This window comes from Cobetia sp. 29-18-1 (genome assembly GCF_029846405.1).
Taxonomy (GTDB): Bacteria; Pseudomonadota; Gammaproteobacteria; order Pseudomonadales; family Halomonadaceae; genus Cobetia; species Cobetia amphilecti.
The window spans coordinates 115344-173014 of sequence record NZ_JARWKS010000006.1 but is presented as its reverse complement, the minus strand read 5'-3'; the positions used below and the strand labels follow the sequence as shown (position 1 = coordinate 173014).

Here is a 57671-nt window from a genome sequence, read left to right as displayed (position 1 = left end):
GCTCGACATCAATGGGCGAGCGCAGATATTCGACAGGTTCCGGGCCGGAGGTGGTCATCACATAGCGAATCCAGCCGCCGCGCTGATAGCGTAACGGCAGGCCCCGCCGGCGGTTCTCGTCATCCGCCAGACGCGCCGCACGGACATGGGGCGGCACGTTGCGCTGATAATCGTCGAGCTTGCGCCGCAGTCGCTTGCGGTAGATCAAGGTCTCGACATCCGTGGCGTCCGCCGCGCCATGGGCATGGCGTTGCAGGTAATCCTGCACATAGGCTTTCAGGTACTCCTGATAGGGGCTGCCTTTGAAGATGCGGCGATAGAGTCCCTGCTGGAAGGTCTTGGCCAGCGGCGTCCAGTCGGAACGCACCGACTCCAACCCCTTGAACACCAGTTCCGTCTGGCCGCTGCAGCCTGTCTGTTGCAGTCCGGCGTAGCGTTTCTTGCTGCCCTCTTCGGCCCCGCGAATGGTCGGCATCACGAAGCGCCGATAGTGGGTCTCGAACTGCAGCTCCAACGCGCTGTCGAGATCGAGACTGTCCTTGAGATGCCGTCGCCACCAGTCGGTGACATGGGCCGCCAGCTCACGGCCGATCCGACTGGCCTCGGCTTCGTCATGCGCAGCGCCCAGCCACACGAAGGTGGAGTCGGTATCGCCATAGATGACGCGGTAGCCCTGCGCCTCGATCAACTCCACCGTCTGCTGGATGATCTGATGGCCACGCCGCGTGATCGAGGACGCCAGCCGAGGATCGAAGAAACGACAGCCGCGTGACCCCAGCACGCCGTAGAAGGCATTCATGATGATCTTGAGCGCCTGGGTCAGCGGGGCGTCACCCGCCGCGCGGGCGGCGTCACGTGCTTGCCAGATCTCGGCGACGATGCCCGGCAGACAGTGTCGGTCACGCGAGAACCGCGCGCCGAGAAAGCCGGGCACACCGGTCTCAGAGGCGTCATCCGAGCCGTTCTCCGACCCACGCAGCCCTTCGACCAGGCCCAGCGGGTCGATCAGGAAAGTGCGGATGATGGAGGGATACAGACTCTTGAAATCCAGCACCAGCACCGAGTCATAAAGCCCGGGCTGGGAATCCATCACGAAGCCACCGGGGCTGTCCTCCCCCACCACGTCTCCCAGATTGGGCGCGACCTTGCCCAGCCGGTGCAATCTTGGCAGATATAGGTGCGTGAAGGCCGCCACCGAACCACCGCTGCGATCTGCCTCGAGCCCCGTGGCAGCGGCCCGCGCGAGCAGAAACTCCATCAGTCGCGTCTTCGCGAAGATGCGCGTGACCAGCTCGCAATCCTTGAGGTTGTAGCGCGCCAGGGAAGGCTTGTCCTCGGCGAACATGCGCAGAATCTCGTCCAGCCGGCCGTAGGGGTCATCGATGGCCTTGCCTTCCTGCAACAGCTCACGCGAGACATTCTCGAGACTGAACGACTCGAAATGCCAGAAGGCCGACTTGAGCGCCTCGATGCCATCTACCACCCAGCGCCCGGCGATCCCGGCAAAGAAGTGCTCGGCCTGGCGAGAATGAGAGCGCCACTGCATCACGCTGGCGTCACGCCCCAGTCGCAGTGGCAGGCCTTCGGCCTCTGACAGCCGCACCAGCATGCGCAGATCGAACTGGATGATGTTCCAGCCGATGATGATATCCGGATCATGCCTTGCGACCCAGTCCAGCAGGCATTGCAGCAAATCACGTCGGCTATCGCGGTACTCAAGCGAGAAATCGCGACTGGCGTTCTCCTCGCCATTGGGGGGCCCCAGCATGTAGACCTGACGCTGTCCGCAGCCCTCGAGGGCGATGGAATACAGATTGCCCCGCGCATCGGTCTCGATATCCAGCGATGCCCAGCGCAGCGGTGGCCGATAGCCCTCCAGCGGTGTCAGGCGCGCATTCTTCATGCTGCCATCAGACTGGCGCTCGCCGCGCGCCGTGACGCCTGCCGTGATGAAACGCTCCATCAGGTAGCGGTCCGTCGGACGAACATCCGCTTCGTAGACATCGACGCCAATCGCCTTCAAACGACGCGCCAGCTGGCCCAGGGTGCGATATTCACGACAGTAGAGCCCCACCACCGGGCGATGGTGGAAGTCTTCCAGTGCCAGCGGTCGCAGCTCGGCGCCGGCCTCAAAGCTCACCAGTGTCTGAGCCAGTACCTGCTGTTCGACGGGCAGGAAAGCGACGACTTCCTGGGGTGCACATTCGACACGTACGGCGCCTTCGTCGGTGCGAATCCAGAAGCTGATCACCACCCCCTCGGGCGTGTCCCGCCAATGACGGGTCAGCACGAAGCCATGAAGTTCAACAGGAGCGTGGCGGGACTCTTCGGATGCGGCCTCTGGCACTGCATTACCTTTACGTTGAATATACGAATGCCGGGCAGGATGAGAGCAAGACGCGTCTGCATCCTCATACGATAATATGAATTCTGTATCGTACAACATCCGGCGTGAAGCCTGAGCTTGACGACGGAAATACCGTGCCTTCCCGGCGACAGGATGGATGTCTGCGGCAAGGAATGCCTCTCCCGAGATAGCGGCACCCCACAAGGAGCCTGCGTCATGCAACGCTTTGAGATGATTCAAACCCTGCTGGGCCAGATGCTGGGCCAGATCGACGACATCATCTTGCTTGCAGATGATCAGCGCCATATCACCTACCTGAATGACAGCGCGGTGAAGGCATTCGGCTACCCGCGTGAAGCGTTGATCGGCAAGCAGACACGTATGCTGTATGCCTCCAGCGATGAGTTCGAGCGCCAGGGGCAGAGGCGCTTTCGTGTCGATGCCCAGCCCGCCAAGGAAGGCCGGGTCATCCGCTACCGTCGCCAGGATGGCACCTACTTCTATGGTGAGACGCTCGGCGGCCCCATCAAGGACCCCACCAGCGACAACATCTTCATGTTCGGGCTGATCCGCGATGTCTCACGCCGCGTGACGGCGGAACATACCCTGCACAGCCTGCATGCCATCACCTCATCACGTGAACTCAACTTCAATGAGCGCATCGATGAGCTGCTGAAACTGGGCTGCGCCCATTTCGGCCTGCCGATCGGTATCTTCAGCCGCATCCAGGACAGCGAATACGTCGTCCAGCGCGCCTGTCACCCGGAAGACCTGCTGGAACCGGGACTGAGCTTCTCGCTCAGCGATACCTATTGCGATCACGTCTACAGGGCCGACTGCGTTCAGGCCTTCCATCATGTGGCCAGCAGTGAGATCCGCAATCATCCCTGCTATGCCAACTTCAACCTGGAAGCCTACATCGGGGCGCCGGTGATCGTGGATGGTGAGCGCTACGGCACCTTCAACTTCTCAAGCCCTGACCCGGTGCCGCCCTTCACCGCTCAGGACATCGAGCTGGTGCGTCTCATCGCCCTGTGGGCCGGCCACGAAGTCGCGCGTGCCAATGACATCAATGCCCTGAAGGAAGCGCATCAGGCGCTCGAGAAGATCGCGATCACTGACCCGCTGACCGGCCTCTACAATCGCCGTCATGCCCAGCAGGTACTGGATGACAGCATCGCGGCACTGGCCACCGCCGAGGTTGACCACCCCCTGTGCGTGGCACTGCTGGATTTCGACCATTTCAAGAAGATCAACGACAATCATGGCCATGACGCCGGTGATCTTGCCTTGCAACACTTGAGCATGCTCGCCGAGGAGATTCTGCTGCCCGGCGACACCCTCGCCAGATGGGGTGGCGAGGAATTCCTGGCAATTCTGCCTAACTCGCTGCTCAGTGACTCGGCCACGCGCATCAACCTGCTGCGACAACGCATGAAGGACAGTGTCGTGGAATACGCTGGCCAACGTCTGCCCCTGTCATTGAGCATCGGGATGACCTGCCTGGAACCCGATGACAGCGCCACGCGTGAGCAGTTGATCGCACGCGCCGATGAAGCCATGTACGCGGCCAAGGAAGAAGGACGCAACTGCCTCAGGATGCTGTAACGCAATGATGCGTGAATTGCTCCGTCCTGCCTGTCCTGATCAGGAGCGCCAAGCAGGACGGAGCCCTATCACCAAAGCCCGCTCGCCAAAGCTCTCTCGCCGAAGCCCTCTCGTCGAAGCCCTCGCATCACGCCATCGCCCCTCTCGCACTCAGGTAGCGAACACGCTAAGGTCAGGCCCATCCCCTTCTGCCGAGCCACCCGACGTCGTCGTTGCCTATCCTCATGCCTTCACACGATTCCAGCGCTACGCCGCCCGATGCGTCCTATGCCTTCGGCCTTCCGGAAGACGGCGTGTTGCTTGACCAGCCCACCAGCATCGCGCCCTTGACCGCCACCCTTGCCTCGCCTGCCCCCGCTGACCGTCATCAACTCGGCATCTTCCTGCTGCCGGGCTTCGCGATGGTCGCGCTGTTCTCGATGATCGAGCCGCTGCGCATCGCCAATCGACTGCGCGGAACACGCCTGTATCAGTGGACACTCGCAAGCCAGGATGGCGCGTCGGTCAAGGCCTCCAACGGCATGGTGCTGCCGGTGGATACCGCACGTGATGACCTCGCCGCAGTGGACACGCTGGTGGTGTGCACCAGCTTTGCCCCGGAAGCCTATCTGGAAGACCGCACCTTGCGCTGGCTGCAGGAGCGCTCCCATAGCGGCTGCCAGCTCGGCGGCGTGGACACCGGCTGCTTCGTGCTGGCGCGTGCCGGCCTGCTCACCGGCAAGACAGTGACGCTGCACTGGGAAAGCCTGCCGGAATTCAGCCAGCGCTTCGATGAGGTGGACGCCGTGGAGTCACTGTATGAAATCAGTGACGATGGCTTCTTCTGCGCCGGCGGCAGCGCCCCGCTGGACATGAGCCTGGAGCTGATTCGGCGCCAGCATGGCCAGACACTCTATCAGGCGGTACGCGAACAGCTGATTCTCGATCAAGGGCGCCTGCCGGCCAGCCGCCAGCGCGGCATCAGTCAGCAGACGGCTGATCTGGCCGACCCGCTGCTCAGGCGTGCGATCACGCGCATGGAGAACACCCTGGAGGCCCCGCTCAGCATCGAGGCACTCGCCGAGGAACTCGGCCTCTCATGGCGCCAGCTGGAGCGCCGCTTCCAGCAAGGGCTCGGCTGCACGCCTCGCGCCTATCATGGGGAGCGTCGCCTGCTGCATGCACGCAGCCTGCTTCACGATACCCGCCATGGCGTCACCGATATCGCCCTGGCCTGCGGTTTCACCTCGCATTCGAGTTTCACCCGCGCCTTTCGCCGTCGCTTCGGCATTACCCCGACCCAGGCACGCCGCCAGCCACCACGCCCTCTGATGTGATCCACGCCCGATACCCGCAACGCGATGTCGAATTGGGCACAGTCGGTGTCGAATTGGGCACAGTAGCGAGCGCCGTGGGCTGCCATTCTGTCGGGGAATCGCTCACCTGACAGAAGGAAGGACTCTCCATGGCGCTCCCGATCACACCCGATTACGACAGCTGGCCAATTGACGAGACTCTCGTGAAGGTCGTTCACGAAGCACGCTATCTGAGCGTGACCTGGAGCGATGGCCGCGTCAGCCGTTTTCATAGTGTCTGGTTGCGCGAGAACGCCGCGGACGATACCACCGTCAATCCGGCGACGCGCGAACGCATTCTGGACCTCTCCCAGATTCCCGCCTGGCCGGAAATCACCGAGGCCAGCATCGATGAGGACGGCGCACTCAGCGTACTGTTCACGCCCGAAGACCGCCGCCTGCGCTTCCACCCGGGCTTCCTGCGCGCCAATGACTATGACAACCAGGACGCGCTGCCGCCGGAGCTGCCACCGCTGACGCTATGGCACGGTGAGCAGCTGGATCAGCCGCCGACCATCGATGCCGCCCGCCTGGCCGAGGCCGACCATGGCAGCGCGCAGGAGGCGGAGATTCTGTATCCGACCCTGCACGAACTGCTCGGCAAGGGACTGGTGCGCCTGCGCAACCTGCCGACGGAAGAAGGCGCCATCGAAAAGGTCGCCGAGCGCATCGGCTCGATCCGCACCACCAACTTCGGCCACCTCTTCAATGTCCGCGCGATCCAGAACCCGGATTCCAACGCCTATACCTCCATCGCCTTGCCGCCGCATGTGGATTTGCCGACCCGGGAATATCAGCCGGGCCTGCAGTGCCTCTACTGTCTCGAGAACACCGTGGAAGGCGGCATGGCGGTGATGATGGACGGCTTCGCCATCGCGGCGGCGCTGAAGGAAGAACACCCCGAGGCCTACGCGACACTCACCACGGTGCACTGGCGCTACGCCAATACCTCTCGCAATACCGATCATGTCTGGTATTCGCCGATGATCGTGCTGGGTCAGGCAGGAGAACTGCTGGAGGTACGGATCGCCGACTTCCTGCGCGGGCCGATGATGGCGCCGTTCGAGCAGACCGAAACCGCCTATGAGGCACTGATGACGCTGCAGCGCATGTTGCGTGAGCCGCGCTTCGCCATGCGTTTCACCTACGCCCCCGGCGACATGGTCATCTTCGACAATCGTCGCCTGCTGCACGCCCGCGATGCCTTCGAGGGCGACAGCGGCAGCCGCTGGTTGCAGGGCTGCTATCTGGAGCGTGACGAGGTGCGCTCTCGCTATCGCATGCTCAAGCGTGCCGAACGCGCCGAGCGGGTCGAGGAAGCCACCCAGACGGTGTGATTCGGCACGGCGTGCCTCTGCTCGCGCATTGGCTCACACATCAGCTCACGCCGATGGCCGGCATGAGAATGAGAACGTGCGGGGAATCAGGGCGTGCGTGGCGTGATGACGAGCGTGAAGCCGGGGTCCAGCGGGATCAGGGGCGGCAGACAACGCACCTCATGACCGGGCAACTGGCGGGCAAGACATCGGGTCAGCGTCGCAGGTTCAAAGGCGCTGACCCATGCCGGCATGTCAGGTTTCTCGCCCCGCCAGTGGACGGCATGCATGCCCCATTCCGGCTCCAGCATGTGACGTGACAGGGTCTGCCAGGCCAGTTGATGACGACCGCTGCCCGACACGATGCGTGTGGACAACGGCAGACGTTCGACATCAAAGGCATCGATCACGATTCGCAGGCGTGGATGACGAAGAATCGCCTTGACGAGTCTCGCGAGTTGCTCGCCCTGCTGCCAGTTGGCACTGATGCGACAGCTGATCGCCACGCAGGATGCCGGCGTCTCTGCCAGCACATCGAGAATGTCGCCGTGCACCACCTCGTCAAGCTGAGGCCAGTGCCGCCGCGCCTCCTCCACCATGTACTGGGAATATTCCACGAATCGCACGTCATGTTGACGTGACAGGATCGCGGCGACCTCGGCAAAGCCTGCCATCAGCACTGGCTGGCCCTGATCGTCGGGCAACAACCGCGCCAGGCGCCGGGCAATGCGCTCTAGTGGATAGCCCTCACGATAGATGGCGTTCCAGTCGACGCTACCTGAATAGAGATCCTCATCGCGTGAGACTGCCAAGGTGTCACCTGCAAGCGTGGCCATGAAAGGGTCGCCGTCGTAACAGAGGCCGGCTCTGGCATTGCACGCCGGTCAGGCACGCCATGTTGTTTGCGGCTGGCCGTGTACGTCACTTCCGATGCCTGATGCTGGCCCTGGCCTCAATGTTGATGCTCTGCATCATGTGATGAGTGAGGATGATCCTCAGCCCGGCCACTGTCCTTCGACTCATGATTCTCTTTCGGCTCATGACTGCCCTCCGGCTCATGGCTGTCTTGTAAATCAGCAGGCCCATCAGCTTCCCTAGCGTGATGTGGTTGGCGGGTGTCATCGTCATGATGCGATGACGGTGATTGTGCAGTCTCCCCTCCGCCATGTTGATGACCATCACTTGCTGCCACAAGAGCCGTATAACGAGCAGCACTCATGTCCGGTAGCTCTTGCATGAAAGCGACCATCTGCCAGATATATTCATCCTGCATGCTCTTGCCCCATGCCGGCATTCCGCTGGCTTTTATCCCATGCTTGATGACCCAGAAGCGCTCTTCAGGCTCACCATGCATATCCGAAGATACAAAATTCGGTGGACTGGGGTAAAGCCCCTTGCTGAGCTCTGTCTCTTGCATGCCTGGCGCGAGATGGCAGGAGGCACACATCGATGCATAATTGCCGGCCCCCGCCACTTTCATGGCTTCATCATCGAGGGGTGGCGCGGCGATATCACTCGCGTGGCTTTCGATCGAACGTTCACGCGCCGTTTCAAGAATTCCATGGACCCATGACCCATGCGGATCATCTGCCGCGACACTGACGACGCCGGAGTAAATGACTCCGGCCCCTGCTGCCAGCAGCACCATGAATGCCAGACACATCCCCAACAATAATTTCTTCATGTCGCCCCCCTTTTAGACGGCAAGAATAGTCAATGTCAAGGCTGTCAACCAAAGCGAAAAAAAGGCCGACGAATGCCGGCCATCAACACGATCCAGAGTGACGCCTTATTTACAACACAACATCAATGAATAATTTTCAAATATCGCTCAGCAATTTACATTAAACCTATCATTGATCATCTTTCGCCATAACCACCTCTTATTCAAAAGCAACATTTAGAGAATAGCTACGCCCATTTTCGTCAGCCGAACCACTTATTGAATTTCCTGCGACCTCCAATTGGTAATAGCCTTCTTGGACATCCTGCTCCAGTGAAAAATGCCCATTATCATCAGAGGCTGTCGCGACGACATTTCCTTGTGGGTCTCGTAGCACAGCAGTCATCAGGTTGTTCTTACTCGAATCAGCTGCAAAATGTCGACTGCTGATCTTTAGAACTGCATCATGTTCAACGGCTATTTGGAAACGCAATGGCTTTCCAGCCACAAGTCCATATGTTTCTGAAACTCCAGCCGAAAGAGTCGGAAGACGGCTATGCTCATCATTGGCCTGCGTCACAGCGGTAAAAAAAGTCATGGTAGCAGCAAGTAACAGCGTTGATGTTTTCATGAAAATCATCTCTTTATGGGTTCACTTATCATCATGGCAACACAACCTGAAAACATCCTGAAAATGGAATAGATTATCATCACATTGTACAAAACCATAAGACATAGTCTCCCAATCAAAAGGCCATTCTGCATATTCATGTAAAACATGATCACGCAACTACACCACCGCTATTCAATTGAAAAATGTCACTGCCATCCTGACTCCTCTAGAACATCATGCGCACACCGACCACGACAGCCGTATCCTCCACATCCTCACCTTCTTCACGCTGCATATCGGCGGTTTCGCCATACTCTCTCTGCCAGTACATGCCGACGTAAGGCGCTACCCGCCGAGTTATCTCATAGCGTGCACGCAAGCCGATTCGTACTGAGTTGAGGCCCGCCCCAATCCCCTGCTGCCTGGACTCATTGGCAGCGAACACCATTTCACTACGTGGCTGTAGATACCAGCGCTGGGTCAGGCGCACATCATGTTCAAGCTCCAGGCTGGCAGTCACGATACCTTCCTCTCGGTACTGCACTGCGGCATCCGTCTCGATCCGGTAGGGGGCGGTCCCCTGAAAGCCGAAGACCCCATATACGCCTTCATCATGATCATCGTTGAACACACCACCCTGATAGCCAGCTCCAACCTGGAACTCCCAGAAATCGGCAACCAGGCGACTGTAGAGAAGCTCAAGGGATTCAAACTCGGCTTCTTCACCATCGCCTTGGACATTCTCCCCTTCTGACTTGAGATAGACGCGGTGGGTATCTCCGCCATACCAGGCCTGAAAATCCCACACCAGGGAGTCCTCTCCCTTGTCCGGAAGGCTATATTCCAGGCGATCGAAAACTGCGCTCCACTGGAGATGTTCGGCCATGGGCGATGGCCATGACGCCGGGGCATCATATCCATCCTGGGCAAATGCCTGGGAGGCACCAGCACTGGAGAATAGACATACCGTCACGCAGGCAAGACGAAATGAATGCTGACTGATTGACATGATGACTCCTCAGGAAACCTTTACGACACGGAACATACCTGCATCCATGTGGTACAGAAGATGACAATGGAAAGCCCAGCTACCTTCTGCATCGGCAGTGATCAACGCTGAGACGCGCTCACCGGGTTTGACATTCAAGGTGTGCTTGCGAGGGATCAGGTCACCGTGGCCATTCTCGAGCTCCATCCACATCCCATGTAAATGAATGGGATGCTCCATCATGGTGTCATTGATCAAGATGAGACGGAGGCGCTCATCTTTATGAAAATGAATAGGGCCATTGACTTCACTGAACTTCTTGCCATCGAAGGACCACATATAACGTTCCATATTGCCGGTCAGATGCAACTCCATCTCGCGCATGGGCCCACGTCTGTCCGGCCATGGTGAATAGGCCTTGAGATCCTGATAGACCAGTACACGACGCAGCGACTGGTCCAGACCGATTCCTGCCTGGTCATAACGAGCCCCTTGCTGAGCAGCACCCGCCATCAGCATGCCGCCCTGGGCTGCATCGGCTTGCAGGCCAGTCATCTTCGAATGGTCCATACCTGCCATCTGCGAATGGTCCATGCCCGCCATCTGCGAATGGTCCATACCTGCCATCTTCGAATGGTCCATGCCTGCCATCTTCGAATGGTCCATGCCCGCCATCTGCGAATGGTCCATGCCTGCCATCTTCGAATGGTCCATACCTGCCATCTTCGAATGGTCCATGCCCGCCATCTGCGAATGGTCCATGCCCGCCATCTGCGAATGGTCCATGCCCGCCATCTGCGAATGATCCATGCCCGCCATCTGCGAATGATCCATGCCTGCCATCTGCGAATGGTCCATTCCAGCATGAGCGCCCATGGCCTCCATCCCGCGATCAGCGATCTGCCGTCGTTCAGGTACGGGCGCCTCCATTCCGGGGCGGGGTGCCAACGTGGCTCGCGCGTAGCCACTGCGGTCCATGGCTTCGGCGAAGATGGTGTACGCCTTGTCATCTTCCGGTGTTACCAGCACATCGTAGGCTTCCGCCACGGCAATACGGAACTCATCCACTTCAACCGGTTGCACTGGCTGACCATCTGCCGCCACCACGGTCATCTTCAAGCCGGGAATGCGTAAATCGAAGTAGCTCATTGCCGAGCCATTGACGACACGCAGACGCACTGTTTCCCCACGCTTGAATAGCGCGCTCCAGTTTTCTTCTGGTGAATGACCATTGAGAAGATATGTATAGGTACTGCCGGTGACATCGGCAATATCCCGTGAGCTCATGCGCATCTCTGCCCACATGCTGCGCGACTCGATCGTGTCCACCCAACCACCCCGTCGTACATCCGCAAAGAAATCAGCGACGGTGCGCTCCTGGTAGTTATAGTAGCCTTCCATGGTCTTGAGATTGCGAAATACGGACTTGGGGTCTTCGAATGTCCAGTCAGTCAGCAGCAGGACATGCTCACGATCATAGGTGAAGGCTTCGGGTGTTGCGGAGTCGATGATCAATGGTCCTGCGTGGCCTTCCTGCTCCTGGAGGCCTGAATGACTGTGATACCAGTAGGTACCGCTCTGAGTGACAGGAAACCGGTAGGTAAAGGTTTCGCCCGGTGCTATCCCTGCGAAGCTGATACCCGGCACGCCGTCCATTTCCGGAGGAAGTATGATGCCATGCCAGTGAATGGAGGTTGGCTCATCGAGCAGGTTTGTCACCTTGATGACAGCATCCTGCCCCTCCTTCAAGCGCACCATGGGCCCGGGACTACTGCCATTGATGCTGATAGGACGAGCGAATTGCCCGGCAATGTCGATGTCTTCACGTCGAATGACAAGAGAGATCTCGGGCCCATGCTCAACCCCTTGGGAGTAACCTGATGTGCGCCCCCAGGGGTTGGCCCAGGCGGGTGCCACGCCTGACACCATTGCGCCCAGCCCCAGGGCAGAACCTCCCTTGAGCAACTGACGACGTGATACAGAAAATTCAGACGGTTTTGGTGCCATGGCCGTTGCTGCTCCCGAGTCATGAATGAAGAGTCATGACATGGATGAAGCCACGGCAAGCTGAAACGAACCTGAATGGAGTGCCTATTTGCGTGTGGGCAGATGCACCTCGGCTCTCAATCCCCCTGCGCCGGCTGTTGAGTAGCTCACGCAACCAGCGTAATGCTTGACGAGATGGGCAAGAATGGAGAGCCCCAACCCATAACCCGGGTGAGTTTCGTCCTGACGCCACCCACGCTCGCCAAGATGGGCCAACTGTGCCTGCGGCACCCCCGGACCATCATCCTCGACGCAGAGCACGATCTGGTCACTCTCTATCGTCAATCGGCATTGCACCTGATTGACAGACCACTTGCCCGCATTATCCAGCAATATGCCGAGCATTTCGGTGAAATCCTGTGTCTCGACATTCACCCAGCTATCCGCATGCTCATTAGATACGCCCAGACACTCCAGCAAGAAGGTACGCTGCGGATAGATCCCCTGGAACATCTCGATCAAGCGCTGGGCCTCTTCAGCCGGGCGTGTTGTCTGACCGGCGCGCGGGCCAGCAATGCGGGCTCGCCTGAGTTCTGTCTCCAGCTGGGAATGAATCGTCTCTACACGTTGCAGCATCTTGCCACGACGTACCTCATTGATCGGTCGCTTGCCACGCAGCACCTGTGTCAGTGCCGCCAGAGGTGTCTTGAGCGCATGGGACAGATTCGCCACAGACTCTCGTGAACGAGTCAACCTAAGATCAAACTCATCCAGCAAGGTGTTGAGCTGTGATACCAGCGCATCAAGCTCGGAAGGGGCCTCAAGCACAATCCGCTTTCGATACCCGGACTGAAGTTCACTCAATTGATGGCGCAGGACACTCAACGGCTTGAGCCCCCGCCTTACCGCCAGCAGATTGAGTGATATCAGAATCCCCCACAACAGGATGGCGCTGGCGGCGATCCACCAATGAACTCGGGTCAAGCCCTGCTCCACTGGCGAGAAATTCTCGGCAATCAACAATTGCACCGCGTCCCCGCGGATATCGAAGACGTGCCGATAGACCAACAGTGGCTGTTGCTGAAACTGATGCATGAATAACGCATCCCCCTTGCCCTCAAGCAAAGGGAGCATCTGCGTCGGCAAGGCAGGCAACGAGGTACTGACCTTCTCCCCGACTCGCAACACATAGAAATGATGAAAGCTCAGAGATTCCTCACGGGCCGCTGCCATGAGCTGGGCAACAGGCCGCTCATCCTTCTTGAGCAAGGTGACGATATGCGATGCCTCATCCTTGAGACGCTCCCCAAGAAAGTCCTTCGCCAGCTCGTGGAGAAAGAAGCCATGCAGATACCAGGCAAACAACACCACCGCGAGGGATGCACCTCCCAGGCGGGTCAGCAGGCGAAAACGAAGGCTACGACGATCGATGTGAAACAAGCAGATACCCCTGTCCGCGGCGGGTCTGTATCAAGTCCTTGCCCAGGCGGCGGCGAAGGCGAGCGATATAGACTTCTACCAGATTGGGCGCCGCGGCGTCCTGCTCCAGGGCATATAGCTGATCCAGCAACTGTGTCTTGGAGTGCACTCTGTCTGGATGATGCATGAGGTACCGTAACAGGCGAAATTCGGTGGCCGTCAAGCTCGCCCACTGCTCTCCATCACAGCACACACGCTGCGCCTCTTCATCCAGCTGAATTCCGCTCACCTGAAGATACCCATGACTTGCCCCTTGACGACGCCGAAGCAGCGCATGAAGACGTGCCAGCAACTCTGCTTCATGAAATGGCTTGGTCAGGTAATCATCTGCCCCGCTGCGCAAACCGACGACCTTGTCTTCCCACGTGTCACGGGCCGTGAGAATCAGTATCGGAATATCCACCTGACCTTGACGCCAGCGCTTGAGCAAATCCAACCCGGAGCCGTCCGGTAGTCCCAGATCCAGAATGGCCAGCGCGTACTGCTCGGTTGCCATGAAGGCTTGCGCATCATTCAAATTGGAGGAGACATCCAGTCGATAACCATTGTCCTCAAGCAGCTCGGCCAGGCTTTCCGCCAGCAGGTCATCATCTTCAAGCAACAACAGCTTCATGCCAGCTTTCTCCTGATCCACAAAACACCCACTGAACACTGCGGCATATGGCTAAACCAACATGCCATGGTAAGCCTCACCATCCTATAGGGGAAAGCTGATCTCTAGCTGAAAAGACAGCAACATGCAATTTCACCAACACGCGAAGCCGCTCGAATCTCCTAGGCGCTATCCAGCCACGCACGCTTGGCTGGATAGCGCCTCTTGGTCACGGTAGCCTTGCACGCCTGTCAGGCAGGACATGCATCATGTCGGCTGCCTGAGCCCCTATTCTCTCTCTATTGGCTAATTGCACAGGATGCCCGCAATGCTCGCCAGTCCCGCCGATATTCCCTACCTCGCAAGCCTGCTTGAGGGCCTCGCGCAGTATTTCCCGCTCTCGCTGCCTATCGTCTGCGCGTTGTTGCTGCTTGCCCTGCTGACGTCAGCCATGTCTGCAGCTGTCGGGGTCGGCGGTGGCACCCTGCTGATCATGTTCATGGCGCAGTTGATGCCTGCCGTTGCCTTGATTCCGGTGCATGGCATGGTGCAGCTGGGCTCCAATGGCGGCCGCATGGCGATGACGTGGCGCCATATCGACATGCGCCGTCTGCTGGCCTTTCTGCCTGGTGTGGCGCTGGGTGCGCTGGTCGCGGCCTGGGTGTTGATCCGCTTGCCTGAAGGGGTGCTGGAGCTTTCCATTGCGCTGTTCGTGCTGTTCACCTGCTGGGGGCCGGCACTACCCAAGCGGGCTCTGAGCCGCACGGGCACCTTGATCGCCGGTGCCATCACCACCTTTCTTTCAAGTCTGATCGGTGCCAGCGGCCCACTGGTGGCGAGCTTCATCAAGCAAGGCGGCGGCGAGCGTCATACCAAGGTGGCGACTTTCGCGGCCTGCATGGTCGCGCAACACCTGACCAAGGCGTTCATCTTCGGCATGGCAGGGTTTCTCTTCCAGGAGTGGTTGCCCCTGATCGTGCTGATGATCGGCGCGGGCCTGATCGGCACCCGCCTCGGACTGCGCTTTTTGGATCGCGTCTCCAACCGGCACTTCGATGGCCTGTTCAAATGGGCGCTATCATTGCTGGCGCTCAGGCTTGCCTGGCTGGGTAGCGCTTCTCTGATCAGTCACTGATCCGCCGTCAGCCATGCCCTGATCCGCTTCTCACTCTGGCGGTCGCGCTGATGATCACAGTTTGTATCCCTGTCCTCTCGACAGGGATGCCCTGGGTATCACACTCAGCTGGCCTTGTTACCTGCCTCGTCCATCATGACGGCGTCAACATTACCTACCATCAAAAGCGCCCCGCTCAGGCATCAGGCTGAGCGGGGCGCTGCTTGTCATGCGTCAACTACAGAGCAGACATCAGAACGGATATTGGCGGGGCTCGACCTGCAGGCTGACCCACTGATCGGTGGTGAATTCCTCAAGCACCCAGTCGCCATTGAAGCGCCCAAGGCCGGAGTTCTTCTCGCCACCGAAGGGCGCGCGCGGGTCGTCGTTCACCGGCATGTCATTGACGTGCACCATGCCAGCCTCGACCTGGCGCGCGAAGCGCTCGCCACGCGCGATATCTGCGGTGAAGACAGATGCCGAGAGGCCATATTCGGTGCCATTGGCAAGCTCCAGCGCGTGAGCTTCGTCACGGGCCTTCTGGATGCCGACCAGCGGACCGAAGATCTCGTTGCGCGCCAGACTCATGTCATTGGTGACCTCGGTGAACACATGCGGCGGCACCAGCTGACCCTGCGTCTCGCCCTCAAGCATCACCTGGGCGCCCTCGCCCTTGGCCGTCTCGATCATCTCGAGCAGACCATCACGCTGCTTGGCATTGATGATCGGCCCGATGACGGTATCGTCCTGTGCGGGATCGCCGACCTTGAGTGCGCGGGCACGCGCCACGAAGCGATCGACGAAGGCGTCATGGACCGACTCATCGACGATGATGCGGTTGATGGCCATGCAGATCTGCCCCTGATGGAGGAACTTGCCGACCAGAGCGGCGTCCACCGCCTGCTCGATATCCGCATCATCGAGCACCACGAAGGGGCTGTTGCCACCCAGTTCCAAGGCAACGTGCTTGAGGTGATCACCACCGACGGCGCGCTTGCCGATGCCCTTTCCCACCTGGGTGGAACCGGTGAAGGAGATCAGCCTCGGCACTTCGTGATCCACGAAGGCATCGCCAATCTCGCTGCCGGAACCGACCACCACGCTCAAGACGCCGGCAGGCAGGCCCGCCTCCTCGAACAATCTGGCCAGCAGCAGGCCACCCGTCAGCGGCGTGTCACTCGCCGGCTTGATGACGACGCTGTTGCCGAGTGCCAATGCCGGTGCCAGGGAACGCTGGGTCAGATGCAGCGGGAAATTCCATGGGCTGATGATGCCGATGACACCCAGCGGCTTGCGGAAGACACGGCTCTCCTTGCCCGGCACCTGAGCCTCCATCGCCATCCCGGCCATGCGGTTGGCCATCGCGGCAGATTCCAGCGTGATCGCGCGAGCCGCGGCCAGCTCCGCCTGCGCCTTGATGCGGGTACTGCCGGACTCACGGATCAACCAGCCGAGCAGCTCCTCGCGTCGCTCGTCCATCAGCTCCACCGCCTTGTGCATCACACCCGCGCGCTCGCTTGCCGGCGTCTGGACCCAATCAGGCTGAACATCACGCGCCTTGCGATAGCTGGCGTCGAGATCCTCGGCGTTGGCCATGGAAATCGTGAGCAGCGAGCTCTGATCGAAGGGGTCCACCACCTCGAGCGTCTTGCCGGCTCGTCCGGCACGCCATTCACCGGCGAGAGGGAGCTGCTCCAGGTTCTGGTAATCGCGAGGCATGAGTCTCTCCGTGCTATGGGGTTACAGGAGACATGGCGATAGTGTGGCAAAACCCAACCACCGCAACTCAGCTATGCCAGAATGGCACCGCCAACTGAGAGCATCCCCCCTACCGAAACCGAATGAGAGTCAAAGGATGAGCCCTGAAGACCTGCAGAAACTGACGACCCGCCAGATGCCCTATGGCAAGTATGCCGGACGCCTGATTGCCGACCTGCCCGGGGATTATCTGGGCTGGTTTGCGCGCAAGGGGTTTCCGCAGGGCGAGATCGGTCGCCTGCTCGCGCTGATGCACGAGATTGATCACAACGGGTTGAATGCGTTGCTGGAGCCGCTGCGGCGGCGCTGAGGGACTGAGATGCTGAGGGAGTGAAATACAGAAGAGCTACGCAAGCCGCAGCGTCGCGGACAAGTCAGCGAGTGGGAATCACGACAGGCGGCCGCTGGCCTCCAGTTGATCGAACATGTCGTACAGCGTCGTCTCGAGGGGCCGGTAGATCAGACCCAGCTGCTCGCGGCTGCGGGTATTGTCGAAGACGAAGGGATGGCCCACGTTGCGCGCGACGACCTTGCGGGTCACGGCCTTGTTGGCCAGCGGACCCGCCAGCCACACCAGCCATTTGGGCAGCTGGCGAGTGGGAATCGCGTACTGCGGGCCGGCGTGACGGCGCAAGGCCCGCCCCAGTGCAATGAAGCTTGAGGAGTGGCCGGCGACCAGATGACGCCCATTGGCCGTGGGCAGAAATCCCGCCGCCAGATGCGCCTCGGCCACATCCCGCACATCCACCACACCCATGCCGTAATCCGGCGCGCCTATCCTGAGCGTGCCATCGCATAGCTGCGTCATCAGGCTGAAGGATTCGCCGCGCGTGTGATCGCTGATCGCGGGGCCGAGCACCAGCGAGGGGTTGATCACCACCAGCCGCCAGCGCGACTGCCGCTCGGCGATCTGCCAGGCGGCCTGTTCCGCCAGCGTCTTGGAATGGGAATAGGCCTGATGCTCAAGCGATGCCGTGGTGTTCCAGACACTCTCGTCGAAACAGCCGCGCGGGGTGTCTTGCGCATCGGCATTGTCGCTGTAGATGGCGGCACAGCTGCTGGTCAGCACCACTCGTTCGACACTGGCGTGACGATTGGCCTCTTCCAGCACGTTGCGCGTGCCCTCCACTGCCGGACGCACCAGATCGCGCTCAGGGTCCTCAACACTGACCACGAAGGGCGAGGCGGTATGAAAGACCACCCCACAGCCTGCCATCGCCTGAGCGTAGGAACCCGGTTTGAGCAGATCACTGGCGAAGACACGTAGCTCCCCCGGCAAGCGCTCGCCCAGCGCCATCAGCGCCGCCAGACGTTCGCTATTGCCGGGATCGCGCACGGCGGCATGCACCGTCAGGCCTTCTTCCAGCAAGCGACGAATCAGCTGCCCCGCCACATAGCCGGTCGCGCCGGTCACCAGTACCGGGCGCGATCGCTCCAGGCCTGCCAATGAAGCTTGCGTAGACGCATTGAGCGGCATGGACGACTCCCGGAATGCAGTAATTGGCGATCTGACGGCTCAGTGTGCGCGGCAATGGCGTCAGGCAGACAGCTTGACGAACCAGGTCCACAAGCCACCAAGAATCAGCGACTCGGCGGCAAAGCGGAACAGATGGCGCATCTCGATGCCATCCAGCATCAGCCCCATCAGACGGGCCGTCATGATACCGGCGATACCTGCCACCGCGAGCGTCACCAGCACCGGCAACACACCCAGGCCGATCGGCGGATACATCAACAGATACCCCACCGCGATGACCCAGCCCCAACGAATGCGCCGCGAGATCGCCGCGCCGGTCTCCTTCGGCACGGTCTGCGGCGTGTCGTTCGGGCCCTTGAAGCGGTTGACCAGCTCCGGCACTGCCGCCAGCAGTACCCCTGCTGTCAGCACGAAGCCGCCCAGAATCTGCAATACCATCATCATCGTGCCATCTTCCCTTGTCCGGTAATCAATGGCGCACATGCTACCAATACTGCCGGGCAAATGCCTGACTTAAGCCGCCGGCATCAGGTTGGCTCAGCCTCGTTCACAGCTGGCAGGTCGCTGGGCTCACGCCACAACGACATGAATGTAGCAATGCACATCAGAATCATCAGCAGCGAAAACGGCAGAGAAGCGATGAGCATTGCCTTCTGAATCGCCGCCAGGCCACCCGCCAGAAGCAATGAGCCCACCACCAGTGTAAGCAACACACCCCAGATGATGCGGTGACGGCGCTCGTTGGTTTCCTCTCCCCCGGCCATGATGGCGTTGAGCACCAGCACGCCCGAGTCCGCACTGGTCACCAGATACGTGATGATCAGGATCAAGGTGCCGCCGACAATGATATGGATCAAGGCGCCGGTATCCAGGTAATCCAGCGTCACGAACAACACGGTGGCGATATGATCGCGCACGGTTGCCAGAATCGTGCCTTGCGCCAATCCGCTGGTTTCCATGTGCAGACTGCTGCCACCCATGTAGCAGATCCATACGAAGCACATGAGGCCGGGAGCCACGACCGCCCCCAACACGAATTCACGAATCGTGCGACCACGTGAAATACGCGCAAGGAAGAGCCCGACGAATGGCGCAAAGGCTATGAACCAGGCACGCTGCAGAATGGTCCAGTCGACCTGCCACTGGCCTAACGCACTCGTCACCGGCCAGGTTTGGAAGCTGCGTTCCGGCAGGGTTCTCAAATAATCCCAGGTCGCGGAAACCAGCAGTTCACTGGCAAACAGACGACTGCCGAACCAGATAAAGACGGCCAGCAGGGCAAAGGACAGCAGCATGTTGAACTGGCTGAGCCAGTTGACGCCGCGCTTCACTCCGGTCACGGCGGACAGTGTCGATAGCCCCATTATCACGACGAGTGTCAGGATCAACGGCCAGGGGCGTGGAATACCGGCGGAGTCCAGCAATTCAGTGCCCGGCATCACGAAATCCAGCCCTGCCACCAGCTGACTGACACCGGCGCCCATGGTGGTGGCCACGCCCAAAGTGGTTGCGACCACGGCAATAATATCCACGGCGTGACCCAGGGGGCCATCCAGCAACCGCTTGCCGAAGATGGGCATCAAGGTACTGCGAATGGTCAACGGCAAGCCACGACGGTAGGCGAAATATCCCAGCGCCAGCGCCACAGAGGCATAGATTGCCCAGGCATGCAGCCCCCAGTGCAGGAAGGTATAGCTGACGGCACTTTCAATGGCCTGCTCGGACCCCGCCTGCACCTTGCCTGCCGCGATATCCGGATTGAAATTGAAGTGCGAGACAGGTTCCCCGATGGAGTAGAACAGCAGCCCGATGCCCATCCCGGCGCCGAACATCATCGAAAACCAGGCAAAACGCGAAAATTCAGGCACTTCATCATCACGTCCCAGTCGCTTGCGCCCCAACGGCGACACACACAGCACCGTGCAGAACACCAGATAGAAGGCGACGGCATATACGTAATAGAGATTGAAGTGCTCAAGCATGGTCTGATTGATCGTGGTCAACAGCGCTACGGCCCGATCAGGGAGGGCCACGGCAAATACCACGAGAAGAGTGATGATCAGTTTGCTGATCAGTGTCACCGGAATGTTGAGTCCTCGGTACAACCCCGTTTTCTGGCAAGTGATAGTGATACTGCTGTCATTCACATCGGACGACATGTCTTTACCTCACGTCAGTAGGCGCGCAGCCAGCCGTCCCTCACGCGCCATAGGCACTGGTACATGAAGGAAGCAGACAATGGCGGCACGATCATTTATTGGAATTATGGTGATCTGTGTCTCTACATCTGTGTCACTACGAAACGCGTCAGGAGATTGCGATCAGGCAGCTGCCCGACCGAACACCCCGGAGTATGAAAACAACCTCATTGCGGACGGCAGACTGCGGGCCAAGGAGTGTCATGGCGCTGCTTGATCAGCAGCGCCATCCTGAAATCATCAGTTCAACAAGGCTTCCTCGAACGGGAACTTGCTCAGGATCTCGAGGCCGTCTTCGCGCATCACGCACTGCTCCTCGAGCTTGACGCCTTCCCCGGCTTCGGGGTCGCCGATATAGCTCTCGACGCAGAGCACCATGCCCGGCTCGATCACGCCGTCGTAGCCTGAGACGGCAAAGTCGGCATGGTGATACAGGTAGGGATATTCGCCGGTCATGCCACAGCCATGGGCAGAGAGGTAATAGCGATTGGCATGGAAACGCTCGGGGATGTTCCAGGCCTTCTCGGAATATTCACGGAAGCTCATGCCGGGGCGCAGGATGTCGAGATTGTGCTGTACCTGCTCATGGGCGGTGCGATACAGCAGCTTCTGGGTCTCGGTCGGCTTGTCAGGGCCGACGTGGAAGGTGCGCGAGAAGTCGGAGTAATAGCCGTGGCAGCCGACGACGTCCGTATCCAGTGCCACCAGCTCGTTGGCGGCCAGTCGCTTGGTCGCGGTTTCCTGGAACCAGGGATAGGTGCGCGGGCCTGAGTTGAGCAGGCGAGTCTCACAGTAGTCGCCATTGTTAGCGATGATGGACTGATGCAGCACCGACCACAGCTCGTTCTCGGTGATGCCGGGGCGAATCGCTTCACGCAGACGTCCTACGCCGCGCTCGGTAGCACGCAGCGAGGCTACGACACACTTGAGCTCTTCGTCAGACTTGATGGCACGTGCACGTTCAAGCGGTGCCTGGGCATCGACGACGCGCGCGCCCAGACGATCAAAGGCGATGGCGGTCCCGGCATTCATGCGCTCCATGCCGATCACCGCTTTCAGGCCGCACAGCTCGGTAATGGTCGCCAGCATCTCGCGCGCCCATTGCTGTTCACGCTCAGCGATATCGTGACCTGCCGCAACAAAACTGGCAGTCATGGCCGGGCGCACTTCGTCGATGGTTTCCAGGCCATCGGCGAGATGCTCACAGCCCGTGAATTCGAACAGCACGCTGCGATGCTGGGTCAGCAGCAGGTAACGCGCCGGAGTATTGCGAGCGCTGAAGACCTGCATGTTGCGTGCGCCGCTGGCGTAGCGGATGTTGACCGGGTCCGAAATGATCAAGGCATCAACGCCCTGGGTGCTCATCTCTTCGCGCAGGCGATTCTGTCGATAACGACGCACGGCCACCAGGTCGATGCCTTCACTTTCAGGGGCATTGTCCTGAAGCTCCAGCGGGTGAAGGTCACTACGGTCGGCATGCCAATCAAGTTCATTCATGTTTGCTACCCAGTCAGGTCACGGAGTGTCATGCTGATAGCCCGTGGTCATCTACGGAATACCCTATGCATCACGATGACATCAGTGTGAACCTGATGATTCTAGCTGTGTATAGCCTCAATCCTGATCAATCTTGATAACCTGACGTCATCAATCATTGACCTATCAGCCAACGTTACCCTCCTCGTCTCGGAGCCCTGCATGAAGAGCTTTCGTCATCGCCTTCCGCCTCTCAACAGCCTGCTGACCTTCGAGGCAGCCGCGCGTCACGCCAACTTCACGCGTGCCGCCAGCGAATTGCATATCACCCAGGCTGCCGTCAGCCGTCAGATCGCCATCCTTGAGCATCACATCGATGCCAAGCTGTTTCATCGCCATGGCAGACGCGTCTCTCTGACCGCAGCAGGACAGCAGTTGAGCCAGCGCCTGGCGATCAGTTTCGACTTCATGATCGACGCGCTGGAAAGCGTCAGCCGCCCTTCTCCCAATGCCCGCCTGACACTGGCCGCCAACAGCGCCATCTCACACCTATGGCTGGGGCCGATGTTGAATCGACTTCGCGCCACCCAGCCGACGCTTGCCAGTGGCCTGCGCCTGATCACTGCAGATCATCATCGCGACATCCTCACCGAGGATGTGGATCTCGCCATCTGCTATGACATGGCGCCGCATCCGGATTGGCAATTGACCCCTCTGTTCACCGAGACGCTCTATCCGGTGGCGTCACCCGACTTCATCGCCGAGCTGCCACAAGGTGCCCGCGACTGCCGGGAGCTACCTCTGCTGGCGGCTCTGCCACTGCTCGACTACGAGCGCCTCGAACCCAACTGGATCAACTGGCCACGCTGGTTCAGCGGCATGGGCAAGCCGGGGTTGGCACTCAATGTGCAACGTCAATTCACCAGCTACCACCTGGTGCTGGATGCCGCATTGGCCGGGCAAGGCGTCGCGCTGGGCAGTCATCAGCAAGTCAGTGCATTGGTGGCACGGGGACAGCTTGTGCGGCTGGGGACACTGGAGTATTCCTCCGGTTGTGATTACTGGCTCGCGGCGCGTCTCGAGAGCCAGAACCCGCGCCAGGCAGCGTTGGCCAGCTGGCTGCATGAGCAGGTCTGAGATGGCCAGCACGAATACTGATGGCTGTCAGCCCAAGACGGAGGGCTGAAGATCGAGCGCTGATGGCCGAGAGCAGAGAGCAGACTTCCCATCTGCGGCACGCTGATCTATCATCGCACCATCGTCATTTCGACAAGTCTCGACATATGGACATATCAAATGAATGACTCCGACAGCCTGCCCGACCCGCAGGCCACGCTGGACACCTTCGCGGCGCTGTCCCAGGCCACGCGTCTGGACACGTTTCGCCTGCTGGTCCGCCATGAGCCACAAGGCCTGCCTGCCGGCGAGATCGCCCGTCGTCTCGAGGTGCCGCACAACACGCTCTCGACCCATCTGGGCGTATTGAGCCGCGCGGGGCTGATCCACTCCCAGCGCGAAGGCCGTTCGCTGATCTACCGCGCCAACCTCGAGCACATGCTCGCCACCGTGCAGTTTCTGGTACGCGACTGCTGCGCGGGCTCCTCGGTGGTCTGCGACCCACTGCTGGCCTCACTCACCGTGCCCGACTGCAGCGCCTCTTCCACCCCCTGTGCTTCTCAGGAGCCTGGCAACGATGACTGATTCCGTCCGTTCTACCGGCAAGATCACGATGTATCACAACCCGGCCTGCGGTACGTCACGCAATGTGCTGGCCATGCTCAAGGCCTCCGGCGAGACACCGGAGGTGATCGAGTATCTGGTCACCCCGCCGACACGCGAGACGCTGGAGTCACTGATTGCCGCCATGGGGGGCGGCCCGCGCCCGCTGCTGCGCCGCAAGGGCACGCCCTATGACGAGCTCAATCTGGATGACCCGGCTTTGAGCGATGCGGCGTTGATCGACGCCATGATGGCCCACCCGATCCTGATCAATCGCCCCATCGTGGTCACGCCGCAGGCCACGCGTCTGTGCCGCCCGTCGGAGGCGGTACTGGAGCTGCTGGACAACCCGGTCGCGCAATACACCAAGGAAGACGGCGACGTCGTCCACGCCCCCAGGTCCTGAATCATGAACGCACACACTCCCGACACGTCTCACCTGCCCACAGGCGACACCATGACCAATGAACTCATGACCGATGAGATGAAAGCGGCACTCGCCGATTTGCCCAATATCGATGCCGAGCACTGGCGACCGCTGGAGATCGATCGCCTGGTCGGACCGGATGCCCCGCGTCATGCACCGCGCATTCTGGTGCTGTACGGCTCCCTGCGTGAGCGTTCCTTCTCGCGCTTTGCCGCCGAGGAAGCGGCGCGCCTGCTGCGCGCCTTCGGTGCCGAGGTGCGCCTTTACTCGCCAGCTGGCCTGCCACTGCCGGATGACTGTGAGGCCGATCACCCCAAGGTGCAGGAGCTGCGCGAGCTGGCCCAGTGGTCCGAGGGCATGCTGTGGGCGAGCCCGGAGCGTCACGGCGCGATGACCTCGATCATGAAGGCGCAGATCGACTGGATTCCCCTGTCACTGGGCGGCGTGCGTCCCACCCAGGGCAAGACGCTGGCCATCCTGCAGGTCAGTGGTGGTAGCCAGAGCTTCAACAGCGTCAATCAGCTGCGCGTTCTGGGCCGCTGGATGCGCATGCTGACCATCCCCAACCAGTCATCCGTGCCCAAGGCCTTCAATGAATTCGACGAGCATGGCCGCATGCGCCTGTCGCCGCTCTATCTGCGCATCGTCGATGTCTGTGAAGAGCTGATGAAGTTCACCTGGATGAACCGCGACCGCAGCGCCTATCTGACCGAGCGCTACTCGGAGCGTGTCGAGAGCGCCGAAGAGGTCTCCCGTCGCGTCAATCAGAGCACGATCTGACGCAATCCGCGGTCGCGCACGCGGCTTCTCACTTACTCTTCACCCTCGACAAGGAGACGTCATGCTTGCCTTGGCAATCTTCGCCATCACGCTGGCACTGGTGATCTGGCAGCCACGTGGGCTGGGCATCGGCACCAGCGCCCTCGGCGGCGCCGTGGTCGCGCTGGCCTGCGGCGTAGTCAATCTGCCGGATGTGCTGGTGGTCTGGGATATCGTCTGGGACGCCACCTTCACCTTCGTGGCGCTGATCATCATCTCGCTGATCCTCGATGAGGCGGGCTTCTTCAGCTGGGCCGCACTGCATGTCGCGCGCTGGGGCGGCGGCAACGGACGCAAGCTGTTTCCGCTCATCGTGCTGCTGGGCGCGGTGATCGCGGCCTTCTTCGCCAATGATGGCGCGGCCCTGCTGCTCACGCCGATCGTGATCGCGATTCTGGTGCGCCTGGAGTTCTCGGCGGCGGCCTCACTGGCCTTCATCATCGCCACCGGCTTCGTGGCCGACTCCACCAGCCTGCCGCTGGTGATCTCGAATCTGGTCAACATCGTCAGCGCCAACTACTTCGACATCTCCTTCACGCATTACGCCGCCGTGATGGTGCCGGTCGATCTGATCGCGCTGGCCGCCACGTTGATCGTGCTGTGGCTGATGTTCCGCAAGGAGCTGCCCTCGCACTACGCGCTGGAGAAGCTCGAGGCACCGTCGAGCGCCATCAAGGACCGCCAGGTATACCGCGCGGCCTTCCCGCTGCTGGGGGTGCTGCTGGTGTCCTACTTCGTGACCGCGCCGCTGGGCATTCCGCTCGCCGTCGTCACCGGCAGCGCCGCGCTGATTCTGCTGGCCATCGCCGGGCGCTGGCTGGGCAGCGGTGATGCCGTGATCGAACTCGGCCCGGTACTGCGCGGCGCGCCGTGGCAGATCGTGCTGTTCTCGGTGGGCATGTATCTGGTGGTCTACGGGCTGGGCAATGCCGGCCTGACCGATCACGCCAGCGACATCCTCGCCTGGCTTGCCAGTCAGGGCGAGCTGGTCGCCACCCTCGGCATCGGCGTGCTGGCCGCCGTCACCGCCTCGGTGATGAACAACATGCCGGCCACGCTGATCGGCGCGCTGGCCATCGACCACCTCACCACGCAGCAGGTCAGTGACGCGACGCGTGAGCTGATGGTCTACGCCAACGTGATCGGCAATGATCTGGGGCCCAAGTTCACCCCGATCGGCAGTCTCGCCACACTGCTGTGGCTGCATGTGCTCGATCAGAAAGGCCATCACATCAGCTGGGGGCAGTACATGAAGGTCGGCCTGGTGCTGACGCCGCCGGTGCTGATCGCCACCCTGCTCGGCCTGTGGGCCTGGCTGGGCGTGCTCAACGGCTGAGAATCCCGCCATCTCATGGCCAAGGGCGATGGCTCAGGCCGTCATGATATGAGCACTTGCACAAGAAAGCCCCGCCGAATCCCAGCGGGGCTTTTGCGTTGTGTGCGCCATTGACTGGCAGCGAGATGTCCGCCGTCAGGGCTGGCGGCGGCTGACGATGACCCCGCTGTCGGCCGCTTCTCCCTCGGCGGCGATCTCCGCGCGCATCCAGTCGCAGAATTGCTGCACATGTCTGGCGGGCTGCGGGTGATGGAACAGCCAATAGGCACGCTGGGGATTGGCGGCCATCTCGAACAGGCATTCCAGGGTGCCGTCCTCAAGCTCCTTGCGGATCAGGCGTGGCGGACACAGCGCGACCCCCTGCCCCGCGACCACCGCAGCACTCAGCAGACTGAAGTCCTGATAGAGATCGCCCTTGTCGAGCTGGGAGGGATACAGCCCGCAGTTGTTGAACCAGTCATGCCAGGGTTGGCGCGACTGGTCGTGGATCAGCTCCAGCTTCAACAGGTCTGCCGGCTGGGTCGGGCGGCGGTGATGCTCCAGATACAGCGGACTGGCCACCGGCTGGGTGGCCCCCGAGAACAAGCGGAACGCCTGTGATGCCTTGTCCGGGAGTTCGTCCTGCCAGGTGATCATCACATCGACCTCCGGCAACAATCCCCGCGCACTGATGCCGGCATATTGCAGGCTGACCGCGATATCGGGGCATTGCTCGCGAAAGCTGTTGAGCCTCGGGATCAGCCAGCGCACCGCCACCGAGGGAAGACAGCTGACGCGCAGCTGGCGCCGCTGATGCACCCCTTGTGGGTCGACCTCGAATTCGGCCACCGACTGCTCGATTCTGGCAAAGCCGGCCTGCAGGCCATCGGCCAGTCGGCGTCCGGCGTGTGACAGCACCACGCCGCGTCCAGCCCGCTCCAGCAGACTGACCTCCAGCGTGGCCTCCAGGCGGCGTATCTGGTGACTCACCGCCGACTGGGTGATGTTGAGCTCATCCGCAGCCGCGGTGATGCTTCCCAGGCGTGACACGACCTCGAAGGCATTGAGCGATGACAGACTGGGTCGCATGGGATGTCCTTGATGACTGGCCTGGCCGGGGGCCAGAAACCGGTTGCTGAGTGCCTGTGCCAAGCGCTGGGCTGAGTGCTTGCGAGCAGCGCCCTGATAGAAGAAAGGCGTCAACCAGCATATGACGGCAACCCATGATATTGAGTCATAGGTTAAACGAAAAATGGTCAGTTTTCTGCAATGTACCTCATGGCTAAGGTGAAGGTGTCAGTGATATTGCCAGCTCCCCGCTGCTTGTTCCGCGCAAGCCTGCTGCAACACGACACCACTGGTGAACAATAACAAGACGCCTCGGCGTCACCATGAGGTCTCCTAGGATGAACTTACCTGTCCTGCTGTCGTTCGGGCTCTATCTGCTGCTGATGCTGGGCATCGGCATCTACTTCTATCGCATCACCCACAATCTGTCGGATTACATACTCGGGGGGCGCGGCTTGCCGCCAAGCGTCGCGGCCTTGAGTGCCGGCGCTTCCGATCTCAGCGGCTGGGCCCTGATGGGCCTGCCCGGCGCCATCTTCAGTGGTGGCCTCTCGCAAGCCTGGATCGCGGTCTGGACCCTGGTCGGCGTCTACCTGAACTGGACCCTGGTCGCCGAGCGACTGCGCGTGTTCACCGAAGCGGCCGGCAATGCGCTGACGGTGCCGGACTATCTGGAAGCGCGTTTCGAAGACCGCTCACGCGTGCTGCGTACCCTGTCTTCCGTGGTCATGCTGGTGTTCTTCACCTTCTATGTCTCGGCGGGTCTGGTCGGTGGTGCCGTGCTGTTCGAAGGTCTCTTCGACATCGATTACCGCGTCGCACTGTGGTTGGGCGCGCTGGTCATCGTCGGCTATACCTTCCTCGGTGGCTTCCTCGCCGCTTCGTGGACCGACCTCATCCAGGGCCTGATGATGGCCGCCTCGCTGTGTGCCGTGGCTGCCATGACGGCAGTGGCGCTGTTCGGCGATGGCGCAGCCGCCCCGGCAGCGGCGCAGGATGTCGCCCCCATCGGTGGCCTGATGGAAGGCGTGACCTTCCTGGGCATGCTGTCCCTGGCCGGCTGGGCGATCGGCTACTGTGGCCAGCCACACGTCGTGGTGCGCTTCATGGCCGTGCGCAAGCGCGAAGATATCAAGGTGTCGCGGCGTATCGCCCTGCTGTGGTCCGCCATCACCATGGCGGCTGCAGTATCAGTGGGCGTGCTGGGTTACTACTGGTTCGGCGGTGAGCTGGGTGGCGGTCTCACGGACAGCGAGCGTGTCTTCATCTCCCTGAGCCAGATCATGCTCAACCCCTGGGTGGCAGGCTTCATTCTGGCCGGCGTCCTGGCCGCGATCATGAGCACCGTCGATTCCCAGCTGCTGGTCTGCTCCAGCGCCATCGCCGAAGACATCTACCGTGGCCTGATTCGCCCCAAGGCAACGCAGAAGGAGCTGGTCTGGCTGAGCCGCGCCAGCGTGATCGGCATCGCTCTGCTCGCCACCGTGATGGGCAGCGAGCGTGACAGCAGCATCCTCGGCCTGGTGTCCTACGCCTGGGGTGGCTTCGGCGCCGCCTTCGGTCCCGTCATCCTGCTGTCACTGTTCTGGCGTGGCATGACCCGCAATGGCGCCATCGCCGGCCTGCTGGTCGGTGCCCTTACCGTCGCGATCTGGAAGCCGCTGAGCGGCGGCCCGCTGGAGATATTCGACATGTTCGAGGTCGTACCCGGCTTCCTGTTCGCCCTGATCGCCGTCGTCATCGTCAGCCGCATGAACGCAGAACCTGCCGCCAGCGCCTGCTTCGACCGTCTGATGAAGCACTGGCGCCGCGAACAGGCCTGACCCCGCGCAGGGGGACCGAGAACCTCCCCCTGTGCCCTGCAGATACCGCCACTGCCGGCCATCACACTTGCTGGCAGTGCACAAAAGCCCCCAGCCGGGCAGCGAATTCCAGGCAGTCCGGCCTGGTCATCAGATCCAATTTCGACTCACGAGGAGTCCTGTCATGAGTGATGTACCTGCCGCCTATCAAGCCAGCAAGGGTTCGATTCTGGACGTCGATCGCGACTTCTACGACAGCCTCACCGAAGGCAAGGCCGAGCGCACCCTGGTCGCGACCCATACCGTGCCGCTGCGCGATGGCCTGGCGTGGGAAGTGCCGGCGGGCCACGTGCTGCGCATCAAGATCACCGAAGGTTCACAGGTCGGCGATTTCAACATGTGGAACCTGCACAACCCGCGTGAGCGCATGTGGGCGTCTCGCACCCGCCAGCTGCAGCGCGCGCATGTCAGCACCTATGATCGCCTGTGGTCCACACTGCCCTACCTGCGCCCGATGGCGACCATCATCGATGACACCCTCGCCGACTATGGTGTCGATGCAGAAGGCGGCCGCGTGCATGATCTGCTGGGCACGCGCTGCGACCCCTACGTCAATCGCCTGCTGACCGGCGAGGACTTCGATCACCACTGTCACTCCAACCTGGTGCGCGCAGTGGAGCCCTGGGGCCTGACCGAATTCGATATCCACGATGTGCTCAACATCTTCCAGTGCACCGGCCTCAACAATGAAGACAAGTACTTCATGAAGGCCTGCCCGGCACGCAAGGGCGATTACCTGGAGTTCTTCGCCGAGACGGACCTGCTGTGCGCGATGTCCTGCTGCCCGGGGGGCGATCTGTCAGTGGACCTGTGGGGCCCTGATGCGCGTGACCCGCTCGAGACCTGCAACCCGCTCGGTGTCGAGATCTATCGACTGGAAGGCGACGTGCTCGCAGGCTGGGAGTCGCCCAAGGTCGCGGCTTACGCCGGCAATCACGGCCGCCAGCCCCCCACCACCGATTGGGCCGCCATCAAGCGTGAGCGCTGCTGCTGATGCGGCTTTTGACACGCTGATCGCCTTTATCGGGTACTGATGTAACAAAGCCCCCTGCCGACACTCTCGACAGGGGGCTTTGCCTTTCATGTACGGACATCGCCGCCTCACCCTCGGCTTGTCTGCTCATACAAACGGCGATGTTCGGCATGCAGCGATGTCCACAGCGGCGCCATGCGGGCAATCAGGCGAGGATCAAACTGCTTGCCGGATTCCTCGCTGAACAATCCGACCAGACGCTTCAACGACCAGCCCGGCTTGTAGGCGCGCGGCGAGGCCAGAGCATCGAAGACATCCATCATCGCGGCCACCTGACAATGCAGTGGCAAGGCACCCCCGGCGGATCCGGCAGGATACCCTTGGCCATTCCAGCCCTCGTGGTGGGTGATCGCCACCAGGCTGGCCAACGCTCTCAGGGGGCCGCGCAGCGTAAACAGCAGACGCCCGCCGTGACTGGCATGATCGCGCATCGTGACGCGCTCCTCATCACTGAGCGCACGCGGGGCATTCAAAAGCTCCGTCGAGATACCGACCTTGCCGATATCATGCAGCAAGGCTGCGCTATGCAGGTCATGCAGTGGCACCTTGCGCTGATCGGACGGCAACAGCCTTGCGTAGAGAAATACCGTCAGCCCCGCCACCCGCCAGGAATGCGCCAGGGTATCGCCATGATGACGATGAAGGAGGCGCGCCAGGGCCAGGACCCCGGGTTCGAGCGTCTTCGCCCCGGGGGGCGGCTTGAAGAGGTAATCCGGCAAGCAGGCATCACCGGCGGGCGCGAATCGCGTCGCGCACAGGGCATTTTTCATGGGGGCTCCCTGTTCAATCTGCCTATCAAGGGTCGTGAGTCATCAGGGGGCGCATGATCGATGCGCCAGATAGGGTCGCATCAGCCCAGAATGACGAACGCCTATTTGTCGTTCGTTTTTTAGATTTGTGTTTCACATCCGTCTCGCAAGCTCGGGCCTTCATATCCGCTTCGAAGACCAGCTCTTCCAAGACCCTGCACCTACTAAAAAGGACTTGCTAAAGAGGGCTTGATAGACAGCACGTGATAAAAAGTACCTGGTGAATATTAGGCGATAATAATGACGTGTCTCAATGTTTCCTTCATCAAATCTTTACCTTATTCGTATTGCAACAATGACGCATACCGCGCTCAGAGACGCGCGCATATCATCTCGCGAACCATTCCAGCAGATGCTCGATCAAGCGCACCGTGCGGAGCGGACGATGGCGCTCACGATGATAGATCAATGACAACGGCACATCCGCCGGCTGCCAGTCACTCAGCAACTCCTGCAGCTCTCCTCGCGCGATGGCTGATTCACAGTAGAGCCTGGGCACGCGAATGATGCCATTGCCGGCGATGGCACCACTGACCAGCACATGCCCGTTGCGGCACTCAAGCTGGCCACCCACGTCCACCTGCAACTCGCGAGGCTCTGCCCCGCGTGCGGTGAAGGACCAGCGCGAGACCGAGCCGACCAGGCAGCGGTGATCCACCAGCTCGCCGGGCGTGTCTGGCGCGCCATAGCGGGCGAGATAGTCGGGGCTGGCCACCACCACGTAGGGCAATGTCATCAGCGGACGCGCGATGAAGTCGGCATCCTCGAGGGCGCCCATGCGCAGGGCGATATCGAAATCATCACGAATCAGGTTCACGCGATGACTGCTGAAATCCAGCTCCACCTGCACTTGCGGCCAGGTCTGCATGAAGGCATGTACGGCGGGTGCCAGCAGCCGCTCGCCGATCGGCCCGCCGACGCTGTTGATGCGCAGCCGTCCGCGCATGGCATTGCGCTCCTCACGTACCAGCGTGACGATCTGGGTGATGTCGCCCAACGCACTGCGACACTGGGCATGCAGCAGATGACCGCTCTCGGTGAGTCGCAACGAGCGTGTCGAGCGCTGCATCAGCGACACGCCCAGTGCCTGTTCAAGCGCAGTGACCTGTTTGGAGACCTGCGACCGCGACACGCCCAACTGCTCGGCGGCGCGGGTGAAGCTGCCATGATCCGCCGTCATGACGAAGGCACGAATATCGGCCAGAGGAAGCGATTCGAGCATGGGGCTCTCCAGGTAGGTTGGATGTCGAGAGGGAACACAGAGGCAGGCACGCCAAGACACTCAATCGAAGATACTCGACCGAAGACACGCAATCGAAGACAGTCAGTCACAGAGCATCATGCCAGCAGTCTACCAGCCGCATCCACGGCTTCAGCGGCAGCGCAGCCTTGCATCACAAGGCCTCCTCGACGACAGATGGCGCGCGGATCCTTGGCGTTAGATAACGCATACAAAAAGGGGCGCTGATGAGCGCCCCTTTTTATTTCTAGATCACCAGCCCATTACCAGATCACCAGTCTATTACCAGATCACCAGTCTATTACCAGATCACCAGCTTATGACCAGATCATCAGTTCACCCGACTTCCGAAACTGGCTTATATCGTCCGTCTTGCCTGTCTGGATGCCGTGACTGTCTATATGCCGTGACTGCCTATATGTCGTGACTATCCTGGCATCTAGCCACCCCTGGCGAGTCAGCCTGCCAGAGAGGGCCGGATTACCAGCCGACGCTGGCTGACAGGGTGATTTCCATCGGGTCACCCACCAGCACGCGGGTATCGCCGCCGCTGCCGTAGTAGTAGCCAGTATCGAACAGGTTCTTCGCATTCAGCTTGAATTCGGTGTCCGGGCCGAAGAAGTCATGACGCCAGCCGACGAAGGCATCTGCCACGGTGTAGGCATCCATCGAGAAGCTGTTGTCGTCATCGCCTTCACGCTCGCCGACATAGCGCACACCACCGCCGACACGCCACTCGCCGTAGTACGGGTCGATCGCCAGATCATGTGCCAGATAGAGGCTGGCCGCATTGAGCGCCGCATTCGGCAGACGATTGCCCTCGGTGCCTTCGGTATCCTCCAGCACTTCGGTATCGGTGTAGGCGTAGCTGAACAGCAGGGAAGTGCGATCCGTCAGGGCCCCTTCGAGGCTGAATTCCAGGCCTTGCGAGCCGGCTTCACCGATGGTGCGAGTCACACCATTGTCAGTGACTGCGACGTTTTCCTTGCGGATCTGGTAGAGCGCCACGGAGGTCGCCAGACGCGGATTCCATTGACGCTTGTAGCCGATCTCGTAGCCCTTGCCGAGCTCGGGGTCGAGGCTATCGCCGCTGTCACTGTCGCTGCCGTTCGGCACGAAGGATTCGCTGTAGCTAATGTAGGCGGAGCTGGCATCGTCGATGCGATAGAGCAGATTCGCGGAGGGCAGGAACAGGTCGTCGCTGTAATCGGGGTCAGACACGAAGTCCTCGCCCTGCCCGCTCTGCTGATCGAACCAGGTGTAGCGCCCGCCAAGGCCCAGAATCCACTTGTCGGTCAGATACCAGCGGTCGCTGACATAGACCCCGATGGCCTGGGTCTCGTCGAGACGATTGCTGCGCGAGGTATTGATGTCGTCGGAGGTCACCTGGGCCAGCTGGCCGTGGTTCACGTCGGTGACGGTGGAGACCGTGACGGAATCGCCGAAATAGCGCTCATCCAGATAGTCGCGAGTGGTCTCGTAATCGGCACCGATGACCAGCTGGTGACGCTGCCCCGCGATCTCGACATCGCCCATGGCGTCCAGCGCCGTGTAGTGCTCGCTGCGATCATAGCCCTGGTTCTCTTCGGCGCGCACGGTCACATCGCCGCTGTCGCTGACGTCGGTGACATTGGCGCGTGCATCGCTGTACTGGCGACGCGTCCAGCCGTAGGTCAGCTTCATGTCCCAGTTGTCGGTGACTTCCTGCTTCCACCAGGCATTGACGGACTCGTCATGGCCATAGACGCGGTTCCAGGATTCATCGAAACGCGTGCCACGCGTGACGTTGGCGGCGCTGCCGTTGTAGAAGACGGTGCCACGATCGATATCCAGCTCGTAGTCCTGGTACTCGTAGCTGATCTGGGCACTACTGTGCTCGCCTTCCCAACGCAGTGACGGGGCGATGGTGGTGCGACGGTCATTGCCGTACTCGCGCCAGGAGTCTTCATCTTCATGCGACAGGATGAAGCGATAGGCCAGGCCGGTATCCTCGATGGGGCCGGTGGTGTCCAGGGTGGTATTGCCACCGCCGAAGGAGCTGACCTCGCCACTGATCTCGGTATGCGTCTCGTACTGCGGACGCTTGGTGACCATGTTGATCACGCCGCCGGGGTTCTGCTGGCCCTGAAAGAGCGATGACGGCCCCTTGAGCACCTCGACGCGGTCCACGGTCGCCGTGGTGTAGGTACGGCGCGGCTGACGGATGCCGTCGATCAGCATCGAACCATCGCTGTTGCTGCCGAAGCCTCGCTTGACGAAGCCGTCTTCGGTGCCCCCCAGGGTGTTGCCCAGCTGGATACCCGCGACCGGCTGCAGCGCCTCTTCCAGATCATCCAGATTGAAATCATGCATGACCTGCTGGGTCACGACATTGATGGTGCGCGCCTGCTCGAGGAAGTCCACCGATTGCTTGTTGGCCAGGCTCGAGGCCTCGGCGCGGTAGCTGCCCGGCGCCACTTCGCCTTCACGCTCTCCGGTCACCACGATCACCGAATTCGCGACTGGCGACTCGTTTGAGGTGGCACCCTCTGCCGCCAGCGAAGTGCCCGGCAATGCCATCAGGCTGAAGATCAGGCAGGAGAAATGTCACTTGTTAGTGCTTGCAGCGCTATCCCGAGAATGATTTGGCACCTGAAAACCCTTTGTACGCGATGCGACAGCGTCCTGCTGAACCACACCTTTCCTCTGCTCGATGAGCAGAAAGTGGCCATGACTGACGCCCCCCGCGCCAGTAAAAGAGTCGCGAATGCTAATCTTTATCAAATGCTACCGCAACGAAAGTGCGTGATTTTTCCGCGGAATGACCTGAGCTTTGCCTTATTTGACGCTCAGAAAACCTCTATTTGCGTAATTCTACTGACATCGAACCGTCACACGCGCAATGCGCGACGTCAGACCATGGGCGCAATGACACAAGGCTTGGGAAACGCCGCATTGACACAGGGAGAATGAGCGCTCTACCCTGCACAGGTAGAACGAACACTCTCCTTCGTTGATTCGACCATGGCACCGACATGATCCAGCACGATATCGCCGCCCGCCTGGAGACGCTCTTCAGCCAGCGCGGCTTCGCAGAACCGAGTGTTGCCGAGCTCAAGGCAGCGTCAGACGTGAGTCTGCGCACCCTCTATCGCCACTTCCCCTCCAAGGAGAGCATGGTGATCGGTGCGCTTCAGCATCGCCACGAGCGCTACATGGCCTTCCTCGAAGAGGGAGTGCCCGAGGATGGCGCTGCGGCGCTCAGCCACCTCTACCAGCGGCTGGGACACTGGATGGCGTTCGAGGCGCCCAATGGCTGCATGTCGGTCAATGCCCTGGCGGCCTTTCCCGACAACCCACAGGTGCGCGAGGCCGTCGATCGCCACAAGCACGAGACTCTCGAGTGGCTCGGCCAACACAGCCGCCGCCCAGACCTCGCCACCGAGCTGTTCCTGATCCATGAAGGCGCCTCCTCCGCCTGGCTGGTGCTGGGCGAGAAGGCCATCGAGGCCGCACTTTCCACCACACTGACCCTGTTGGGAGCACCCCACCGATGAGCTCACTTGCCACAAGCAAAGACAGCATGCACGGCGTCTACCTGACCGGCCATGGCGGCCCGGAAGTGCTGGAAGTGCGTGACGACATTCCTCGCCCGACACCCGGCCCGCGTGACGTGCTGGTGCGGGTCGGCGCGGCTGGCGTCAACAATACCGACCTCAACACGCGGCTGGCCTGGTACTCCAAGGGCGATGGCGAGGCAGAGGATGCCAGCTGGTCCGGGCAGCCGATCCACTTCCCGCGCATCCAGGGGGCCGATATCTGTGGCGAGATCGTCGCGGTCGGCTCTGATGTCAGCCAGGCGCGCCTCGGCGAGCGTGTGCTGATCGAGCCCTGCCTGAGGGAGCACGACGGCCAGGCGCTGGAGTCCGCCTGGTATATCGGCGCCGAATGCGATGGCGGCTTTGCCGAATATACCCGGGTCGCGGCGCGCCATGCCCTGCGCGTCGAGAGCTCACTCAGCGATGTGGAACTCGCCTCCTTCCCCTGCTCCTACTCCACCGCCGAGAACATGCTGACCCGCGCACGGCTTGCCAAGGGCGAGCGCGTGTTGATCACCGGCGCCTCCGGTGGGGTCGGCTCCGCGGCCGTCCAGCTCGCCAAGGCCCGTGGTGCCCATGTGATTGCCGTGACCAGCGCGGCCAAGGCCGATGCCCTGCGCGATCTCGGAGCCGATGACATCGTGCTGCGCGATCAGCCACTCGACGAGGCGCTCAACGGCCAGAGTGTCGAGGTGGTCATCGATCTGGTGGGCGGCCCGCAATGGCCGCAACTGCTGGATATCCTGGGCTACAAGGGGCGCTACGCCGTCGCGGGTGCCATCGGTGGCGAGATGGTGGAACTCGACCTGCGCACGCTGTATCTGAAGGACTTGAGCTTCTTCGGCTGCACGGTGCTGGAACCGGAGGTCTTCCCCAATCTCGTGCGCCATATCGAGCAAGGCAACATCAAGCCGCTGGTCGCTGACACCTTCGCGCTGGCCGAGATAGCCACCGCCCAGGAGGTCTTCCAGCAGAAAGGTCACGTGGGCAAGGTCGTGCTCAAGGTCCGTCAGGACTGAAAGCCCCCTGCCCGCGCGACCGGCCAGAACGCAAAAGGGCTACCCGATGGGTAGCCCTTGTTGTGACTGAACGCTCATTGCTCGGCAGCTATTACTCGACGGGCATTGCTTGACGGGCATTGCTCGACGGTCACTGACAGACGATCTATAACAGACAATCGCGTGGCAATAATCAGTCGCTACGCTTGTCTTCGGTGTTGGTCTCGAAGTCACTCGCCGAGTGGCGCTCGATCAACTGCTCCTGCGGCTCTCCCCAGAAACGATTGACCATGCGACCCCGCTTGACCGCCGGGCGTTCGGCAATTGACTTGGCCCAGCGCTGCACGTGCGTGTAGTCCTGCACGGAGAGGAACTCGGCGGCGTCATAGAGCTTGCCTTCGACAAGTGCGCCATACCAGGCATAGATGGCGATATCCGCGATGCTGTATTCGTCACCGGCGATATAGGCGTTGTCGGCCAGCTGACGATCCAGCACGTCAAGTTGACGCTTGGTCTCCATCGCGAAGCGGTTGATCGGGTACTCGAGCTTTTCCGGGGCGTAGGCATAGAAGTGGCCAAAACCACCGCCCAGGTACGGCGCAGAGCCCATCTGCCAGAACAGCCAGTTCATGACTTCGACACGCTTGGCGGGGTCCTTGGGGATCAAGGCGCCGAACTTCTCGGACAGATGCAGCAGGATGGAGCCGGATTCGAACACGCGAATCGGCGTCTCGCCGCTTCTGTCCATCAGCGCTGGGATCTTGGAATTGGGATTGATCGCTACGAAATCACTGCCGAACTGATCGCCCTCGCCGATACGGATCGGCCAGGCATCGTATTCGGCGCCGCTATGCCCGAGCGCCAGCAGCTCCTCGAACATGATGGTGACCTTCACGCCGTTGGGTGTCGCCATGGAGTAGAGCTGGAAGGGATGCCCGCCGACCGGCAGCTCCTTGTCATGCGTCGGGCCCGCGATCGGCCGATTGGTACTGGCGAACTTGCCGCCACTCTCGCTTTCCCATGTCCAGACCTTGGGCGGCTGATAACTGTCGCTCATACCCTTGACTCCTTGGCATCCTGTTGAAGCTTCAAGACTGAAACTTCAAGACTTCGGTGACGTCAGACACGTCGGCGTGGCGCCGCTCTGACTCGGTAGACATGTTATGACGGTAAGGCGCTCGTGACACAAGGGGATGAAATGACAAGATTTTGTTGCTAGTATGCCACCAGTTTTTGGGGAGTAGCCCGCTCTCGTCACCCAACGAGAGTCTCGGATGTCAACATAGTCGGCAGGCATTGCCGTGGCACCGAGGACCCACCTATCCGGTCATGCCCGTGATCAGTCAGGACGAGGTTCGGCGAGACCAATGACAGTCAGACGCTTCCGGCCGGTGGTGTCTTTCTGTTATTGACTCGCAACCGGCCTGGAACATCCTGACTCATGCCTCTGCTACCGACATTTCTGCTTGCCTTCTCCATGTCCTGCGACGCCTTTGCTGCCGCCCTGTGCAAGGGAGCCGCCATACGCCGTCCCTCTCTGAAAGACGCCCTGCGCATCGGCCTCATCTTCGGGGTCATCGAAGCCATCACGCCCGTGATCGGCTGGCTGATCGGTCGCTCACTGGCCGTCCATGTCGAACAGTGGGACCACTGGATCGCCTTCGCCCTGCTGCTGCTGCTCGGTCTGCACATGATTCATGAGGGGCTCTCCAAGGACGAGGAAGACGAGGACTGCACCACACCTCAGTCGTTGCCCCGTCTGATGCTGACCGGCCTTTCCACCAGTATCGATGCCATGGCCGTGGGTGCCGGGCTTGCCTTTGCGGGCGTGAACATCGTCACCACTGCGCTGGCGATCGGTACCGCCACCTTCGTGATGGCCACCGCCGGCGTGATGCTGGGCGGTGTGCTGGGCAAGATGGTCGGCAAGCGCGCGGAAATCATCGGTGGCCTGGTGCTGATCGGCATCGGCACGACCATTCTGCTGGATCACACCGGCTACCTGGGTTGATCCGCTGCTGAAAAGCACCCCGAACGGCCCCGTGGTGGCCCCTGGCGATGTACGCACCCTCGCGTTGCGCCAAGGGCCCCCTTGAAAACCCTGACAATGGCGTCATTCAAGGGGGACACATGGCGTATTCTGTCGCTGGTCATTCAAGGCGCTTCATATCCAGGCACGTGATATTGATGACACGTGGTATCAAAGACACGTGATATCCGCCGCCTGATCAGCGATGACATGAAAGCCAACGCCGTGATCTTCCAAAGGGAGCCAGATTGCATGTATACACGCAAGCTTCATCCAGGCAGTGAATTCCCGGCCATCCAGGTCAAACGCAGCGACGGTGAGGCACTGACCCTCGGCAAGCCCCAGGGCGAGCATGACTGGCAGCTGGTCGTGGTCTATCGCGGCAAGCATTGCCCGATCTGCACCAAGTTTCTCAACAAGCTGGAGAGCTATCGCGAGCGCTTCAGCGCCCAGGGCGTCGATCTGGTCGCCGTGTCTGCCGATGATGAGCAGCAGCTCACGCAGCATCGCGAGTCGCTGGAGGTCAACTTCCCGCTCGCGTATGGGCTGACCCTCGAACAGATGCAATCGCTGGGACTGTTCATCTCGACGCCGCGCAGCGAAAAGGAAACCGATCACGACTTCCCGGAGCCTGCCTTCTTCATCGTCAATGGCGAAGGCAAGATCCAGATTCAGGAGATCGCCAACGCGCCCTTCGTGCGCCCTGATCTGGATACTCTCGTCGGTGGCATCGAGTTCATCCGCAAGCCGGATAACGACTACCCGATTCGCGGCACCCGCGATTACGACTGAATCCTTCAGGGTTCACGCCGTCACACAGACGCCCCGCAGCCTCGTGCTGCGGGGCGTCTGTATATCTGGGCCTGTTGCTTGCCACCTGGCCTTCACCTCGCCCGCTTTGCGCTTTTGGTCTCTTTTCATGACGCCGCTGATAGGTGCTGAAAACAGGCCACGAAAAAACCACGAAAAAAATATGATCCCGTGACATCCAGACGAGAAAGGCCAGCGTTATGAACAGTGCAAGGGAGACAACGACACACCTGCAACCGCTAGCTGAACCTTATCTGTCTACGGAGTCGTCAAGATGAAAACAATCGCCTGTATCTCTGGTATTTTCGCTGCCCTCGCATTGAGCCCGCTGGCTCAAGCCATGGAGGTTCCCGAGAGCGTCACGGTGCCAAAAGGCAACGAAGTCGCCATGGAAACCGTCGGTGTCGGCAAGATCAAATGGGCCTGCGAAGCCAAGGACGATGGCACCATGGGCTGGGTCTTCAAGGGTCCGGATGCCGCCCTGAATGATGCCGATGGCAAGCAGGTCGGCAAATACTATGGTCCGCCCGCCACCTGGGAATCCATGGATGGCTCCAAGATCACCGGCACACAGCTGGCGGTTGAGCCCAACGGCAAGGGCAATATTCCGCTGCAGCTGGTCGAAGCCAACCCGGCCGAAGGTGAAGGGCATATGCAGGGCGTCACCTATGTTCAGCGCCTCAATACCCAGGGCGGTGCCGCACCTGACATGGCCTGTGATGATGCTCACAAGGACAAGGTCGAAATCGTGATGTACCAGGCCGATTATCTGTTCTACAAGGCCATGTAATCTCAAGCCTTGAATAGAATGGATTCACCACTCGATGTCGTGTGACAAAGCGCATTGACACAGGGAAGGTGCGATCATGAAAAGCCCCGACATGCATAGGCATGTCGGGGCTTTGTCGTCATCAATCCCGGCGGGGAAATGACGACTCAGCATGAAATTGAACAAGCAAAATCCGGTGATCATGCAGGCGATAACAGCGACGCTAAAAGAGGTGATCAGGGAGGCCATCACGAAGACGGTCAAGCCTCCCATTTCGGTGCCAAAGCCGTGAGATCATTCCCCCGGCCTGTGGACCGATCTCTGATCCAGCGAGCTGCCGTCAGACCAGCGCCAGCATCGTATAGGGCGCTTCACAGGAGTGGCGCTCATCGCGTTCATCCACGCTACCCAGCTCATGATTGCGATCATTGTCATAGACCACGAAGAGCCGTTCGCGATCCAGTACCGCAAGCCCTTCCGCCTTGTGCTCGAACTCCAGCACGCGACCATCCTCATGCGTCACCAGCGTCGGGGGTTTGCCTGCGTGGAAGTCGGCCAGCGACAGCACCCACAGATAGCCCCCGATCACCTCTTCACTGCCCTGCTCGGTCTCGAAGCTGGTCACCAGATAGAGACGTGCGTGATAGGGATCATATTCCAGGCTCGAAAGACCACACTCGTGATTCACGCCCTCATACTCGGCTGGATCAAAGGCATAGACGTCGTGAAGGTCCTCGATGAACTCGATATTGTCGCTGTCGGTCATGGCATAGCGCGCCCCGATGACGCGACGCACGTACGCGAAGTCATCATGCGAGTTGCCTTGTTCGCGCACCCCGAACAGGATCAGCCCATCGCCCTTGTCACTCGGCACGACCGCCAGGCCTTCGATCTTGTAGTACGGCTGGCCAATGGCCGCTTCCAGCTTCTGACGGAATTCCAGTGAGCCCTCGACCCCGTCACGCGGGTCCGGGTCGACCACCTGCACCTTGTCCGGCTCGCCCAGCGGCCAGATCAACAGGTGGTTGTAGGCATTCAGGGCATGACTCTCGCTGTCGATGCGATCAAACCCGGTGGTCGCCAACATGTGACGGCCATCGGTGGTCAGCGCGAAGTCTTCATATTTGACCGCCTGACGGATCAGCGGCGTGGTCAGATACTCGAGCTGACTGTCATCCGGCCCTTGCGAATCCAGTGGCAAGGAAAAGACCGCCGAGCGCCCCTCGCCCGGAATCGGCTTGTCACTCGCCATCAACAGACGCTCGCCGTCATAGGCCACGGCGGAAATCTCCGCGTTCACCAGCTTGCCAGCCTCATCCTTCAAGCCGGCCGGAAAACAATGGATCGTGCCCTGTTGCGTGATACGTACCTTCGCCATGCATGGCTCCTTGAAATGAAACGTCATGACATTGGGACAGGCCATGCAGGATTGAGTTCGGGACAATGCATGCCGCCCTGTCTCAGGCAGGCCAATAACAGGGGCATACCCAGAGACTGGGACAGAAGCAGAAAAGCGTCTGCCTGGTACCACAGCGCCCCGCGAGACTCCATCAGTCAGGAGTATCGCGGGGCGCTGTATGCATCAAGCCACAAACGTCAGGACGCTGGCTTACGTACAGGCTAGCGTGTGCGGCTCACACTTCCCTGGCCGGCGCCGCCAGCACCGTCTCGTGATTGCCACCTCCAGCGGCCTGCTGTGCGTGAGTGCCCTGCTTGCGAGCGCTGCGCGCACGCCAGGTGATGGAGATGGCCAGCACCACCAGCATCGCCCAGGGGTAAGGCGTGAAGAAGGACGCCATGGCACTCGGCGCCGCGACGCCCGCCTCGGCGGCACTGGCAGCGATCACCTGCTGCCAGACGGCCACCGCGATATGCCAGGGCAGCAGGAAGAAGACCGTGCAGACGGCGCAATCCATCAGGTTGGCACTGCGCTCTGGCGCGATACCGAACTTCTCGGCCAGCTTGCGCACCAGGCCCGGCCCGACCAGCAGCAGCGCTGGTGCATTGGCAGACAATGGAATGGAGGCCGCCACTGTCACGGCGACAATGCCGGTCTCGGCACCGGTGCGTGTCTTGATGAGACTCTCGTTGGCCTTGTCGAGCAGACGACGCATCAGACCGGCATCCAGAATCACCTGTGTCAGCGCCAGTACCATCAGGGCGAACAGCACGGCGCCGGTCACCGAGGCGATGCCATTCTCGATCAAGCCGGTGCTTTCACCGCGCTGTGCCGGCAGCGCAAAGATATCGCCCAGACTGATGGCGCCGATCGCGAGAGCGCAGAGCATGGCAACCAGATTGCCGAAGAACATCGCTTCGATGATATGGCGACGCTTGAGGGCCAAGCCGACCACCACGGCCAGAGGCAACAGCATGACCAGGCCGAGCGCATTGCCTGATGCCAGCGCAGGCACCTCGGCCAGCGCTGTCTCGCTGCCACCGGCCACCAGGAAGATCACCACGCAGATGGCAGCTGCGGACAGTGCCAGCGGCAGACGCGTGCGAATGACATCCGCGACCTGCGCCCCCTGGGTGAAGGACGACACGATGGTGGTATCCGAGACTGGCGACAGGTTGTCACCGAAGGCTGCCCCCGAGAGCAGCGCCACCGCCAGCATCGTCGGGTCCGCGCCCAGCATCACGCCGGCCGGATACAACACGGGGCCAAGGCCGATGACAGTGCCCACGCTGGTGCCCGTACCCAGCGAGAACACCATGCAGATGGCGAAGGCGAGCACCACGAAGACACCACCGGTGGCACCCATCGAGGCACCAATCCATTGCAGCCCATCGATGAGCCCACCTGCCATCATCAGCTTGCCGAAGACCCCGGCGAGCAGCCATAGGGCAATGATGGCGGTCGCGGTGTGGTTGCCCATGCCACGCAGCAGGCTCTCGCAGTAGGCCGAGCGGTCACGACACAGAAAGAGCCCGACCCCCATCGCCAGCCAGGCGCAGGCCCAGAAAGGCTGGGTGCCTGCACGCTCGAATACCGAGAGGTAGATCAGCCCCGCCACCAGCACCATCAGCGGCACCAGAGCACCCACCACACCACCCCGAAACACCAGTTCCTTCGTGTCCTGTTGCTGCATATTCCTGTCCCTCACACGCGAGTCTTGTTATTGGAGTCATCCTTGCCTGGCGGGCCTGCACATGACGGCCCAGGCCCCCACCAGACAGCCACAGGCTATGCGAGCCACTGGCGTGACGACCAATGCCAAAATCAGTGGCAAGCGATTACTTTTTCACATGACCAAGCAATCTCTCTGCCAAACATTAGAAAATCAGGTATTTCACATACTAAAGCGCTAACAAGCCAGTGATCTGTCAGGGTGCTGCCGCATCAATCAGCGTTGCTGCAAGGCAGTGTTGGTGAGAGACAGCTTTGGAGAGAGACCGTCCTGGCGAGTGGTATCAGCTGCGAAAGCTCGCTGAGCTGGGGCCTTGAGGCAGAACGCGGTTCGACACTCGCCCCTGCACAGGCTTGCAGGGGCGCATGCGGACAAGTGAAACGCCGGGAGGATGATCGTGGGTGAAGGCAGGACTGACGCCAGCGCCGCGCGCGCAAGCGTGTGATCGGCAAGTGCGCGATAAAGGGGCACGCATTGATCTTCTGCACCGATCTCCTCTGCACCGACCTTCTGCACCAATCCTCTGCACCATCTTCATGAACCGAAGAGTCAGCGCAGGAGCCCGGGCGAGTGGCAGTTCACACCATGCCGGGCGATCAGTGCAGCACATTGCGAATGAAGCGCAGCATCCCGGTGCCCGTGTTGTGGTAGCGGTAGGCCTGATCACTGGGATAGACATGGAAATCCCCGGCGTGAATGACGATTTCCTCACGTTCCAGTGTAAGGGTCAGCTCGCCTTGCGTGACCACCAGCATCTCGTGCCAGCCGGCATCATCGGGCGCGGAGTCATAGTGCTCGCCGGGGGCGAGGGTCCAGTCCCATAACTCGACTTCCTGGGTCGCCGGTTTGCTGGCCAGCAGCACGGCGCGGCTTTCGGGCGCCTGCCCGACCCACGCCACCTCATTGATGCGTGCCGAATCTTCGCTTTCCGGGGGCTGCACCAGCGCGTAGAAGAGCACCCCAAGCGCCTCGGCGAGCTTGTCGAGCGTGCCCAGGCTGACATTGACGTCGCCCTTCTCGATGTTCACCAGCATGCGGCGGCTGATCTCGGCCTGATCCGCGAGTGCCTGCTGGCTCAGCTCGGCGGCCAGACGCAGACGGCGAACATTGGCCGCGACATGGACCAGAACATCGGGTCGATCTTTACTGTTGTGCAATATAGTGCGCATCCGTACAATCCCGCTGACGATGAGGGAAGCCGACGTCCAACTGGCCTCAAGCTCCCTTCCCTTGCTACCTCAATGTCCCTGAATCATGCCGCATGTGTTCTTGACTGACCATGCCCGTCATCCACTGGATCGCTCAAGGAGACTTCAATGTCCGTTGCCGTCGCCGCCTCCTCTTCTCGTCTGTGGCCCGTCGCCATACTGCTGGTCGCCATGTGCTCGATCCAGAGCGGTGCTTCGCTGGCCACGTCCCTGTTCCCGATGATCGGCGCGGCGGGCGCGACGGCGATTCGTCTGATCATCGCCTCGATTCTGCTGCTGGCCATTCTGCGCCCGTGGCGCAAGCCGGTGACGCGCAAGGCCTGGAAGTCCATCACCATCTACGGCGTGGCGCTGGGCGTGATGAACCTGCTGTTCTACCAGGCCCTCAAGACGGTACCGCTGGGCATCGCCGTGGCACTGGAATTCACCGGCCCGCTGGCCGTGGCACTGCTGAGCTCGCGCCGCTGGATCGACCTTGGCTGGGTGGCGCTGGCGATCACCGGGCTGGTCCTGCTGCTGTTGCTGGGTGAGGACACCGCCGCGCCGATCGACCCCGTCGGTGCCGCCTTCGCCCTCGGCGCTGGCCTCTGCTGGGCGCTGTATATCCTGTTCGGCCAGAAGGCCGGCGCAGGCAATGGCACCCAGAGCGCGGCGCTGGGCATCACGATCGCGGCGGTGGTCGTCGCGCCCGTCGGGCTGATGGAGGCCGGCAGCGCCATGTTTTCCGTGGATATCCTGCCGTTGGCACTGGCCGTCGCGGTGCTCTCGACCGCGCTGCCCTACACCCTCGAGATGGTGGCCTTGCCGCGCCTGCCGACCCACACCTTCGGCACCCTGATGAGTCTGGAACCCGCCATCGGGGCGCTCTCCGGCCTGTTGTTCCTCGGTCAGACGCTGGGCATCTTCCAGTGGCTCGCCATCGGTCTGGTCATCGCCGCCTCGGTGGGCACGACGCTGACCGGTCGCAGCAAGGAAGTCTTCGATGGGCCGGTGCCGGATTGAGGATGGCGCTGCCGCCCGCAGTTGAGCCGTGCAGACATACCGTTCAGGTGCCCCTTGTCAGGAAGAACGGGACGGTGAATCAAGACGCAGCGTGGGATATCGTGTCTTCCTCTATCACGCTTTTCGAGACAGGAGACCGCCAGATGACATCGCCACGTTCCGCGTCTTCCCCACCCTCCGCTGCGCGCTCCACCGCCCAGATGGTGGTGTGGTTCGGGCTGAGCTTCCTCACTGCCGCCATCGGCGCGCTGGCCTCGGTTGACGCCAAGACCTTCTATGCAAGCCTCACCCAACCGGCCTGGGCCCCGCCGGCGGGTGCCTTCGGGCCGGTGTGGACGGCGCTGTTCGTGATGATGGCGCTCGCCGCCTGGCGTGTCGCGCGCGATGGCTTGCATGCCAGCAATGGCTTCTATTGGCGCCATCGTCTGGCGCTCGGGCTGTTCGTGGTGCAGCTGGTCGTCAACGGCCTGTGGAGCTGGCTGTTCTTCGCCTGGCATCTCGGTCAGGCGGCGTTCATCGACGTGCTGGTGCTGTGGACGCTGATCGCCGTCACCCTGATCGCCTTCTGGCGTATCAGTCGCCTGGCCGGGCTGTTGATGCTGCCCTATCTGGCGTGGGTAACGCTGGCCAGTGCGCTGACCTGGTCCGTCTGGCAAGCCAATCCGGCCCTGCTGGGCGGCTGAACCATCAGCGATCGACCTGACGACCGATGAGCGGCCAGCACTCGGGCCCCGACGCCAGAACATCCCTCGCGGACACCAAACGACAACGCCCGGCCGACACTCGCATGAGTCTCGGCCGGGCGTTGTCGTATCAAGCGTCGTCTTTCTGGTGCAATTCTTGCTGGTGCGATGATGCCTTGCGGTCCTCTGGCGCCGCCGTGCGGGCCTGGTGAGCGATCAGATTTCCTGACACGCCTTCAAGCGACCTTCCTCTACTACCAGCACGCGATCCGCGACCTTGCGCAGCAGTGCCGCATCATGACTGACCAGCACCAGCGCCGTGCCCTGCTCGCGCACCATCTTCACCATGCAGGCGATCACCTCCTGCTGAACCAGCGGATCAAGACGTGAGGTCGGCTCATCGGCGAACACGAAGCGCGGCTTGATCAGCATCAGACGCAACAGCGCGAAACGCTGCAGCTCGCCACCCGAGACCTGTCCAGGCAGTCGCGAGAGCAATTCCGGCGCCAGGCTCAGTTGCTCCATCAGCTGCGGCAGCTGGCTGTCGTCGAGACGATGGCGTGCGCTGAGATCCTTCAACAGGCGCCCCAGTGTCCGGCGTGGCGGGAAGGTCGCCACGGGGTCCTGATAGAGCTTCTGATACTCCAGGCGTTCGGCATGCTGGACCACGCGTCCTGAATGCGGTGGCAACAGGCCGAGCAGCGCATCGCCCAGCGATGACTTGCCACAGCCTGAAGCGCCCTGGACGCCGATGATCTCACCGCTCTTCACACTGAGTTCCACGTCACGCAGCAATGTGGTGTCCCCGCGCGCGATGGTCAGATTCTCGGCGCGGATGATGGTCTCGCCTGCCGCCTTGCCATCACCGCTCGCACTGTCGGCTGCCGGCTTGAAGGCGGCCTCCGGCCAGGCCTGCGGCGCGGCATTCACCAGCCGTCGGGTATAGGCATGTGTCGGCGCGGCCAGCACGTCACGCGTCGCGCCCTGCTCGATCACCTGCCCCCTGCGTACCACCATCAGGCGGCCACCGATCTGGTGTGCCAGCGCCATGTCATGGGTGATGACCATCAAGCCGGCACGCGGTGTCTCGGCCAGTGACTTGAGCAGCAGCTCGCCGATCTCGCTGACGCGGGCGGCGTCCAGCCCCTTGGTCGGCTCGTCGGCGATCAACAGCGGCGCGCCGCCGGCACGGGCAGCGGCAAAGGCCACACGTTGCGCCATGCCACCGGACAGCTTGCCCAGCAACTGCTCGCTGGCCGCGGCGACACCCAGCTGCTCCAGATCGCTGCGTGCGGCCGCGTGGGAGGCCTGCGCCGAACGCCCCGCGACCAGACGATATGCCTCACCGACCTGACGAATCACCTTCATCAGCGGGTCCAGCGCCAGCCAGGGCTCCTGGGGCAATACCGCCAGGCGGCGACCCCAGAGCGGGCGACGATTCTCTGGCGTATGCAGAGGATATTGCTCACCGTCAAGCCACAGGCTGCCGGAGGCCACAAGCTCCGAGGGCAGCGTGCCCAGCAGTGCCTGAGCCAGCAGACTCTTGCCGGACCCCGTCTCACCGATCACCACCAGCGGCTCTCCCGCCTTGAGCGCAAGCGAGACAGGCTCCAGCAGCATCGTCTGCGCGCCCCGGACCCGCACGCTCACATCCTCGGCACTCAGCACCACATCATCCGCCGTTGCCCCAGGCCGCGTGTGAGAGGCAGGCGTAGTCATTGTCGCGACATTCATGGGCGCGCTCCTTCGAGGGTGTCAGCGGCGGTTGACGTTCTGGCCTTGCTGCCGGACATCAGCAACAGCCCCAGCAACAGCAGGAAGGTGACCAGCACCGGCGTCAGCAGCGCGAACGGCGCTTCACGCCAGTATGGCAACAGCTCGACCATCATCGTGCCCAGCTCCGGCGTGGGCTCCGGAATGCCGACGTGCACGAAGCCCAGCGCGGCAATCGCCATCAAGGCATTGGCCATGCCGAAGGCCATCGCCGTCATCATCACGGGCGCCATTTCCGGCCACAGGTGATGACGAAAACGGTACCAGGCCCCGAAGCCCAGCAGACGGCTGGCCTCGACGCCGGGACTCGCCAGCACGCTGCGACCGGTAGCGCGAGCCAGGCGGAAGAATTCCACCCACAACACCAGCGACAGACCCAACCACAATGCCAGCGGCGTCGACGGCAGAATGACGCTGACCATCAGCACCAGCAGCAGCCCCGGCAATGCCAGCAGGCTGTCTGCCACCAGGCTCAACAGGCGCTCGGCCCAGCCACCGCGTCCCGCGGCCAGCAGGCCCAGCGAGATACCCGAAAACGCGGCCAGAATCACCGCCCCCGCGGCAATGGAAAGCGACAGCCCAAGCGCCGCCACCAGGCGGTGATACAGGGAGCGCCCAAGGTGGTCATAGCCCAGCGGGGCGCTGGTGATCACCTCGCCGGCGTCAGAGACACCGACGGCATCCGCGCCCTGCAGCGCACGATAGAGATGCTGCTCCAGCGGGTCTCCCGGTATCACCAGATTGCCCAGCAAGGCCAACAGCACCAGACTGGCGACCATCGCGGCCCCGATCACCCGGCGCAACGGCCAGTCAAGACGGGGACGACGCACGGCTTCCACGCGCTGCGGCGCAAGCCCTTCCACCACCTGATTCATTTCACACCCCGTGGGTCCAGTTGGCGACCCAGCAGATCGACCAGCAGATTGATCAAGACAAAGCCGACGCCCAGCACCAGGGCGGTGCCCTGCACCATCGGCACATCGCGCGAGAAGATGGCGTGCACCAGCGCATGGCCGATGCCCGGCCAGCCGAAGATGCTCTCGATCACCACCACCCCTTCCACCAGGGTCACGAACTGCAGTCCCAGATAGGTCACCAGCGGCAAGGCCACATGGCGCAGGCCGTGACGCCAGAAGGTCTGGGCGTTGCTGAGGCCCTTCCAGCGCGCGAAATCATGAAAGGCCGTCTGGGTGACGGCGGCCATGGCATCACGTGCCAGGCGTGCCGATACCGCTGCCAGCCCGAGCGCCAGCGTCATCGCCGGCAGAATGAAGTGCTGCGGCTCACCGTGACCGGCGGCCGGCAGCAGGCCCATCTCCACCGAGATCAGCAGGATCAGCACCAGCGCCAGCAGGAACTGCGGCGTGGCACGCAGCAGACTGCAGACGGCCAGCAGGCTACGGTCCAGCCAGCCACCGGCACGCAGACCGGCCAGCAGCCCCAGCGGCGGGCCGATCAGCAGCGAGATGCCCAGCGCCGCGCCGGCGAGCGACAGGGAGTTGCCCAGCTGATGACGAATCTCCACCCACACCGATTCACCGGAAATCAGCGAGGTGCCAAGCTCCAGGCGCAGGATATCGCCCAGCCAGTAAAGGAAGTGCAAGCCGCCCTGTGCCTCGAGGCCCAGTTCGGCGCGTACCGAGGCCGCAGCGGCCGCATCCAGCGCATCATAGCCATAGCGGCCGGCCGCGATGCGCCAGGCGGCATCGCCGGGCAGACTCTGCATCATCAGATAGCTGGCGCCGCCAACCATCAGCACCACCATCAATAGCTGCAACAGACGTGAAGGGAGATTCATTGTGCCCACCGCAATTCTGAAAGGCCGAAACTTCGCTCCCAGGGATCTACCTGAGCGCTTTGCAGTCGATTGGAGATCGCCAGGTTCTGGTAGTACCAGGCGATGGGGATCACGGGCAGCGCCCGCTGGATCACGCCGCTGGCCTGAGCGCGCGGGTCCTGCCCTGCGGGCGTGGGCCCGTAGCCCTCGCGCGCCATGCGCTCAAGCTCGGCGGTGAAGTCCGCATCGAACCAGCCCATCGCGCCCCAGTCGCCACCGGGGGCCTCGGGGGTTCCCGCGTAATCGCTCAGCACGTTGCCGATGGGGTCCGGCACCATGGCCAGATTGCGCGCGAACAGCGCCATGTCGAGACTGCCGTCGTGGTGGCCGGCCGGAATCGCCGAGAAGTTGGTGATATCCAGACGCGTCTGGATGCCGATGGCGTGGAACTGGCGCTCCAGCACCGTGGCGACCAGCGGCAGCTCCGGGCGGTCCGAGAAGGTGATCAGGCTGATCGCGAGACGCTGGCCATCCTTGTGGCGGATGCCATCCTCCGCGACCTTCCAACCTGCGGCGTCCAGCAATGCACGCGCCTTGGCGACATCCTGATGCAGCTCGGGCAGTGCGGGGTCATGCCAGCCTTCCACCATCGGCGGGAACAGCTGGCTGGCGCCACGCGGATAGCGCAGCACGACCTGAGCGATGGCGGTGCGATCGATCGCCAGACTCAATGCACGCCGTACAGCGGGGTCCTGGAAGGCCGGATGATTGGCGTTGACCTTCAACAGCATCGTGCGCGGCGTCGCGGCCGCCGCTAGAGTCACACGCGGTGACTGGGAGAGACGCTGGCGACTGGCGGGGTCCAGCCCGTAGGTGAAGTCGGCATCTCCGCTCTCGGCGATCAATGCCCTGCCCTCGGCGCGGCTCACCGCCTGATAGCGCGCCTGGCGCACCTCGGGCTGCGGGCCCCAGTAGTCCTCGAAGGCGGTGACTTCCAGGCTCAAGGGCGGCGTCATGCGCAGCATGCGATAGGGGCCAGTGCCGATGACCTGCTGGGCGGTGCCCGTCTCATCGAAGGCTGCCGGCGCGAGTATCTGCTGGCGATAATCGGCCAGATAGGCGGGCAATGCGGCGAAGGGCTCGCTGAGGGCAATCACCAGCGTCTGGGCATCTTCGGCGACGATCCGCTCGACCGGCACCGACTTCAACAGACCCGGCTTGGCACGTGCGATCTCGAGCACCTGACGCGCCACCTCGGCATCCAGCTGGCTGCCATCATGGAATTGCACGCCGGAGCGGAGCGTGAAGCGCCACTCCAGGCCGTCATCCGAGACCTCCCAATCGCTCGCCAATCCCGGCTGCAGCTCTCCCGTGGCATCCACCTCGACCAGTGTCTCGACGATCTGCATGCGCTGGAAAAGAATGCCGCTGAGCAGCGGGTCCGCCCCCTTGATGTCGAAGGGCCCCACGATCTCCAGACGCCGTGTGTCAGCCGCCGACGCTTGCGCCGCTGAGGCATCTTGCGCATGGCTGGGCTGCACCACGGCCAGGCTCAGCGCGACGCTGGCGACGGCCAGCTGCCTGCGATCGTGAAGGAAGGTTCGGTATTGCCACCGAAGCCTTGAGAGCAATTTGACCATCGATATCGCGAGTCCCGAGCAAGAGCATGGATGCCGACGCGCAACCGGCGCCGACGAACAAAAAACGCAATGTTATAGTGTAACTATTACATTTTGGCAACTCTCGACTCACCTTCTACGACTGGGCAACGCTGGACAGGCACTTGAGAGGCACTTGTGAGGTGCTTGAGAGGTGCTTGAGAGACACTTGAGAGATGCGGGACAAGTACTGGACAGGCATTCACTTGTCAGCGGCAACCCAACATCCGATGATAGATGGCAAACTACATTAGTATGCGCTAACCGACTGGTCCGCTATTCTGGACGAATGGTCATCAGTCCGCGCATCTGTGCCCCTACCCTCAACAATAAGCGACAGGATCATGGATGATCTCAGCATTACCCCTATCAGCGATTCGGCTTGCAGCAGCTATCTGAGCGCCGCGGCTCGGCGACTGTGCTGCGGCAACATGCTCGCGACCTACAAACGGCATGGCATGAGCTGGGACGAGGAGCTGTTCAGCGAGCGCTGGCGGGACAACGAGAACTACGCGATACGTATCAATGGCGAGTGGGTCGGCTTCATCAGCCTCAAGGCCCTGCCGGATATCCTGTATCTGCGCGACCTGCAACTGGTGCCACATTGGCAAGGCCGTGGTGTCGGCTCCGCCTGCCTGAACTGGTTGATCCAGCTGGCAACGCAGCAGGAGTACGGCCAGTCGCTGATGAAAGACCGAGCCTCCGAGCTCTCCCCGGGCGCTCAGCCCTGTCCGCGCGCGCTGCGCCTGAGAGTCTTCTCCGACAGCCCGGCATTGGCGCTCTACCAGCGCCACGGCTTCACCCTGGTCAATGAGCAGTGCACCCCGACGCGCAGTGGCAGCATCATGGCACTGGAAAGACCCCTCGCCTTCCAGACAGCGCCGACGCTCGCCCCGCGGGGTGATCACGCGCCCCTGCCCCTGTCGGGCAATGCCTCTCTCGACACGATCATCGGCGACCTTACCGAGGAAGACGCCTTGACGATCACCGCCAAGCGCAAGCGACAGTCCCCTCCGGCCGCGCGGAATATCGCGCATCATTAGGCGATTTCCCGTGCGCGATTTCCGCCAGATACGACAATGCCCGGTCCTATGACCGGGCATTGTCGTTCAGGGCTCATTCACCATCATGGGGTGAGATTTTACTGCGCTGATGGCTGATGGGCTCCTCCTCAGCGGGCGAGGAAGTCCAGGATATAGCGCACGGTATCCTGCGGCTTTTCATCCGTCACCCAGTGACCGGCATCCTTCACCCAGATCAGCTCGGCACCCGGAATGGCGTCTGTCAGCATCGGGGCGTAATCCGGCTTCTGGAAGTTGTCCTTGTCGCCCCACAGCACCAGAGTCTTGATCTCGATATTCTTGAGCTCACCGGCGATGGCCTGGGTGTATTCCTTGTTGAGACGACGCATGTTGCGGAAGAAAGCCGCCTTGCCTTGCTCGCTGTTCCACTGGGACACATAGCGCTCGACCATTTCTTCGGTCGCGACGGCCGGATCATGCACACCACTGGGCATGAAGCCGCGCATGGTGCTGATGAATTCCTCGACGCTGGTCGCTTCCTCGACGCCCGGCTCCAGCAGCTGCTTGAACTCCGGAATCGGCCAGGAATCGAAGCATACGCTGTCGATCAGTACCTGACGGCGAACACGCTCGGGATGATTGACGGCCATCAGCTGACCGATACCCCCGCCGATATCATGCGAGACGACATCCGCGCTCGCCACACCCAGTGAATCCATCAGCTTGATGAAGATGCGTGTCTGGGCATTGATGGAAACGTCAGCATCCACCGGCATGTCCGACTCGCCATAGTTGAGCATGTCCGGGGCGATGACACGATAATGCCTGGCCAATTCCGGCATCACATCACGCCACATCAGCTTGTTGGTCGGAATGCCGTGAATCAACAACAGCGGCTGACCTTCACCCATTTCCTTGTAGGCAATGCGGTGACCTTCGATCATCGCATAACGGGTTTCCAGGGCTTCCATTGTCACGTTGTCGTGGCTCATTGCTGACCTCTTCGCTTGATGAATACTCAATCACGGCCTGGCGAAACAGTGCTATATCGCGGTGTTGCCGTGAACGTGGGACCACTTTACGGATTCCTGAGCGATCACTCAAGCACGATTTTGATTGATTGCTCAAAATACGCTTTAATGGCCCCATCAAATTCAAGGGAAACGCCCATGGCCCGTGTCATCAACCGCAGTCTGCTCGATCTTCGCCGCCTGACCATCAACCTGGTGACCTACCCGGAAGGCCACAGCGTGATGCGCCACAACGACCCGATGGGCAGCGGCAGCTACTACAAGCTCAATATCGTGCTCAAGAAGCCCCGCCAGGGCGGTGTCTTCGAGACCGATGGCAGCCTCTTTCGCCTTGCGGACCGCGTGGTGCTGTTTCGCCCCGACCTTCACGAACACAGCGTCAGCCGCATCGAGCGCGGCAAACGCGTACTGCTGAGCATCGCCTTGCACGCGCCCTGGCGCTGACCCGCAATGGGACTGCGCAAAAGAACCTGACCCAAAAGCGGATAATGAGCCAGATAGCGGGTAGCGCCTGGCGACAAAAAACGCCAGTCAGCAATCGCTGACTGGCGTTTTTTCCCACCTGAATCCAGGCCAGGAACGACGTGCTCGACAATGTGCTGCCTTGGCTATTCCATCCGGTCCAGCCCGACGCGATAACGGGCAAAGCCCATCTCGTCCTGATCCACCAACGTCATCGGGTAGACCGCCTGGGCATCAATGAACTGCTGCGCATCCGCGCCGGGGGCGGTGGTGAAGCGAATGTCCAGCGGGGTATCGGTGTCGATCGCGGCGAGCCGCCAGTTGTGATCCGCCGCGGGGTCCACCGCGCCCTGCTGCTGTGTCTGGCGCGAGATGTACTGGGCCAGAATGCTGCGATTTTCATCCGGTGACGCGAAGGCGACATGTGACTCTCCGGTGCCGGGGAAGTCCTCGCCGTAGGCGCGATAGTTGTTGGTCGCAAGCAGGAAGACATCGTCGTCCTTGACCGGCTCGCCCTGGTAGGTGAGGCCCTGGATACGGTGGGCATCGGCGTCGATCAGCGTGCAATTGCCGTCGTAACGCGCCGGCTGCGTGACATCCACCTGATAGTCGACGCCATCGATCACGTCGAAGTTGTAGCTGCGGAAACCTTCCCAGTTGATCAAGGGCTGGGGCGTGGCGAGACCCGGATCAATGCGATGGAACTGGCCGGCGCTGCACTCGAGCCATTCCCGCACTTCCCTGCCGGTGACCTTGAGCGCCACCAGCGTATTCGGATAGAGATAGAGATCGGCGGCATTGCGGAAGCTCAGCTCGCCCGCCTCCATCTCGGTGAACTGGGTCGGGTCATTGTGACGGCCGCCGACCTTGAACGGCGCAGCCGCCGAGAGAATCGGCAAGCCTTCCAGGTCCGGGTCGCCTTCGACGAAGCGTTTGACGTAATCGGCCTGGGCGCGATTGACGACCTGGATCGTCGGGTCGTCCTGCACCAGCGCCAGATAGCTCTTCATCGCCGCACTGGCGCGGCCGATGCTGCGATTGACGTACTCGCGCGTGGCGTCGTGCTCATGATCGATCAGCGCCGCCAGTTCGGCATCTTCCGCCACCTGTGCCTCGCCGCCCACCTGAATCGGGCGGGCTTCTGTCTGACCGCTCACGACCCGCCACTGGCCCGAGGCATTGCTCAGTTCGAGATCCATCACGCCCACATGGCTGCCCCAATGCCCCGGCATCATCGCCGGCACGCCATTCAGGGTGCCCCTGGCGATATCGGCCCCCGGTACCTCGGCGAATTCCTCGCTGGGGAAGACGGCATGGGCATGCCCGAAGGCAATGCCATCGATGCCCTCGACCTGCGAGAGGTAATACACCGAATTCTCGGCCATCACCCGATAAGGGTCGGTCGAGATGCCGGAGTGCGGGATGGCGATCACCACATCCGCGCCCGCCCGGCGCATCTCGGGTACCCAGCGCCTGGCGCTCTCGGTGATGTCCTCGGCCGTCAGGCGGCCCTGGAGGTGCTTGCGGTCCCAGGTCATCACCTGCGGCGGCGCGAAGCCGATATAGCCGATCTTCAATGTCTGAGCGTTGCCCTCACTGTCGGTGAAGGCATGGGGGGTGATCTGGTAGGGCGTGAAGTACGGCTCGCCTGTCGTGGCGTCCAGCAGGTTGGCGTTCACATAGGGGAACTGCGCGCCGGACAGCGCCCGTTCGAGATACTCGAGCCCGTAATTGAATTCATGATTGCCGATATTGCCGACATCGTAATCCAATTGATTCATGACCTTGTAGGCCGGGAAGACATCGCCCTCCTCGAGCCCCTCCGCCGCCATGTAATCGCCCATCGGGCTGCCCTGGATGAGGTCGCCATTGTCCAGCAGCACGCTGTTGGCCACCTCGGCACGCGCCTGCTTGATCAGACTCGCCGCGCGGACCAGACCGATGCGCACGCTGGGACGGTCCTTGTAATAGTCGTAATCCATCACGTTGGCGTGGATGTCGGTGGTCTCGATCACGCGCAGTGACAGCGTCGCGGCATTGGCTGGCTGAGCGATCATGAAGATACCTCCGAGACTGGCCAGGCCAAGGATGGCTGCCCGCAAAGGCGGCTTGCGCCGACGTCCGGGGTGCTGCGCAACACCTGGCGCGTCAGACGCCCGTTGATCTTCGCTAGCCGATGAAGCATTCGCCATCTCTCACTTCCTTGTCATGGGGGGATGTGCCAGTGCCCCTTGGGGGCAGCGCTCCATTATTCAGATGCCGACGCCTCAGGCAACTGGCGGTCCCTGCCCGCCAGCCAGCCGACACCCGCCATCAGCACACTGAGGACGGCGCAGACCATCAGTGCCAGCTGCCAATTGCCCTGCATATCGTAGAGCGCGCCGATCAGCGGCGGCCCCATGGCCGCGAGCAGATAGCCCAGCGTCTGCGCCATGCTCGACAGCGACGCCGACTGCATGGCATCGCGCGCCCGCAGCCCCATGAACGACAAGGCGAGAATGAAGCTGGCCCCGGAGCCCGCGCCCAGCAACAGCACCCACACCAGTGCCCACTTTGGCATCAGCCATAGCCCGATGAATCCCGCCAGCGACATGCAGGGCGTCGCGAAGGCGATCAGGCGTTGATCCTTCAGGCGCGGCATCAGGGGCACCAGAATCAATCCCGGCAATGCGGAGGCCAGCTGGAGCAGGCCATGCAGCGAGCCCGCCTTCTCGGCCGAGAAGCCATTGTCCGCCAGTATGCTCGGCAGCCAGCTGTTGACGGTATAGAACAGCAGCGAATTGATGCCCATGAAGAGCGTCACCTGCCAGGCCAGTGGCGAGTGCCACACGGCTGCCTGACGCACCGGACGCGCGGCACCCTTCTCGGCACCCTTCTCGGCTTCCTTCGCCGCCGCCGGCAGGGAGCGACGTGACAACTGCGGCCACCACACCCCCATCGTCACCAATGGCAAAACGACCACTATGAGCATCGCGTACTGCCAGCCAGCGCTGCTGCCCTGGGCCAACGGCACCATCAGCGCCGAGGCGATGGCGGCCATGATGCCCATGGTCAGCACATAGCAGGAGGTCAGCAGCGCGACATGCTGCGCAAAGCTGCGTTTGACCAGACTGGGCAGCAGCACATTGCCCACGGCGATGCCCGCCCCGATCAGGCCGATACCCAGATAGAGCGCCAGCATGCTGCCCTGCACCCGCAGCACGATGCCCGCGGCGATCGTCACCAAGGCGAGGAAGAGACTGCGTTCAAGCCCGAGACCTCTGGCGAGGCGCGGCACCCAGGGCGAGACGACGACGAAGGCCAGCAGCGGCAGGATCATCAACAGGCCAGCCGCCGTGGCATTGAAGCCCAGCGCCGCCTGCAGGCGCTCCAGCAGTGGCGCGATACTGGTGAAGGGCGCACGCAGGTTCATGGCGATCAACAGGATACCGGCGATCAATACGGCCGGATGGCTCAGTCTCCGGACAGGAGACGAGTGGCAGAGTTCAGTCATGAGGCG

At 61.5% G+C, this 57671-nt stretch carries 49 protein-coding genes (1 of these 49 only partly in view); 21 read left to right on the top strand and 28 right to left on the bottom strand.

What is annotated here, in order from left to right; all coding sequences use genetic code 11:
* Positions 1–2347: the 5' portion of a DNA polymerase II gene (locus QD208_RS06875; protein WP_279836313.1), read on the bottom strand. 101 nt of this gene lie to the left of the window's left edge; the window shows 2347 of its 2448 coding nt (coding positions 1–2347); the start codon lies at positions 2345–2347; the stop codon falls past the left edge of the window.
* A gap of 216 nt (positions 2348–2563) precedes the next feature.
* Here QD208_RS06875 and QD208_RS06870 point away from each other — a divergent pair, with 216 nt between their 5' ends.
* From QD208_RS06870 to QD208_RS06860, 3 genes are all read left to right on the top strand, one after another.
* Complete coding sequence (locus QD208_RS06870; protein ID WP_279836311.1) at positions 2564–3955, top strand: sensor domain-containing diguanylate cyclase; 1392 nt, start codon at positions 2564–2566, stop codon at positions 3953–3955.
* 224 nt (positions 3956–4179) lie between these two features.
* A complete protein-coding gene (locus QD208_RS06865) occupies positions 4180–5271 on the top strand; it encodes a GlxA family transcriptional regulator (protein ID WP_279836309.1) in 1092 nt (363 codons plus the stop codon).
* Between the two features lie 128 nt (positions 5272–5399).
* Positions 5400–6626, top strand: a complete 1227-nt coding sequence (locus QD208_RS06860) for a TauD/TfdA family dioxygenase (RefSeq protein WP_279836308.1) — start codon at positions 5400–5402, stop codon at positions 6624–6626.
* A gap of 86 nt (positions 6627–6712) precedes the next feature.
* On the opposite strand, the gene QD208_RS06855 is transcribed toward QD208_RS06860, so the two are convergent.
* The 7 genes from QD208_RS06855 to QD208_RS06825 all read right to left on the bottom strand — a co-directional run bounded on the left by QD208_RS06855 (position 6713) and on the right by QD208_RS06825 (position 13947).
* On the bottom strand, positions 6713–7441 hold the full coding sequence (locus tag QD208_RS06855) for a hypothetical protein (protein WP_279836305.1): 729 nt from the start codon (positions 7439–7441) through the stop codon (positions 6713–6715).
* A 116-nt stretch (positions 7442–7557) separates the two neighbouring features.
* On the bottom strand, positions 7558–8289 hold the full coding sequence (locus tag QD208_RS06850; protein WP_279836304.1) for a cytochrome c: 732 nt from the start codon (positions 8287–8289) through the stop codon (positions 7558–7560).
* A 199-nt stretch (positions 8290–8488) separates the two neighbouring features.
* Complete coding sequence (locus QD208_RS06845; RefSeq protein WP_153635667.1) at positions 8489–8899, bottom strand: hypothetical protein; 411 nt, start codon at positions 8897–8899, stop codon at positions 8489–8491.
* 208 nt (positions 8900–9107) lie between these two features.
* Positions 9108–9890 carry a copper resistance protein B gene (locus QD208_RS06840; RefSeq protein ID WP_279836302.1) on the bottom strand — a complete coding sequence of 261 codons (783 nt, stop codon included), beginning with the start codon at positions 9888–9890 and terminating at the stop codon, positions 9108–9110.
* A 9-nt stretch (positions 9891–9899) separates the two neighbouring features.
* Positions 9900–11876: a copper resistance system multicopper oxidase gene (locus QD208_RS06835; protein WP_279836301.1), complete on the bottom strand. Its 1977-nt coding sequence runs from the start codon at positions 11874–11876 to the stop codon at positions 9900–9902.
* An 84-nt stretch (positions 11877–11960) separates the two neighbouring features.
* Positions 11961–13295 carry an ATP-binding protein gene (locus QD208_RS06830; RefSeq protein WP_279836300.1) on the bottom strand — a complete coding sequence of 445 codons (1335 nt, stop codon included), beginning with the start codon at positions 13293–13295 and terminating at the stop codon, positions 11961–11963.
* A complete protein-coding gene (locus tag QD208_RS06825; protein WP_153635664.1) occupies positions 13273–13947 on the bottom strand; it encodes a response regulator transcription factor in 675 nt (224 codons plus the stop codon). The genes QD208_RS06830 and QD208_RS06825 overlap by 23 nt, the downstream gene beginning before the upstream one ends.
* Before the next feature lie 307 nt (positions 13948–14254).
* On the opposite strand from QD208_RS06825, the gene QD208_RS06820 reads away from it, so the two are divergent.
* Complete coding sequence (locus QD208_RS06820) at positions 14255–15061, top strand: sulfite exporter TauE/SafE family protein (RefSeq protein ID WP_279836299.1); 807 nt, start codon at positions 14255–14257, stop codon at positions 15059–15061.
* A 231-nt stretch (positions 15062–15292) separates the two neighbouring features.
* Here QD208_RS06820 and QD208_RS06815 read toward each other — a convergent pair whose 3' ends face one another.
* Positions 15293–16759 (bottom strand): aldehyde dehydrogenase family protein, encoded by a 1467-nt coding sequence (locus QD208_RS06815; RefSeq protein ID WP_279836298.1) that lies wholly within the window; start codon positions 16757–16759, stop codon positions 15293–15295.
* A 136-nt stretch (positions 16760–16895) separates the two neighbouring features.
* On the opposite strand from QD208_RS06815, the gene QD208_RS06810 reads away from it, so the two are divergent.
* The gene (locus QD208_RS06810; protein ID WP_052384432.1) at positions 16896–17108 is read left to right on the top strand and encodes a DUF3820 family protein; all 213 of its coding nucleotides are present in this window, start codon (positions 16896–16898) and stop codon (positions 17106–17108) included.
* A 78-nt stretch (positions 17109–17186) separates the two neighbouring features.
* On the opposite strand, the gene QD208_RS06805 is transcribed toward QD208_RS06810, so the two are convergent.
* The 4 genes from QD208_RS06805 to QD208_RS06790 form a co-directional block, all read right to left on the bottom strand.
* Positions 17187–18275, bottom strand: a complete 1089-nt coding sequence (locus QD208_RS06805; protein ID WP_279836297.1) for an NAD-dependent epimerase/dehydratase family protein — start codon at positions 18273–18275, stop codon at positions 17187–17189.
* 60 nt (positions 18276–18335) lie between these two features.
* On the bottom strand, positions 18336–18719 hold the full coding sequence (locus tag QD208_RS06800; RefSeq protein WP_043332759.1) for a hypothetical protein: 384 nt from the start codon (positions 18717–18719) through the stop codon (positions 18336–18338).
* Positions 18720–18802: 83 nt separating this feature from the next.
* Positions 18803–20434, bottom strand: coding sequence for a BCCT family transporter (locus QD208_RS06795; protein ID WP_279836295.1), 1632 nt, complete (start codon positions 20432–20434; stop codon positions 18803–18805).
* A gap of 279 nt (positions 20435–20713) precedes the next feature.
* Positions 20714–21970 carry a Xaa-Pro peptidase family protein gene (locus QD208_RS06790; protein WP_279836293.1) on the bottom strand — a complete coding sequence of 419 codons (1257 nt, stop codon included), beginning with the start codon at positions 21968–21970 and terminating at the stop codon, positions 20714–20716.
* A gap of 201 nt (positions 21971–22171) precedes the next feature.
* Here QD208_RS06790 and QD208_RS06785 point away from each other — a divergent pair, with 201 nt between their 5' ends.
* The 5 genes from QD208_RS06785 to QD208_RS06765 all read left to right on the top strand — a co-directional run bounded on the left by QD208_RS06785 (position 22172) and on the right by QD208_RS06765 (position 26250).
* Positions 22172–23086, top strand: a complete 915-nt coding sequence (locus QD208_RS06785) for a LysR substrate-binding domain-containing protein (protein ID WP_279836292.1) — start codon at positions 22172–22174, stop codon at positions 23084–23086.
* Positions 23087–23245: 159 nt separating this feature from the next.
* Positions 23246–23650 (top strand): helix-turn-helix transcriptional regulator, encoded by a 405-nt coding sequence (locus tag QD208_RS06780; RefSeq protein WP_107334903.1) that lies wholly within the window; start codon positions 23246–23248, stop codon positions 23648–23650.
* Positions 23643–24074, top strand: a complete 432-nt coding sequence (arsC, locus tag QD208_RS06775; RefSeq protein WP_279836291.1) for an arsenate reductase (glutaredoxin) — start codon at positions 23643–23645, stop codon at positions 24072–24074. Before QD208_RS06780 ends, arsC begins: the two co-directional genes overlap by 8 nt.
* Positions 24075–24125: 51 nt before the next feature.
* On the top strand, positions 24126–24875 hold the full coding sequence (gene arsH, locus QD208_RS06770; RefSeq protein WP_279836290.1) for an arsenical resistance protein ArsH: 750 nt from the start codon (positions 24126–24128) through the stop codon (positions 24873–24875).
* A 61-nt stretch (positions 24876–24936) separates the two neighbouring features.
* Positions 24937–26250 carry an arsenic transporter gene (locus tag QD208_RS06765; RefSeq protein WP_279836289.1) on the top strand — a complete coding sequence of 438 codons (1314 nt, stop codon included), beginning with the start codon at positions 24937–24939 and terminating at the stop codon, positions 26248–26250.
* A 135-nt stretch (positions 26251–26385) separates the two neighbouring features.
* Here the strand turns inward: QD208_RS06765 and QD208_RS06760 are convergent, their stop codons facing one another.
* Positions 26386–27318: a LysR substrate-binding domain-containing protein gene (locus QD208_RS06760; protein ID WP_192838180.1), complete on the bottom strand. Its 933-nt coding sequence runs from the start codon at positions 27316–27318 to the stop codon at positions 26386–26388.
* Positions 27319–27635: 317 nt separating this feature from the next.
* Between QD208_RS06760 and putP the strand changes: the two genes are divergently transcribed.
* Positions 27636–29120 (top strand): sodium/proline symporter PutP, encoded by a 1485-nt coding sequence (gene putP / locus QD208_RS06755; RefSeq protein ID WP_153635656.1) that lies wholly within the window; start codon positions 27636–27638, stop codon positions 29118–29120.
* 163 nt (positions 29121–29283) lie between these two features.
* Positions 29284–30153, top strand: coding sequence for a DUF1989 domain-containing protein (locus QD208_RS06750; RefSeq protein WP_279836286.1), 870 nt, complete (start codon positions 29284–29286; stop codon positions 30151–30153).
* Positions 30154–30260: 107 nt separating this feature from the next.
* Here the strand turns inward: QD208_RS06750 and QD208_RS06745 are convergent, their stop codons facing one another.
* The 3 genes from QD208_RS06745 to QD208_RS06735 all read right to left on the bottom strand — a co-directional run bounded on the left by QD208_RS06745 (position 30261) and on the right by QD208_RS06735 (position 34800).
* On the bottom strand, positions 30261–30962 hold the full coding sequence (locus QD208_RS06745; RefSeq protein ID WP_248378653.1) for an HD domain-containing phosphohydrolase: 702 nt from the start codon (positions 30960–30962) through the stop codon (positions 30261–30263).
* Between the two features lie 367 nt (positions 30963–31329).
* Positions 31330–32223 carry a LysR family transcriptional regulator gene (locus QD208_RS06740; RefSeq protein WP_279836285.1) on the bottom strand — a complete coding sequence of 298 codons (894 nt, stop codon included), beginning with the start codon at positions 32221–32223 and terminating at the stop codon, positions 31330–31332.
* Between the two features lie 498 nt (positions 32224–32721).
* Positions 32722–34800, bottom strand: a complete 2079-nt coding sequence (locus QD208_RS06735; RefSeq protein WP_279836284.1) for a TonB-dependent siderophore receptor — start codon at positions 34798–34800, stop codon at positions 32722–32724.
* 455 nt (positions 34801–35255) lie between these two features.
* On the opposite strand from QD208_RS06735, the gene QD208_RS06730 reads away from it, so the two are divergent.
* Together QD208_RS06730 and QD208_RS06725 are read left to right on the top strand one after the other, a co-directional pair.
* A complete protein-coding gene (locus QD208_RS06730; protein ID WP_215824328.1) occupies positions 35256–35777 on the top strand; it encodes a TetR/AcrR family transcriptional regulator in 522 nt (173 codons plus the stop codon).
* Positions 35774–36838: an alcohol dehydrogenase family protein gene (locus QD208_RS06725; protein WP_279836282.1), complete on the top strand. Its 1065-nt coding sequence runs from the start codon at positions 35774–35776 to the stop codon at positions 36836–36838. The genes QD208_RS06730 and QD208_RS06725 overlap by 4 nt, the downstream gene beginning before the upstream one ends.
* Before the next feature lie 172 nt (positions 36839–37010).
* Here the strand turns inward: QD208_RS06725 and yghU are convergent, their stop codons facing one another.
* Positions 37011–37874: a glutathione-dependent disulfide-bond oxidoreductase gene (yghU, locus tag QD208_RS06720; protein WP_279836281.1), complete on the bottom strand. Its 864-nt coding sequence runs from the start codon at positions 37872–37874 to the stop codon at positions 37011–37013.
* 384 nt (positions 37875–38258) lie between these two features.
* Here yghU and QD208_RS06715 point away from each other — a divergent pair, with 384 nt between their 5' ends.
* The 3 genes from QD208_RS06715 to QD208_RS06705 all read left to right on the top strand — a co-directional run bounded on the left by QD208_RS06715 (position 38259) and on the right by QD208_RS06705 (position 40446).
* Positions 38259–38828, top strand: coding sequence for a manganese efflux pump MntP family protein (locus QD208_RS06715; protein ID WP_225347988.1), 570 nt, complete (start codon positions 38259–38261; stop codon positions 38826–38828).
* Between the two features lie 270 nt (positions 38829–39098).
* On the top strand, positions 39099–39638 hold the full coding sequence (locus tag QD208_RS06710; protein ID WP_248378679.1) for a redoxin domain-containing protein: 540 nt from the start codon (positions 39099–39101) through the stop codon (positions 39636–39638).
* 292 nt (positions 39639–39930) lie between these two features.
* Positions 39931–40446, top strand: coding sequence for a DUF3455 domain-containing protein (locus QD208_RS06705; RefSeq protein WP_279836280.1), 516 nt, complete (start codon positions 39931–39933; stop codon positions 40444–40446).
* Between the two features lie 319 nt (positions 40447–40765).
* Here the strand turns inward: QD208_RS06705 and QD208_RS06700 are convergent, their stop codons facing one another.
* The 3 genes from QD208_RS06700 to QD208_RS06690 all read right to left on the bottom strand — a co-directional run bounded on the left by QD208_RS06700 (position 40766) and on the right by QD208_RS06690 (position 44725).
* Positions 40766–41803: a hypothetical protein gene (locus QD208_RS06700; protein ID WP_279836279.1), complete on the bottom strand. Its 1038-nt coding sequence runs from the start codon at positions 41801–41803 to the stop codon at positions 40766–40768.
* 256 nt (positions 41804–42059) lie between these two features.
* The gene (locus tag QD208_RS06695; RefSeq protein WP_225347984.1) at positions 42060–43517 is read right to left on the bottom strand and encodes a Na+/H+ antiporter NhaC family protein; all 1458 of its coding nucleotides are present in this window, start codon (positions 43515–43517) and stop codon (positions 42060–42062) included.
* A 635-nt stretch (positions 43518–44152) separates the two neighbouring features.
* Entirely contained in the window at positions 44153–44725 is a 573-nt protein-coding gene (locus QD208_RS06690; RefSeq protein WP_215824525.1) for an XRE family transcriptional regulator, read from the bottom strand.
* Between the two features lie 147 nt (positions 44726–44872).
* Between QD208_RS06690 and rhtA the strand changes: the two genes are divergently transcribed.
* A complete protein-coding gene (gene rhtA, locus QD208_RS06685; RefSeq protein WP_225347983.1) occupies positions 44873–45766 on the top strand; it encodes a threonine/homoserine exporter RhtA in 894 nt (297 codons plus the stop codon).
* A 143-nt stretch (positions 45767–45909) separates the two neighbouring features.
* The gene (locus QD208_RS06680) at positions 45910–46449 is read left to right on the top strand and encodes a TspO/MBR family protein (protein ID WP_225347982.1); all 540 of its coding nucleotides are present in this window, start codon (positions 45910–45912) and stop codon (positions 46447–46449) included.
* Positions 46450–46665: 216 nt separating this feature from the next.
* Here QD208_RS06680 and QD208_RS06675 read toward each other — a convergent pair whose 3' ends face one another.
* The 4 genes from QD208_RS06675 to QD208_RS06660 are packed head-to-tail and all read right to left on the bottom strand — an operon-like array spanning position 46666 to position 51639.
* Positions 46666–48183 (bottom strand): ATP-binding cassette domain-containing protein, encoded by a 1518-nt coding sequence (locus QD208_RS06675; protein ID WP_279836273.1) that lies wholly within the window; start codon positions 48181–48183, stop codon positions 46666–46668.
* Entirely contained in the window at positions 48180–49097 is a 918-nt protein-coding gene (locus QD208_RS06670) for an ABC transporter permease subunit (protein WP_197738734.1), read from the bottom strand. Before QD208_RS06670 ends, QD208_RS06675 begins: the two co-directional genes overlap by 4 nt.
* Complete coding sequence (locus QD208_RS06665; RefSeq protein ID WP_054556011.1) at positions 49094–50020, bottom strand: ABC transporter permease; 927 nt, start codon at positions 50018–50020, stop codon at positions 49094–49096. The genes QD208_RS06670 and QD208_RS06665 overlap by 4 nt, the downstream gene beginning before the upstream one ends.
* A complete protein-coding gene (locus tag QD208_RS06660; RefSeq protein WP_279836270.1) occupies positions 50017–51639 on the bottom strand; it encodes an ABC transporter substrate-binding protein in 1623 nt (540 codons plus the stop codon). Before QD208_RS06660 ends, QD208_RS06665 begins: the two co-directional genes overlap by 4 nt.
* A 362-nt stretch (positions 51640–52001) precedes the next feature.
* Here QD208_RS06660 and QD208_RS06655 point away from each other — a divergent pair, with 362 nt between their 5' ends.
* Positions 52002–52700: a GNAT family N-acetyltransferase gene (locus QD208_RS06655; protein ID WP_279836267.1), complete on the top strand. Its 699-nt coding sequence runs from the start codon at positions 52002–52004 to the stop codon at positions 52698–52700.
* Between the two features lie 128 nt (positions 52701–52828).
* On the opposite strand, the gene QD208_RS06650 is transcribed toward QD208_RS06655, so the two are convergent.
* Entirely contained in the window at positions 52829–53671 is an 843-nt protein-coding gene (locus QD208_RS06650; RefSeq protein ID WP_225347979.1) for an alpha/beta hydrolase, read from the bottom strand.
* 177 nt (positions 53672–53848) lie between these two features.
* On the opposite strand from QD208_RS06650, the gene QD208_RS06645 reads away from it, so the two are divergent.
* Entirely contained in the window at positions 53849–54154 is a 306-nt protein-coding gene (locus QD208_RS06645) for a hypothetical protein (protein WP_084208808.1), read from the top strand.
* Positions 54155–54318: 164 nt separating this feature from the next.
* Here the strand turns inward: QD208_RS06645 and QD208_RS06640 are convergent, their stop codons facing one another.
* Positions 54319–56229, bottom strand: coding sequence for a bifunctional 2',3'-cyclic-nucleotide 2'-phosphodiesterase/3'-nucleotidase (locus QD208_RS06640; protein ID WP_279836265.1), 1911 nt, complete (start codon positions 56227–56229; stop codon positions 54319–54321).
* A 191-nt stretch (positions 56230–56420) separates the two neighbouring features.
* Positions 56421–57665, bottom strand: coding sequence for an MFS transporter (locus QD208_RS06635; RefSeq protein WP_153635643.1), 1245 nt, complete (start codon positions 57663–57665; stop codon positions 56421–56423).
* Positions 57666–57671 lie beyond the last annotated feature (6 nt).

Coding starts and splice junctions, on each gene's coding strand:
- QD208_RS06860 (WP_279836308.1), top strand. CDS start 5,400: ATGGCGCTCCCGATCACACCCGATTACGACAGCTGGCCAATTGACGAG.
- QD208_RS06680 (WP_225347982.1), top strand. CDS start 45,910: ATGACATCGCCACGTTCCGCGTCTTCCCCACCCTCCGCTGCGCGCTCC.
- QD208_RS06845 (WP_153635667.1), bottom strand. CDS start 8,899: ATGAAAACATCAACGCTGTTACTTGCTGCTACCATGACTTTTTTTACC.
- QD208_RS06825 (WP_153635664.1), bottom strand. CDS start 13,947: ATGAAGCTGTTGTTGCTTGAAGATGATGACCTGCTGGCGGAAAGCCTG.
- QD208_RS06735 (WP_279836284.1), bottom strand. CDS start 34,800: ATGGCATTGCCGGGCACTTCGCTGGCGGCAGAGGGTGCCACCTCAAAC.
- QD208_RS06810 (WP_052384432.1), top strand. CDS start 16,896: ATGAGCCCTGAAGACCTGCAGAAACTGACGACCCGCCAGATGCCCTAT.
- QD208_RS06660 (WP_279836270.1), bottom strand. CDS start 51,639: ATGGTCAAATTGCTCTCAAGGCTTCGGTGGCAATACCGAACCTTCCTT.
- QD208_RS06760 (WP_192838180.1), bottom strand. CDS start 27,318: ATGCGACCCAGTCTGTCATCGCTCAATGCCTTCGAGGTCGTGTCACGC.
- QD208_RS06665 (WP_054556011.1), bottom strand. CDS start 50,020: ATGAATCTCCCTTCACGTCTGTTGCAGCTATTGATGGTGGTGCTGATG.
- QD208_RS06820 (WP_279836299.1), top strand. CDS start 14,255: ATGCTCGCCAGTCCCGCCGATATTCCCTACCTCGCAAGCCTGCTTGAG.
- QD208_RS06710 (WP_248378679.1), top strand. CDS start 39,099: ATGTATACACGCAAGCTTCATCCAGGCAGTGAATTCCCGGCCATCCAG.
- QD208_RS06740 (WP_279836285.1), bottom strand. CDS start 32,223: ATGCTCGAATCGCTTCCTCTGGCCGATATTCGTGCCTTCGTCATGACG.
- QD208_RS06805 (WP_279836297.1), bottom strand. CDS start 18,275: ATGCCGCTCAATGCGTCTACGCAAGCTTCATTGGCAGGCCTGGAGCGA.
- QD208_RS06815 (WP_279836298.1), bottom strand. CDS start 16,759: ATGCCTCGCGATTACCAGAACCTGGAGCAGCTCCCTCTCGCCGGTGAA.
- QD208_RS06870 (WP_279836311.1), top strand. CDS start 2,564: ATGCAACGCTTTGAGATGATTCAAACCCTGCTGGGCCAGATGCTGGGC.
- QD208_RS06705 (WP_279836280.1), top strand. CDS start 39,931: ATGAAAACAATCGCCTGTATCTCTGGTATTTTCGCTGCCCTCGCATTG.
- QD208_RS06640 (WP_279836265.1), bottom strand. CDS start 56,229: ATGATCGCTCAGCCAGCCAATGCCGCGACGCTGTCACTGCGCGTGATC.
- arsH (WP_279836290.1), top strand. CDS start 24,126: ATGACCAATGAACTCATGACCGATGAGATGAAAGCGGCACTCGCCGAT.
- QD208_RS06730 (WP_215824328.1), top strand. CDS start 35,256: ATGATCCAGCACGATATCGCCGCCCGCCTGGAGACGCTCTTCAGCCAG.
- QD208_RS06655 (WP_279836267.1), top strand. CDS start 52,002: ATGGATGATCTCAGCATTACCCCTATCAGCGATTCGGCTTGCAGCAGC.
- QD208_RS06800 (WP_043332759.1), bottom strand. CDS start 18,719: ATGATGATGGTATTGCAGATTCTGGGCGGCTTCGTGCTGACAGCAGGG.
- QD208_RS06745 (WP_248378653.1), bottom strand. CDS start 30,962: ATGAAAAATGCCCTGTGCGCGACGCGATTCGCGCCCGCCGGTGATGCC.
- QD208_RS06700 (WP_279836279.1), bottom strand. CDS start 41,803: ATGGCGAAGGTACGTATCACGCAACAGGGCACGATCCATTGTTTTCCG.
- arsC (WP_279836291.1), top strand. CDS start 23,643: ATGACTGATTCCGTCCGTTCTACCGGCAAGATCACGATGTATCACAAC.
- QD208_RS06785 (WP_279836292.1), top strand. CDS start 22,172: ATGAAGAGCTTTCGTCATCGCCTTCCGCCTCTCAACAGCCTGCTGACC.
- QD208_RS06695 (WP_225347984.1), bottom strand. CDS start 43,517: ATGCAGCAACAGGACACGAAGGAACTGGTGTTTCGGGGTGGTGTGGTG.
- QD208_RS06690 (WP_215824525.1), bottom strand. CDS start 44,725: ATGCGCACTATATTGCACAACAGTAAAGATCGACCCGATGTTCTGGTC.
- QD208_RS06635 (WP_153635643.1), bottom strand. CDS start 57,665: ATGACTGAACTCTGCCACTCGTCTCCTGTCCGGAGACTGAGCCATCCG.
- QD208_RS06670 (WP_197738734.1), bottom strand. CDS start 49,097: ATGAATCAGGTGGTGGAAGGGCTTGCGCCGCAGCGCGTGGAAGCCGTG.
- yghU (WP_279836281.1), bottom strand. CDS start 37,874: ATGAGCGACAGTTATCAGCCGCCCAAGGTCTGGACATGGGAAAGCGAG.
- QD208_RS06795 (WP_279836295.1), bottom strand. CDS start 20,434: ATGTCGTCCGATGTGAATGACAGCAGTATCACTATCACTTGCCAGAAA.
- rhtA (WP_225347983.1), top strand. CDS start 44,873: ATGTCCGTTGCCGTCGCCGCCTCCTCTTCTCGTCTGTGGCCCGTCGCC.
- QD208_RS06790 (WP_279836293.1), bottom strand. CDS start 21,970: ATGAATGAACTTGATTGGCATGCCGACCGTAGTGACCTTCACCCGCTG.
- QD208_RS06725 (WP_279836282.1), top strand. CDS start 35,774: ATGAGCTCACTTGCCACAAGCAAAGACAGCATGCACGGCGTCTACCTG.
- QD208_RS06675 (WP_279836273.1), bottom strand. CDS start 48,183: ATGAATGTCGCGACAATGACTACGCCTGCCTCTCACACGCGGCCTGGG.
- QD208_RS06855 (WP_279836305.1), bottom strand. CDS start 7,441: ATGGCCACGCTTGCAGGTGACACCTTGGCAGTCTCACGCGATGAGGAT.
- QD208_RS06835 (WP_279836301.1), bottom strand. CDS start 11,876: ATGGCACCAAAACCGTCTGAATTTTCTGTATCACGTCGTCAGTTGCTC.
- QD208_RS06715 (WP_225347988.1), top strand. CDS start 38,259: ATGCCTCTGCTACCGACATTTCTGCTTGCCTTCTCCATGTCCTGCGAC.
- QD208_RS06765 (WP_279836289.1), top strand. CDS start 24,937: ATGCTTGCCTTGGCAATCTTCGCCATCACGCTGGCACTGGTGATCTGG.
- QD208_RS06840 (WP_279836302.1), bottom strand. CDS start 9,890: ATGTCAATCAGTCAGCATTCATTTCGTCTTGCCTGCGTGACGGTATGT.
- QD208_RS06850 (WP_279836304.1), bottom strand. CDS start 8,289: ATGAAGAAATTATTGTTGGGGATGTGTCTGGCATTCATGGTGCTGCTG.
- QD208_RS06780 (WP_107334903.1), top strand. CDS start 23,246: ATGAATGACTCCGACAGCCTGCCCGACCCGCAGGCCACGCTGGACACC.
- putP (WP_153635656.1), top strand. CDS start 27,636: ATGAACTTACCTGTCCTGCTGTCGTTCGGGCTCTATCTGCTGCTGATG.
- QD208_RS06650 (WP_225347979.1), bottom strand. CDS start 53,671: ATGAGCCACGACAACGTGACAATGGAAGCCCTGGAAACCCGTTATGCG.
- QD208_RS06750 (WP_279836286.1), top strand. CDS start 29,284: ATGAGTGATGTACCTGCCGCCTATCAAGCCAGCAAGGGTTCGATTCTG.
- QD208_RS06865 (WP_279836309.1), top strand. CDS start 4,180: ATGCCTTCACACGATTCCAGCGCTACGCCGCCCGATGCGTCCTATGCC.
- QD208_RS06645 (WP_084208808.1), top strand. CDS start 53,849: ATGGCCCGTGTCATCAACCGCAGTCTGCTCGATCTTCGCCGCCTGACC.